Source organism: Bradyrhizobium sp. WU425 (assembly GCF_021052305.1).
GTDB lineage: Bacteria > Pseudomonadota > Alphaproteobacteria > Rhizobiales > Xanthobacteraceae > Bradyrhizobium > Bradyrhizobium canariense_D.
Genome location: NZ_CP088089.1, coordinates 6,345,050 through 6,402,720, shown reverse-complemented (window position 1 = coordinate 6,402,720; position 57,671 = coordinate 6,345,050). Strand labels below are relative to the sequence as shown.

Sequence of the window (57,671 nt, the reverse complement as noted above, 5' to 3'; positions counted from 1 at the left end):
CGCTCAACCCGGCCACGGTGAAGATCCTGCACACCCATGAGCCCAAGGGGCTCGCGGGAGTGTTCACCGATCGCCGTCCGCCCGCCAGCATTGTGTTCGGCATCGGCGACGTTGTCAGCGTCACCATCTTCGAAGCCGCGGCAGGCGGTTTGTTCATCCCGGCAGAAGCCGGCGTCCGTCCGGGCAACTTCGTCACCATCCCGGATCAGTCGGTCGACAATGACGGCTTCATCACTGTGCCCTACGCCGGCCAGGTCAAGGCGGCGGGTCTCACTGCGGTACAAATTCAGCGCTCTATCGTTGAGAAGATCTCCAACCGCGCCATTGAGCCTCAGGTCGTGGTTGCGATGTCCTCGCAGCGGACACAGCTCATCAGCGTGCTCGGCGAGGTCAACGCGCCGGCGCGTTATCCGGCGAGTGCGGCGGGTGCCAAGGACAAGGTGCTCGACGCGATCACCCGCGCTGGCGGCATCAAGGGCCAGGGTTTCGAGACCTGGGTCATGCTGGAGCGCGGCGGGCGTAGGGCAACCGTGCCTTTCGAGAATCTCGTCATGGCGCCTGAGAACAACGTCTATGTTCGGCCTGAGGACAGCATCTACGTCTACCGCGAACAGCAGAAGTTCCTGGCGTTCGGTGCCAGCGGTCAGAGCGGCGAGTTCAACTTCGACGCATGGCGCATCAACCTTGGCGAAGCCGTGGGCAAGGCCGGTGGTCTCCTGGATGGCCAGGCCGATCCGGCAGCCGTTTATCTCTATCGCCGCGAGCCGCGTGAGGTTGCTGCCCAGCTTGGCGTCGACGTCAGCAAGTACACCTCTGAGACGATCCCGGTCATCTTCAACGTGAACTTCCGCGATCCGGGTGGCTTCTTCCTGGCCACCAAGGTCATGATGAAGAATGGCGACGTGCTCTATGTCTCGAACTCGCGCAACGTCGAAACTGCCAAGTTCCTGCAGTTCCTGCGTGTGATCATGGCGACCGGCAGCGATGCCGTGAACCTCTCCAACGACGCCCTGATCTTCCGCAACAACATCAAGCTGGCGCCGTAAGGCCGGAGCCAACCTGATCCACGAAACGATGGCACCGGGGCTTCGTCCCGGTGCCATTTTCGTTTAGAAATCACAGCGGTTCTGTTCGGGGTGGATCAAGGCTTCACCGAGCAAGATTTATCGCCGATCGGTCACCCCGCAGGTTGCAAGGTCTTCATGTGCTTTGGACGGCAAGCAGCTCGGTGCTTATTGGCTCTCGTCATCGCGGGGCCGTCTCTGATGGGCAAGGCTGCCGGCGAAACCCAACAGCTCGGTGTCCGCCACCGGATCGACGTGGTGGTCTCGGCTGAGCCTGATGCACCAATTTTTCGGCACTTGCGCGAGGCCAAGGGCGAGCTCTCCTTCACCGTCCGGCTTTCAGCAAACGCCAAGGAGAGTCGCTTCTTCGGAATGCTGCACCCCAACTTCTCAGACATTGTTGTTCCCGACGGCGCGGGCAAACCTCTCGTTCGGCAGACCAAGCTATGGGAAGAGGAGGTCTGCCATCAGCGCCGCGGGCTGCCGAAGGTGACGGTGACCCAGCTCGCGGGACATTTCGGCGAGGGGGACGGGCGAGTCGAGATATCCGGCATCAACCGCCACATCGGGCTGCTGGTCCCGCCGGATGAATTAACCCCCGGAATAAAACTCGACTCGGGGAGTGATAATCTTGGGCTATTCTACGGCTTCCGGGCGCAGACCCGGATTAGCCGCTTGAACGTGGATCTGAAGATCTATCCGATCGATTGCTTCCTCTAGAGCTAGAGCCAAGGCCGGCCAACCGACGATGCGCTTTCCGCTTCCCCGTATACGTTGGTCGTGGAGCTGGCCTGCGACCTTCATCCTGTTCTTCGTCGTCGCCGGGGCGCCGTTCCCGTTCGGCTCGACCAACGACCTCTCGATCGCGTTCTGGTGCCTGTGCCTGGGCCTCGCCTTGATCGTGGCGCCGACGCGCGACTTGCGCCGCCCCCATTTCTGGATGATCGCGGGCATCGGGGTGATCGTGGCCGGATACGCCTTCGTGCTGCATGAGCAGCTGTCCGATCATCCCTGGATCGCGCCGTTCAATCCGATCTGGAAGCAGGCGTCCGAACTCCTGGGCGTGCCGATTGCGCCGTCGGCATCCATCGTCAAGAACGAGGCGTTCTTCGCATTGGGTGCGCCACTCGGCAATATTCTGGCGATCCTCCTCGGCATCACCGTCGGTGCCGAGCGTGAGCGCGCCCGCCGTCTGCTTTGGGTCATCGCCGTCTCCGGCAGCCTTTATGCGCTTTATGGCGTCGCTTCGTTCCTGATCGAGCCCACCATGATTCTGTGGCGGGACAAGACGGCCTATATGGGCAGCGTCACCGGCACCTTCATCAACCGCAACACGGCCGCGGCCTATTTCGGTTCCTGCGCGGTGATCTGGATGCTCTTGATCCTGGAGGATGTCCGCCGGCGCTTGCCTGAGCGGCACATCGAATGGAAGCGCGTGTCGCGCGACGTGGCCGAGATCCCGCCGCGCCAGATCCTGCCGCATCTCGGAGCGCTTCTGATTTGCCTGATGGCGATGTTCATGACCGGCTCGCGCGCCGGCGTCAGCCTGTCGCTGCTCGCGATGATCGCCTCCTTCACGGTGTTCCTGCGCAAGGACCTGCCGCCGCGGACCGGAATCTGGATCTCGCTCGGCTCCGGCGTGGTGGTGGCGCTCGGCCTGATGCAGCTGCTCGGCGGCCGCGTCTCCAGCCGGTTCGACAGCCAGGGCCTAGTCGACGAGGGCCGCATCGAGGCCTGGAAATCGACGCTCAAGATCATCGCCGACAATCCCTGGTTCGGGACCGGCATGGGCACCTTCCAATGGGCCTTCCCGCCCTACCGCAGCCCCAACATCTCGATTCGCGGCATCTGGGATATCGCCCATTCCACGCCGCTGGAGCTCGCCTCCGACGTCGGCATCCCGATGGCGCTTTTGGTGGCGGCCGGATGGGCGGTCATGTTCGTCATCCTGGGCCGCGGCGTGTTCGCCCGGCGGCGCGACGCCATCATCCCGCTGGCAGCGGCGGCGACCGCGAGCCTGTCGCTGCTGCATTCCTGCCTGGACTTCACGCTCCAGATCCCCGGCTATTCCATTCCGTTCTTTGCGCTTTTCGGCGCCGGCCTTTCGCAATCGTTCCGTTCGACCGAGCCGGCGCGGGCGCAAGGCGAGGCGATCGCCGCACCGGACCAGCAGGGGCGCCGGACGCAGCCCGCGCGAGGCCAGCGCCGCGCCCGCGCGCTTCACAAAACTGTCTAGTTTTGAAGCAGTTGCGCCGTTTACGAAGTCTTTAGAATAAGTGGACAGCGATTTACTCTTCCGCTAGGTTCCGGCACTACACAGCCACTTGCCCGGGCCGAGACGTAAAGTGGGCAGACGTTTTTTGGAGGTTTATTTATGAGCGTTATCAAGATTGCGCTTCGCATGGCTGCGGCCGCGGCCCTGGCCGCGACGATTTCGAGCGCCGCAAGCGCCGCCGTCTATCCGCCGCAGCGCCAGCTGCCGGCGACGGTCATTTCCGAGTTCAAGGCGACACCAGGCACGCTGTTGACGCAATTTCCGGCCGGTGCGCAGCTGATCTCGCGCGTGCGCGACCTCGGCGCGTCTGATCCGACCACGGTTCCGGCCCTGATCGCGCTCCTCAAGGACCCCGCGACCACCAAGGACCAGATCCGCGCGATCGTCGCCGGCCTCGCCCAGCTTGCCCGCATGGCCGCGGTCGCCGATCAGGCTTTTGCCAATGAGATCCAGGCCGCTGTTGCCGGCACCGGCAACGCCGACGTGATCGCAGCCTACCAGGCCGCAACCGGCGACGTCGCGATCGCGGCGGCTGGCGGCGGCGGCGGTGGCGGCGGCTCCGGATCGGGCGGCCCGATCGGCAATCCTGGCAACACCGGCGGCTCGAACAACGGCGCGCCAAGCTTCGGCGGACTGCACTACGCGACCCAGGTCAGTGGCGGTGCCTCGGGCGGCGTGAGCGGCACCTCCAACGCCGCCAATCGTATCAGCGACCGCTGACCGTAATTGCCCGGAGGCCACAAGCCTCCTGGGTGCCGTATTCGCCATCTAGTCAAAGCGGCGCTTCATCGCGCCGCTTTGCTTTTTGCCGTTAAGCTTCCCACAAGATCCGGGCCCCGCGGTACGGTGCGCCGCATCAACAACGTTCAATTGCAGCCGGCATTGTGCTAGGCTTTCCCTCGGCGCGGGTTTTGCAGATCAAGTTCGCTTCCAGATGCCGCGGCGCTGTTGGCAGACCACCAATCCTTAAACACAATCGATCCATTTCAGGAATTGCCGGATGTTGCAGGTGAACAAGCCGACCTCGGAGATCAACCGTGATTTCGCCGAGGCTGACGGTTCTCCGTCCCAGACGCTGACCTCCTATCTCGACATTATCAGGCGCCAGTTCCCGACCATCATCGCGATCGTGTCGGCCTGCGCGATCCTGTCGCTGCTCTATCTCTTCACGGCTGCGCCGCAATTCACCTCGACCGCGTCCATGGTGATCGACACCCGCAAGGTGCAGCTATTCCAGCAGCAATCGGTGCTCGGCGATGTCGCCGTCGATTCAGCCACAGTGGAAACTCAGGTCGAGATCCTGAAGTCCGAGAACATCAGCCTCTCCGTGATCCGCGACCTGCATCTGATTGAGGATCCCGAGTTTACCGGCGGCGGCGGGGGGCTGCTTGGTTCGGTCATCAGTGTGGCGTCGGGTCTGTTCTCGAACAGCCGCGCGCCATCTGAGTTCGAACTGACGCGCAAGGCGCTCCAGCGTTTCGAGAGCAACCGAACAATTAAGCGCCTCGGCCTCACCTATGTTATGGAAATAGGCTTTACTTCGCTCGATCCGCAAAAGGCAGCGCGGATCGCCAATGCCATCGCGGACGCCTATATCGTCGACCAGCTCGAGGCGAAGTACCAGGCGACCCGCCGCGCCAGCGTCTGGCTGCAGGATCGCATCAAGGAGCTGCGCACCCAGGCCTCCGCGGCGCAGAAGTCTGTGGTGGATTTCAAGATCGCCAACAACATTGTCGATAGCGGCGGGCGGTTGATGAACGAGCAGCAGCTTGCCGAAGTCAACAGCCAGCTTATCATGGCGCATGCCTCGACCGCCGAAGCCAAGGCGCGGCTCGATCGCATGAACGACATGCTCAAGCAGGAGATCCCGGACGCCAACGTGACGGACGCGCTGAAGAACGACACCATCGTCAAGCTGCGCGGGCAATATGTCGACATGTCCTCGAAGGAGTCCATCTGGTCGGCCAAATACGGCCGCGACCATCTCGCCGCGGTGAACCTGCGCACCCAGATGGCCGAGATCAAGAAGAACATCCAGGACGAGCTGAAGCGCATCCAGGAATCTTACAAGAGTGATTACGATATCGCCCAGACCCGCGAGGAGAGCATCAAGTCGAGCCTCGCCAACGTCGTCTCGGAATCACAGCTCACCAACCAGGCGCAGATCCAGCTGCGCGAGCTCGACAGCACCGCACAGAGTTATCAAGCGATGTATGACAATTTCTTGCAGCGCTACATGGAAAGCGTGCAGCAGCAATCCTTCCCCATTACCGAGGCGCGGGTGATTAGCGCTGCGACCACACCCTTGGTCAAGAGCGCCCCAAAGAGCCTTGTTGTTCTTGCCGGAGCACTGTTCGGAGGTCTCATCCTTAGCTTCGGCGCCGCAATGGCGCGAGAGCTCACCGATAAGGTGTTCCGGACCACTAGCCAGGTGGAGGAGCAATTGGGTGCCAACTGCATTGCGATCCTGCCGACGCTAGGCTCGGCAGCGTCAGCCGCAAGCCTAAGCGGGAAACTCTCTAGGAAGAAAGACAATCCGGAGCCGGACCTTTTGCGCTATGTCGTAGATCATCCGCTGTCGCGCTTCTCCGAAGCGGTGCGCTCACTAAAGGTCGCCGTGGACCTCAACTCGATCGTACGCGAGAACCGCGTGCTGGCGGTGACCTCGACCCTGCCCAACGAGGGCAAGAGCACGCTCTCGACAAACCTTGCACAGCTCATCGCTCACAGCGGTGCGCGCGTAATTTTGGTCGACGCCGACCTGCGCAACCCCTCACTCTCGCGGGCCCTGAGGCCAGATGCCAAGGCCGGCCTCGTTGATGTGGTCGCGCAGAAGGTGCAGCTCGACGACGTGATCACGGTCGATCCGCAAACCGGGCTTGCAATCCTTACCGCCGGCACCACCTCGAAGCTGCTGCACACCAACGAGATTCTCGCCTCTAAGCCGCTACGCGACGTCGTGGCCTCGCTGCGCTCAAAATATGATTATGTCGTGTTGGATATGCCACCGATGGCACCGGTCGTCGACGTGCGTGTCACCTCGCCCTTTGTCGATTCGTATGTGTTCGTCGTCGAGTGGGGTAAGACTAAGATCGACGTGGTGCGGCATAACTTGCGTAACGCGCCCGAGATCCAGGACAAGTTGTTAGGCGTTGTGCTGAATAAAGCCGACACGCGGCTACTCGCGCGCTACGAATCTTATCACGGTCGCTACTACTACCAAAAGTACTACGCCCGCTATGGGTACGTGGAATAACCGACGCTCTCTCGGAGATAACTGTGCCACTACCGCTTGCGCGCGGGTTAATTGTCCTATTCGGGCTTGTTGGGTTGTCATGGTCGGCGGCCGTATTACCCTCGTGTGGGACGGTGGTGATCGCGCGCGAGGTGACGGCACGAATTCTAGCGGATGATCGCTTCAAGCGGGGCGTAACGGGAGAGATCCTTGCCCAATTCGAAGCAGCACCGGCGTCGCGCATTCAGCACCCCGACTTCATGCGTGCGAAGGCGTTAGTCAGCCTGCGCTCAACCGAGGAGATGATGACGCGACGTGATCTGGCCAAGTTTGATCGCGCCCTTGAGGCCGCGGAAAACAACGTGCGTTCGACCCTCGCACTGAACCCCGCGGATTCGTTTCTGTGGCTGTTGCTCTACTCGGTAGCAACGGCCCGTGGCGGCTTCAATGAAGGCAACATCCGCGTTTTGGAGCAGTCCTATGCACTGGGACCGCTGGAAGGTTGGATCGCGCCCCGGCGTAACCGACTCTCGCTCGCGTCCTTTCCGGCGCTTCAAGGCAGGGTGCAGGAAAGCGTCGTTTCCGAGTTCTCGGCTTTGGTCGACGGCGATTTTATCGAGGATGCAGTCACAAACTTGATAGGAGCGGGCTGGGCGGAGCGCGAACGCTTATTGGCTAGCCTAGTACGGGTGGACGTCATTTCGCGCGAGGCATTCGCCAAAAGGCTTATACGTGATGGAATTCACGTCAATGTGCCGGGAGTTGAGATCGATCAAAGGCTATGGCGATGATGATCGGTCGATGCTTGAAGTCTTTTGTGGGCGTAGTCGCGATCGCCTCATACCTGCAGACGTCTTTGCCAGTATTTGGCCAAAGCGGAACAAAGCCGGCCTTCCGTGTTCAGGGACCCGCCGAGCAATCCTCTTCAGCGAGTATACGGGACGCGCTAAATCGCCCGTGCTTGGATATAGAAGCCGCCTCGCGTGCTCACACCGTCAATCGAGACCTTTTTGACCATATAGTCAGCTTCAAGAATCGATGTGCGAGGGTCGTCAAGGTGAAAGTCTGCTATCTAAGTTCTGAAAACTGTAGGAGCGCAGACATAGGAAGCTATCAGCGCGAAGATTTAGTACTGGGCACGATGAACAAGGTAAGTTCGTTCCGATATACGATCGTTCAGAAGTGACTGTGAGACGTTCGTTGTCCGGACACTCGATGGCCTGCTTGGGAAGGCAGTAGCCAACATTGAAGATCAAGCCATCCAATCCAAGATTATACAATCACTAGGCCCCGCCTTGGTAGCAGGCCTCTTGTAATCACTTCCTTGGATAGACAGTAAAAGGCCGCCAGACGGTGATCGCACAAACAGACGCGGGGTTTCGATTTCGAATGGCCCGGCTAGGTTCACCAGATCCGATCTAAATAGCTCGTTCCCTTCCCCGTCACGCAAGAATAGTTCATACTTGCTTGTGCTTGTGCTTGTGCCAAGCTTCACGAAGTGCACTCTGAGGAGCATCGCCTGCGGGGGAAGGCAGATGTGAATGGAATCTTCGGGCAGGCTCCCAGGCCAGTATTGAAAAAAAACCTGCAAATGCTTGCCGGATCTCGAAGTATTTGAGGATTTGGCACGCGAAACTCCCATGACCGTTCCATCCACGATCCTCGTATACGACTGCCCCGGTAAGGTGCGCGCCTCCTGATAGCCGACAACACAATTTTGGAGCGTGATCGCTGCCATCGAGTTTTCGCCCCAAACTGAGAGATCGTGGATGTGTTCCGAAACGACGCATCCGTCGAGCAGTATCCGAGCCCCATCTCGGCGATTGAGTGCGCTCGGTCCGCGCCCGAATAGTACGGAGAATGGCTCTTCCCATATGCTGGACGCGCGAGCCAATTTGCAGTTCGAAAAATGAATAGACGTCGACGATTCGGCCAGTTCAATGGTGTGTCGAGCTCCACCAACCACCGGCTGAACGGCCACGCCGTCGAACGTCACAAGAGCTCGCGTGTTTAGGTCGCCCCCCCCGAGCAGCTTTGCCTTGTTGCTACGCAGCTCAATCCGCGCACCGGAGATGAGATAACTATTGATCTGCCCGGTTAGGTCGCCGCCTACTCTGAGGACATACGCGCTATCATCACCTTCTAGATCCCACTCTATAGCCCCGTCAAAATGGACCGGGACTATACCTTCGATTTTCCGATTCCCAGATATGCCGCCCTTACTTGTTCGAAAACGTCTTCCGTCAAAATAGAAGATTGCATTTGGCAAATAGGCTGTCTGGGGTTTCCATTCGGGCGCGTGACCGAAGTTGCTCAAAATTATTGAGCCTCCGAGCAAAGTCAAATTCCCACCTCGAATGAACCGAAACATATCGCCGAGAATTACCTCCCAATGGCAGAAGAGTGACAAATGATTGACTGCTTGAGGATTCAGGCAATCTATAACGTGACCAAAAATGATCGCCCGACAGTTAATAAAAGCGTTTTCAGAGCCATTAGCATCGCCAACGATCTCAAGAATCGCCCCATTCATGTCAGCTCTCTTTTCGTCGCCACGAAAGGAGCAGTTTATGAATGTCCAATTCTGCTCAGGATCACCGGATCGACCGGATCCGAATTGTCGGAAGCAGCTAACTTTCGCGGGGATCGATAGTTCGACAGCGTCAAGTTGAATGCTCAAATTCGCCAGTCTCAGACCTAGCAGAGTCGCATTTGGATCGTCTTTTTTCTCATCAAAGTAGCCATCATATAGGTAGTACGTTTCGGCTGAGTTCGCCGAGGCCCTTGGTCTGAAAACCAACACAGTAGTTCGGCTTCCGGCACCGAAGATGTCCCACGAATAAATGGGGTGTCGTCTGGGGGTTGAACGAAAGAGATTGTTTCGCGTGATTAAGAAGCGTCCAGGCGGAAAGTATAGGGCTTGAGGTAGGGTAGAATCCGGGCCTGCCAGACAGCGTTCGATAGCTCGCAAAATGGCATCGCTGGAGTCTACGAGCCCTTTCGGATCGGCTCCAAAATCGACAACATTTACGGTACCTGCCTCCGATCGGCTTGCATTGGCCATGCCGACCTTCGCAGCGAGTTCTAGTGGATCATGACCATTCGCAGCAGCGACATGAGCAATCTGGCTCGCAGTTCTCGCAAGTATGGAGCGTCGAGTGAACATGACTATGCTTCCATCCATCGTTTCGAGTCTGGGACATGTACAATCGAAGGGTTGGAAGGCGGCCGCATCGTCTAGGAAGACGGATTGTCCCTGGACGAGCGTGACAACATTTCCACGACTTCAAACCTGCCTCGGCTTATTCTACGCTCCGCCAATTTTGGTCGACGACGGGTCCACTTTGTCGACAACCAAACGATCGCATACGTCAGGACAAAGGGCCCTAATATGCCGACCAGAGATCCTCTTAGGATGATGAACAGGTAACCAACGACAGTCGCTGGAGCAAATAACTCCCATTTGTTGCCAGTTGCGCGATGGGCTCGTATCTGACCGTCGAGTCTTGCCAAAAAAGCCCCGAAAAGCGCAGCTCCAACTATGGTGCCGAACGTTCCGAGATCGACATAGAACTCTGAAGGCAGAGGCGCGGAAATGTTTATGAAGTTGTATCCATTAAACGCTGCGGCTTCTCCGCCCGTACCATAGCTCTTCCCCGGCCAGAATTCCCGCGGAACGAAGAAAAAGGCAGCGGAAAGCAGATTTGATCCATAGTGAAATCCCGCTTCTTGCGCGTATCTCACTACATTGATTGTAGATTGAAAGCCGTCGAAGTCCCCGTTGGACGCGAAGTAATCTAGCAACGATGTTGATAGCAGTTGCTGAATATTGCCTCTCGATAGCAGGCTGATGGCGGGGAAAATCGTAAGTTGGCCAACAAAAAATGCTGCCGCGATAGCGGTCTTCCGAAATTTCGTCAGTTTCACGAATACGAGCAACAGTATTATGACGTAAGCGAATAGAAGAAATCGCGGTATTGCAATGGGAGAGTTCAGAACTGAAAATACCGCAAATGTGACTAGGGCGAAAGTGAGCCGTCCTAAAGACGCTCCGTTTGCCAATGTCACAAGTGAGACCAAGAAAGCCACAAAGGACAATATTCGAGGAATGCTTAAGGCAATCAGAGTCACAGGTGTATATTCAACTCGGAGCTGGTAAGCGTCACCCCGGGAAACGGTATAGTTTTCAATCCCGAAAGCAAACGCGACGGCCAAGGCGACAGAAACATACAATGCTGCAAGGACGTATTCCGTGCCGCGCTTGTGTAGGCGGTTAGGGTACCGTCCTGCTTGGTGCGTAAAGGCAAAGGAATACGCAGCAACAAAGGAGAGGGAAAACAGAAAGGCGCATAAGGAAGCCCAAAGAATGTAATCATCGCGATACATCCTATTGTAAAAGGGAAATCTTCCAGTGGATAGATGGATATAGCCGGGTAGCAAGTAGAAGAGCAAGAAATAGAGATAAAGATAAAATTCCGCAGCCCGTTCCTCGCTGCTGGTTATATTGAATGCTAAGGCGCCCATCAGCAGAGCTATGTTGGCAAGTAGAATGAGCGAGCTCGCCGCAAAGAAGTGGTCGCTCGGTACAACGGCAAATATCAGACCTGCGACTGCGATGCCGACCCAGATACACATGCCTAATCGCATTTTAAACTCTGGCTAAACAAGGCCTCTCTCAAGGCGGAGCTCAATTTCTCGTTGGGGTCGTAAGGCCGCGCGACGGATTAAATAGATGAGCGACCGCCGGACAAGGTAAAGCGGGGGGCTTCGATCAGTCTGCGCTGCGTCGTATCTATGTCTCGCACGAAGATGAGATTATCCGACGTTCCCTTTTCCGCCGGCACAAAGGATCTTGCATAGGGATCATATGCGGTTGGCATGAAACCCGCCGAGTTGATGAGATTTAATAGCTCGCTTCTGGAATAGCCGTAACGATCAGAGGATTGGTTGACTTCGACGATAATGGCCTTGAGGTCACGGCTTGCGAGCAGGGAGGTGGCGCCGCGAAGAGCGGGAAGCTCATACCCTTCGATATCGATTTTCATGAGCGAGACTGGTCTGTTGTCGATGAGGGCGTCCAGCGTGGTCATCGGGACGTCGATGGAATTATGTGTTTCGTTTGGCCCAAGGAGATGATTCGTTGTGCTGGCGGCAGCGTAAGCGAACCTGGCCGTACCGGAACGATCGGAGACGGCAACGTTCTGAAGATCCACCCCCTCACAATACCCGTTGATACTGACATTGCGCTTCAGCGCAGAGAAGGCGGCCGGGCCTGGTTCGATCGAAATTACTGACGCGCCAGCGGTTCTGGCGAGCACGGAGAAAACCCCGACGTTCGCGCCGACATCTAGAAAAATGTCTCCTTGTCTAAGCAAGTGTAGGCAAAAACCCATCTCTTCGGGTTCAGACAAGCCCCAGAAGATATTGCCTGTTGCGCTGGTCATGCCAGGCTCTACTACCAGTGTACTTTCGTTGACAAAAGGGACCACCATCGGCCCCAATGCCAATCTGCTGGACAGATGCCAGAGAAGCCACCGGGCTACCGCCGACAGTTCGTGTCCGTTGTTCAATGGATGACCTGTGATTTGCTTTAGATTGTGGGCTTGATGCAGGACTCTTCCCAGGAAACTCATTACTCGCCTCCGAATAGGCCTACAAATGTCGGCCATGAACCGCATCTTCGGGAAAATCTACTTGCTTAAGCATCGGCTAATCCCGTGCCATCAGTGGCTGACCCTGTTTATGAATTGAATGACTTGAGAAGGCAGCATCCGCTTGACTGCTTCTCGGATTCTTAACTTCAAAAAATACTGCAATCCAATCAAGCGCGACTCTATCTTCGCAACATTTCCATTTAGAAGAGCGATTCGGGCGAGGGGGGGTGTCCTGTAGCGGATGTGACTGGCAGCAATCGTAGCAAAGTGAGCGTTGTCCTGTCCCACAATGCCGCCGCATTCGGCCAACAAGCGAAGGTTTTTGAAAGCTATATACGTCTCTTCGGCCGCCATCGAAGGATTAGCAATCAACATCTTATGGTTGGCATTGTTATAGCGATTCTCTGAGGTATCGAAGATCAGATCAGTTCCGACGGGAATTTGGATGGCCGATGCAGCGTCGGAGTCGTCGCTCGCCAGGAAAACTGTCTTGAAGGGCCATCTTTCGTAAATGCCGAGAATAGCCTCATTTACGAGCGCAACCGGAACGTAGGGAGTTTCGACTTTTTTGTCTCCGCGTCTAAGGTGCACCCCTAGCGTGTCTTTAGATATTCCAAGCCGAACTAGATCTTTCTGAAGCCGATCTTCGAATGAAGAGAGGAAGCGAATTTTCGAAAGGAGCCAACCGTCGAGTTGTGCGAAGTCTTCGGTCGACAGGGCGTATTTGTCGGCAAGCTGGCGTTCCACCCACGTCTCAACACTGACATTCTCCGCCTTGAGTAATTTTTGCATGCGGAAATAATCGAAACTCACGATCTTTCGGAAATCGTGCTCGTATGGCAAGTCAACGTATGGAGCGGCTTCCAGTTGACCTTTGTCGTATTTGGTCGCAAATGACCGCTCCATGCTTTGGATGTACGGCGGGTCATCATCGCGAAGAAAGACGGCTTTGCGTTTCATCGCAAGCCCAATTTTCATTCCTAAAAGTCTCCGCGATAACTGTCCGCCGTATCCAATTGGGAGTTGATCTATGACCAGTGCAGGCTCGTCTATCGAAAACTGCAGCTGGTTCAAGACAGGCTCGAGCAGACTCTGAATGCCTTTCATGACTGGACGCTCTTGTTAGACAGCGAGCCGCTGACGAAAAGCCACGTTAGGTAAAGTGCAGCTAAAGCGCTCCCGATTGCGATTGCGGCAAGCATCGCGATTGGCCCCAATTGGACGGTAGCAAGGCCGCCGACTACGACCGCGATTGCGTTGCTCAAAAAGCAAACTTTGCTGAACAACTCCATTTTGTGGCCCGCTAAATAGATGCTCGCTAGCAGGGCAAGTGAAACTGTAAATCCAAACAGCAAAACGCCCGCTCCTGAATACCAGATAAGTTCATGGCCATTAATGACGACGGCTCCAAGACGCATGTTCTGCTGGCTCTTAGTTGAGAGGACAACAATTGTAAGCAGAACGCCAATTACCGTGAGGGCGCATTGGATAGAAAAGGATTTCTTTAGGCGTCCGATCCAATGAACATCATTGCGTACTACCGCGTCTACGTAGGCAGGAATCAACGGTCGGGCGATGAGAGAAAGCGGATTTATCAGGCGCGCGATTAGAAGTTGAAGAGTGGAGAACGTTGCGTAGCTCTGAGGCGTAGACAGGTAGAACGCAACAAAGGAAGAGCCGTAGAGCTTGATGTAGTCGGACGCGCTATTGATAATGTTCGGGCGGGCGCAGCTGATGGCATCCGCCCATTTGTGCGGGCTAAGCTCGATGCGGGTTCGAATCCGTGCGGAGGACATCAATTGAGCAAAAGAGGCGAGGCCCCAAACCAATGGAGAGAAATAATAAAGATAAAGTACGTGCTCAAAAGTCAGGTTACTCCAGCGGTAGAGGATCGCAAAGCCTGCGATTATTGTAAGATTATTAGCAAGAGCAAATGCGCTAGAGATGTGGTCTTGCCTGATACCCAACCGAAATATTTCTGCCCAGGACAGCGTAGCTGTGGCTATGACTGCGATCGCGGCAAGTCCAATGTCGATGCGGAAGGGTGAAGGCGAAAGCCAGTAAGCTACCAAAAACGCAGGCAGCGCTAGGATCGCTCCCAAGCTGAGGAAGATAGCGAGAGCATCCTCAGCCACTTCTCTGAGTGCACTCTGGTCTCGCAAAGCAAAATGCGCGAAGCGAACCACAAATGCTGAACCCATCGGACCGAAGACAATCGACATCAGGCTTGTAACGGCCATCGAGAAGTTAAATGCTGCATACTCGCTTACTGTTAGCGACAAAGCAGCAAGGGGTAGACATGCGAATACTACAAAGAAGCCAACTAGCTTAGTCATCGCGCTGAACGCGATGGATCTGATTAATAGGTAGTTCCGCGTCCGAGGCGCGGGCTGTTCTGGCGGCGCTCGAACAATGGCTGGCATTTGTTGCAATGTTGACTCTGAATCAATTCCGAAGTTGACCGACGTTGTGGATCGTCCTGCACCCATCGAGAATGGACTTGGCTGCTGCTCCAGGAGTATAGGATGCTATATGACGAAGGCACGAGTGGGCGGTAGCTGTTATATCAGAGAACGTTTCCGGCACTGCCATCATCTTTTCAGCCAGTTGGTTGATGTTGCCCCATTCGAAAACGAATCCAGTTCGACCTTGGTCGACCAGTTCGGGCACACAGCCGCAGCGGTCGCTTACCACTGACGGGCACCCATAGCTCAGCGCCTCGTTAACAACGAGACCCCAAGGTTCGCTGTGGCTCGGAAGAACTAAGCAACTCGCTTTAGAATACTCGTGAAAGAGGGCCGCATCATATTTTGGCCCAGCGAAATCGACTTGCTGTTGAATTCCTAAGTTGGCAGCAAGATCACGCAGTTCTGGTTCTGACGCTCCCTTACCCACGAGAACCAGCTGCGCGTCGGATCTCGACCCCAAAATCTCTTTGAAGGCGAGCAGTAGATGATCTAGCGACTTTTCTGGAGACAGGCGCCCAACGTACAGGTAGCGAGGAGCGGCGTTACTTTGGGCATTCTCGATTCGCTGTTGGAGCGCTTTTTCAACCGAATAATCTTGCGGCAAGGCCGCCGCCTGACACCGAACAAAGGTCTTGCTGGTCGGCACGCCATAATAGCTCACATATTCCATCGCGCGAACGCCATAGCAGAAAATCCCGGCGGCCCAGTTAAAGATAATGCGCTTGGCGACCCCTTTCCAAAAGGTCTGCCGCTGGTCGTAAAGCGTGGAGTCGCAGAACAATGCAAACGGCCGTTTCTTAAGACTCAGAACAAGAGCCTGAAGCCATACAACTGGCCTTTCGTACCCCGCTAGGACGGTTACGTCTGCTGGGTCTTTCCACGTAAGGACGGCAGCCTTCCACAGTAGTTTGAGCTGTGGGATGTCCGAGGACGCGCCCTTGAACAGCAGCGTAAAAGGATATTGGTGCCAGCTCTGATCGATCGGCGATAAGCCGGCCCGGTTCGCATCAGTCTCCGCGATCTGGTAAAAATTGACTTGGATGTTTTCAGACTGGGTTTGACGGTGGATCGAAGAGAATACCACCGCCTTGTAGCGCGACCACATGATGTTATGCCAGATCGCTATCTTCATGAAAAATTCTCTGCAATCAAGAAAATGAAGGAGGGGCCGAGAGCGCCCTTCGCGCCTTCGCCTTCTCTACAGTATGCATATCAGTCATGTTGCGGGCTATGGAAGCGCGAGATGCTATCTTCCCCGAATTCGCCTCAAGATTGCGCAGCCATGCAACGGCTACGGGCACAAACGATTTTTCCTGCGGTATCATCAGGCCATTCTTTCCAACTTGGGAGGCGATGCAGCCTCTCTCATATGCGATGATGGCGTTGCCCGCAGCCATGGCCTCGTAGAGCACCGTGGGCTGGGCTTCATTGGCGTAGATGGTCGGAAACACAAACACATCAATCGATTCGTAGAACCGGAGCTTGTCGTCACCGTAAAGGGGTCCAGCATAGTTTAAGCGGTCGCCGAGTTCTTTCTGCGCCGCTTCGAGAGCGCTCCTGTCCTCAGCCTCACGTACAGGCCCGGCAAGGGACCCGTGCACGTTTAAGCCCTGATCACGGCTTGTCCGCAACAGATCAAGAAAGAGGTAAAGACCCTTTTCGCGATTAAGGTTGCTTAAAAGTCCGATTTTGAGCCGCTCGCCTGGCGAGGGGAGAGGCTGGCTGGATTGAGGAGGGACAAATGCCGCGTTCGAAATGACGATGGACTGCTTGGGCTGCCAATACGTGCGGCCGAACTGCTCCCGCATGCGCTCGCAAAGAAAGATATGAACGACGTTTGGTCCGGCCACCTTTAGCGCGACGGTCATGATGCCGCGCCGCTCGTTGATGTATCCGAAATTATGGTGGTGCAGGTAAATCGGAAAGCCAAGCAGGCGCGCCAAGGTCGATAGATAGATCGTATAGACCAGCCCGAAATCACTTTGGCACGGCATATAGCAAGCGCGGTTGCTGCGCCACGCGTTCAAAACCAGATGAGTCGAGGCGAGCAGCACCGTCGCCGTTCTTGACACATGATAGACCAAGCCTCGCTTGGACACTCTTGGTGAGATGTTCAGGATCTTGACGTCGTGATCCTCAGCGAGCAGCTTGAGGTACTCCGACGTGATATAGGCAAGCCCGTCGGTCGGCGGCGGAATCTGTCCGATCGCCACGATGAAACGTCGATTGATCTGCATCGCAGCTCGGCCGAGTTCGGCCACCATGTTCAATAGGCGGAAGTGCCAAATATGCCGAAGGCGGTTCGGATGATGATCCTCACATCCAACCCCACGCTCCAATTATTGATGTACCACAGGTCATACTCCACGCGCTTCTCCATCATCTCGAGCGCGCGGGTTTCTCCGCGGTAACCATTAACCTGGGCCCAGCCGGTGATGCCCGGCTTGACGTGGTGGCGGTAGGCGTAGTTGCCGATGATCTGCTCATATTCGGTGTTGTGGGCGGCGGCGTGCGGGCGGGGGCCGACCAGCGACATGTCGCCCTTGAGCACGTTGAAGAGCTGCGGCAGCTCATCGATCGAGGTCTTGCGCAGCCATTTGCCGATTGCCGTCACGCGCGGGTCGTTCTTCTGCGCCTGCACGATCTTCGGGCCGTCCTCGAGCACGCGCATGGTGCGGAACTTGTAGATCTTGAAGGCGCGGCCGTTGAAGCCGTTGCGGGTCTGGCGGAAGAACACCGGCCCCTTCGAGGTCGCCTTGATCAGCACGGCGGTCACCAGCATCACGGGGGCGAACACGATCAGCGCCAGGGCCGTGCCTGCGAGGTCGAGCGTGCGCTTGAGCGCGCGTTCGTTCCGGGACAGCGGGGCGCGGCGCAGCTCCGCGGTGAAGGTGTTGCCGGTCGATTGCAGCGGATAGCGCAGGAAGCGCGCGGCGTGGGCGTCGGGCACCAGATGCACGGGAACGGGCAGGATCTTCAGCGCGTCCAGGATGCTGTCGATCGCGTGCTGCCGGCTCCAGTTCATCAGCAGGAAAATGTGCTCGATCCGGTTCTCGCGCGCATAGGCGATCAGCTCGTCAAAGCGCGGCGCGATCGCCGACAGCAGCAGCGGCGAGGCGAGGTCGGCGGAGCGGATCTCCATGATCCGCATCAGGCGATAGCCGTGCTGGGCGAGGTCCATCATGGTGTTGGAGGCCGCCGGCAGCCCGAATTCGGCGATCATCACCGCGCGGCTGTTGGCGAACGCGCCGGTCGCGAGCGCCCTCGCGGTCCAGCACCCGGCCGCCAGCTTCCAGGCCAGCAGCACCGTGAGGCCGACCAGGTAGAACGAGAGCGTGGTGCCGCGGGAAAACTCCTCGCTGACCTTCATGGTGAAGGCGAGCGCCAGCAGCGCCCCGAACAGCCCGGTCCACGTCGTCACCGCGGTGCGGAACGCGCGCGACAGGTTGGTGATGTTCTTGAGCCGATAGCCGTGCTGGACCGTGGTCAGCAGGATGAAGTTGACGGCGACCAGGACGCTCGCCGCGGCATAGACATTGGCCTTGCCGAGCGCCGATTGGGTGTAGAGATGATAGGCGACCGCGCAGCCGATGCCGCTCAGCACCACCAGCACGGCGTCGCCGACCATCACCAATCGCTCGACCACCAGAGGACGAAGAAAGCTCCAGGCTAAACCTTGAGGTGCCGGCGGACCTTGCTCGAGCACACGAATTTCCGCAACAGAATCAGGCACAGAGGCCGATCGTGGTGATAGAATTGTCATCGCGCTAAAAGCTCACTTACGATCAATTCAGTATCCGAATACACCGTGCTATCGGGCAGAATCGCAATTAAAACAAGGCGAAGGAAAAAGTAACCTTACCCCAATGGATTGATTGTAGCGCATTTGCCCTCGCCCGATATGTTAAATTTCACAGCCCGTTAGGAAGCCTTAAGTGCCTCAGACCCGGTCCCGGCGGCGATCCAGGCGAAGGTTCAGCCGGTATGTGGCGATTGGCCTTGCTACCGTTGCCCTGCTGGGCTTGGCCCTGATCGCGCTGCGCCCGGATTCGTCGCCGCTGCGGCAGGAGGCGAACCCCGCGGCTGTGGCGAGTCTGCTCCTGGACGGACCCTACGCGGCGCGTTTTGCCGGCGAATTGATCGCGCTCAAGCAGGGCTTTTTCACTTCCCGGATTGCGCTGCGGTCGCAGCCGGACGACCCGAACTTTGTTGAAACGATCGCACGCGAACATGCAATCGGCGTGACGAGCGGCCAAAAGTTTCTGCTGGCCGCCTGGCGCGGCGTCCCCGTAACGGCGTTCGCTGCAAGCTTCCTCGACACCTCGATTGCGATCTTTACCCTGGAAGGATCCGGCTTGCGCCGGCCCCCCGACCTGGTTGGCAAACGCGTCGGTTACCGCAGAGCGAGCGAAGGAGACGTGATCTTCGATGCGATGATGGCGCAGTTGGGTCTGCCACGCAGCCAAGTGACAAAGGTCGCCGATCGCGACAGCTTCGATGCGCTCCGCGCCGGCGAGGTCGACGCCATCATTGCCGCCATCGATGACCAGCCAAGCCCATCCAGTGCGGGTTACGTCAGGCTGAATGTGATCAAGCCGCAAGACTACGGCATCCATGTCCCGGGGCTGGTCTATTTCGCCAGCAACGATCTTATTCATGACCATCCATCCGTGATCACCGACGTGCTCCAAGGCCTTATCCGGGGCTGGCAGTTCGCTTATAGCGATTATGCACGGAGCGTGCCTGTTCTCGCCAGCATTGCTCCCGAAAGGCTGATCCCGGATCGCCTGAAAGCCGAGTTGCAGCAGCAGCGCAGCCTCATCTTGCCGACCGGCGGGCGCATTGCCGACTATGATGAAAGCCGCTGGAGGACCCTTCGGGACATCCTGATATTCGCGAAGCTGGGCGAGGAGGAGGTACCGCTCGCCCAAGCAGTCAACTATCAGTTCCTTCGCGATGTTTATCGTCGCTCGCCGGACCTTGGCGCACCGGGCGCCTGGAACGGCGAGAACTAGGGCCGGGAAGCCACAGTTCTGCACCATATTGCTCCAAGCTTGAATCCGATGCGTCGGAGCGGTTGCGTTCCTCCGTCGAGCCTTGGTAGTCTGGCCCAGCTATTTCAGGGCGATTTAGGGTTGATAGATGGATCTCAAGTGCTGCCGAAGGGTCCCCGCGAGGGGCTGAGTGGCGTCACCGGTGAGTTCCGTTGGGGCAAAGGAGCTTTATGATGTTCAAATCGTTTGCGCGGGTCAGTCTTTTGGCATTGGCCGCTTCCTTGGGGGCAGCGAGCAGTGCAAATGCCGGCATGCAGATGTCCGCGAGCGCGGCGCTGCTCACAGGCGCCGCTCAGGTAACGCCGGTTACCTTTTGGGCACAGCCTTACCCGTACCGTTATGTGCCGTCGCGTCACTGCCCGCTGGTTCGGGTTGAGACCCCGTATGGCTGGTATATGGACCGCGTCTGCGCGCCCGAGGGGCCCGTCCTCCGACGCGCTTACTGATCCCGCGCCAGCTGGACTAGCTGATGTTTAGTCGAGAAGGCAGCCGTGCGGCTCGCGCGGCTGCTCCGCCTATTTTACTGCCAATGGCCTGCTTTAAGTTTACGCACCCTGTTGCAGTTCACCATTAATAGCCTGGCCTGCCTGGGCAGGCTGCTCAACGGTGAAGATTGTGTTAGCAACTGGGAGCGCGCACGAGCCCGGCTGCCGGCACTCCGTGGCACGCGAAAGGGCTGAGCTTTCGGCTTTCGTAATCGGAAGACCGAGTAGGGGTAACGGATGATGGGGACTTCAACCTACGACCTTTCGGGCAAGCGGATCTTCGTCGCCGGTCATCGAGGCATGGTCGGTTCTGCCGTCGTGCGGCGTCTTGCTTCAGAAAATTGTACAGTGCTTTCTGCCGATCGCCGCGAGTTGGACCTGACCAAGGAGGAGCCGACGCTGCGGTGGCTGGAATCCAACCGTCCTGACGCGGTGGTGCACGCTGCCGCGAAAGTCGGGGGGATCGCTGCGAATAGCAGCTTTCCCGTCGACTTTCTCTGCGAGAATCTCGCTATCGAACTCAACGTGATCCGCGCAAGCCACGCCATCGGCGTTCAGCGCCTGTTGTTTCTGGGCTCGTCTTGCATTTACCCCAAGCATGCCAAACAGCCGATAGCCGAGAGCGAATTGCTGACCGGACCGCTTGAGCCGACAAACGAATGGTACGCCATCGCGAAAATTGCCGGTCTCAAGATGTGCCAGGCCTATCGTCGTCAATACGGAGACGATTACATTTCGGCGATGCCCACCAACTTGTACGGCCGCGGCGATAACTATCATCCCGATCACAGCCACGTACCAGCCGCACTGATTCGCCGCTTCCATGAAGCAAAGCTCGCACAGGCGCCGACCGTGACTGTCTGGGGCACGGGGACGCCGCTCCGCGAGTTTCTCAATGTCGAAGATTTCGCCGACGCGTGTATCTTCCTTCTGAAGAATTATTCAAGCGACCTGCCGATCAATGTCGGTAGCGGCGACGAATTATCGATTGGAGATTTTGCGGCAACGGTTGCAGACGTGGTGGGCTATCGGGGCAAGCTGGTCTTCGATACGTCCAAGCCGGACGGTACGCCGCGTAAGCTGCTCGATAGCTCGCGGGTGCGGGCGCTTGGTTGGCAGCCAAATACTTCTCTGCGCGCCGGTCTCGCTGCTGCGTATGCGGATTTTCTAAAAGGCTACGGTCGTCATTTGGAGGTTAGCGCCACCAGCTGAGCTCAGCTATTCTGCTGCAATAGTTTTAATCTCTGAAAACTTACTTGGATTGCGCCTTTATGCGTGTTCTTTTGGTCGGCATCAATTATGCCCCCGATCTGATCGGAGTGGCTAAATACAATAGCGAGCTCTGCGAAAGCCTCGTCGCCGAAGGTCACGAGGTCAGGGTGATCACGGCTCCGCCGTATTATCCCGCCTGGAAGATTCCGCACCGCTTCAGTAGTTCTTACTTTAGAACGAGGCATATCGATGGCGTTCGGGTCACGCGTACGCCGATCTATGTGCCTGAACATCCGTCAGGGGCGAAGCGACTTATCCATCATGCCTCCTTCGCGCTCTCGAGCGCAGTGCCGGCTCTCGCGAATGCGCTCTCCTGGCGACCAGACGTCATGATCGCGGTAGCCCCGTCTCTGATGTCGGCTGCCTTCGTCTCGTTCGTTGCTCGTCGCGTCGGCGCCAAATCGTGGCTCCACATCCAGGATTTCGAGGTCGATGCAGCGTTCGATCTTGGTCTGCTGCGCAACGGTTTCTTGCGCAAATGGATGCTTAGAACTGAAGCAGCGATCCTCAAATCCTTCGATCATGTTTCGACCATCTCTCAGCCGATGATGGATCGCCTGATCCTCAAAGGCGTGGACTTCGATAAAGCCACTGAGGTCAGAAATTGGATTGATACCCGGGCGATCTGCCCCGCTTCGCGGATGACGAAATATCGCGAGCAGCTCAAGCTTGGCGAGACCGACATCGTTGCGCTCTACTCCGGAACGATGTCGAGAAAGCAAGGGCTTGAATTCGTGATCGAGGCCGCGATCGGGTTGGAGCAAAGCCATCCACATATTCGCTTTATCCTTGCCGGCGACGGGCCAGATAAGACGAGGCTCGAGCAAATGGCCGTCGGGCAGCCCAACATCCATTTTTTCGGGCTTCAGCCCAAGGACAGTTTCAACGAGTTGTTGGCAACCGCAGATTTCCACCTGATTCCACAGAAGGCGGAGGCGGCCGATCTGGTGTTGCCTTCCAAGCTTGGCGCGATCTTCGCGTCCGCTCGGCCAGTCATCGCCATGGCCGAAGAGGGTACGGGGCTTGCGGCGGAAGTCATCGGCGCGGGCCTTGTGATTCCACCTGGAGATTCGTCCGCTCTTCAAGCCGCAATTTGCGAGCTTAGTGAGGCATCCGCCCTCCGCGAGCATTACGGGGAGGAAGGAAGAAAGCGCGCCCTTGATCGGTGGGACCGACAAACAATTGTTCGTCGGTGGTCGGAAGTCATGGCCGACGAGCGCAAGTCAACAGAACCGAAGGGTATCGGACCGACAAGCGCTAACGACAACATTGGACTTCCAGTGGAGGATGCGGTTCGCTTGCCCTGAGGCGTCTGGCCGCGACTGCGGAGAGATGACGTCGGCTGAGGAGCAAGAGCAGCCAGCCAAAGGTGAGCGCCGCGATGAGCGCTTACCTCCTGGCCGTTCGTTGTGACGGCGCTGATCTAACTCAGGATCACTCGTGACGCGGAAAGTATCTGAATCCGTGCTGCTTGATCAGTTCGTCCCGCTTTGCGGATTCGAGATCTTCCTTCATCATTTCCTGAACCAGAGACTCGAAGGAGGTCGTTGGCTCCCATCCGAGTTTCTGCTTCGCTTTCGATGGATCTCCCAAGAGAGTTGCGACCTCTGTGGGGCGGAAGTAGCGGGGATCGACCGAGACGATGCATTTTCCGGTAGATGTGTCATAGCCCTTCTCATCGGCACCGCTGCCTTCCCAGCGGATCTGTATCCCGACTTCGTTCGCTGCAACATTGACGAAATCTCTCACGGAGTGCTGTACGCCGGTAGCGATAACGAAATCTTCGGGCTTCTCCTGTTGCAGCATTAACCACTGCATTTCGACGTAATCACGGGCATGACCCCAGTCGCGTAGTGCATCGAGATTGCCCAAATAAAGGCGCTCCTGCAGACCTAAATGGATTCGCGCGAGTGCTCGCGTGATCTTTCGGGTAACGAAAGTCTCACCGCGAACAGGAGACTCGTGATTGAACAAGATGCCGTTGCAAGCATACATGCCGTACGCTTCGCGATAGTTCACCGTGATCCAATACGCGTAGAGCTTGGCGACTGCGTAAGGAGAGCGCGGGTAAAAAGGAGTGGTCTCCTTCTGCGGAATTTCCTGAACCAGTCCGTATAGTTCGGAAGTCGATGCCTGGTAAAAGCGGGCCGTCTTCTCGAGCCCCACGATGCGCATGGCTTCGAGAATCCGCAGCGTCCCCAGCCCATCGGAATTCGCAGTGTATTCGGGTTCCTCGAACGACACGGCCACATGGCTCTGCGCAGCCAGATTGTAAATTTCGTCAGGCTGTACCTGGGCAACGATCCGGATGAGGCTGGAGGAGTCCGTCAGATCGCCGTAGTGCAGCCGGAACGGCGGATCGGGCTCGTGCGGATCGAGATAAAGATGATCGATGCGATCGGTATTGAAGAGGGAGGTCCGGCGCTTGATGCCATGGACTTCATAGCCCTTCCCTAGAAGCAGCTCGGCCAGGTAGGCCCCGTCCTGGCCCGTAACACCGGTAATTAATGCGCGCTTTTTGGTCATGCAAATTCTCACAGACTGGATGCGTGTTCTTACCCAATAGCCTGTCCCGTTGCTACCCGCGGCAGAGTATTTTTGAGCTGATTGGGCGCTATTATTAATGAGCCAGCCGTATCAACTTCGGAGGGCCGGCTAAGGACCTAATACCCCAAGCTCTCGGGATGACTGAATTCCCGAACGTGGCAGAATTCGAACCGCAGGCGAGCAGCTAAGATCTCGCAAGTCCGCGCATCCAGAGTTGAGGGTTCAGACCCGATTGGGTGCGCAGGAAGACGTATTGATCCGAGGCTTCGTTGAGCTGGACGACCGCCCCGCTCAGATTGTCGAGAACGAAACTGACTCTTCCTTCTCGTACGAGCAAAATGAGGTGATGCTCTCCTGTGTTGCGAATAACAACTTCTGCCAAAAGGAGAGACGAGGTTGGCCAGCCCGCTTGGAGCAGCAAATGGCGTTTTGTAACGGCATAATCGCCACAGTTTCCATCATAGGGAAAGATCTGCCATTCATAGTCATTCCGGCTTACCAACAGACTCTCGGGCGCGATGCTAGAATTGACAATTGAATTGATTTGATTGAGTTCGCGCCAGCGCTGCCCTCGGAAGCGGAAGCCTGTTATCCGACGGTCCTGCTGTTCCTGGCAATCTTCAGGGTACTTTGTACAGAACAGCGTGAACGAAAGCGGAGGGACGACCTCCTGTGTGTCGAAATTGGAGTAGGCGGGCCGGCTGCTAACACAACACGCCAGCACCAGCATGCGTGCAGCATGTCGGATCATCGCATCGGCCTCATGATGGGCTGGACGATCCTTGTATATTGCGACGCAATAATGAAAACGCGATATCAAATGTGAGGCAGTCGATGCCTCAATCTGCGCCGTTAACCCAATTCAATCTGTCGGCGCGAGGTCCGCTGGTCTGTCTGACGTCTCCGAAAAGCCAGGAGCGTGCCGACAAGGGTTATCCGAAGCCGCTGGACTGGAGCGTCGCGCCGCTATGTTCTGCCGCATGGCGAATGGTCTCTCAACGCAGCACGGTTAAGGAATTATTCGGATTCTGCGTTCCTGAATCGGTCGACGATGCGATCGACTGAAAAAATGTACTAGAAGACCTTACGAATATTTGTTGTTCACAGAAAAAGGCAATTTCATGCGAATCGCGATGATCGGAACGGGCTATGTGGGACTGGTGTCCGGAGCCTGCTTTGCGGATTTCGGTCACGACGTCATCTGCGTCGACAAGGACGAGAAGAAGATCGCGGCGCTTCATCGCGGCGAGATCCCGATCTACGAGCCTGGGCTCGACGAGCTGGTGGCGACCAACGTCAAGGCCAAGCGGCTGGAGTTCACCACCGATTTGTCCAAGCCGGTTGCGGATGCCGATGCCGTCTTCATCGCGGTCGGCACGCCGTCGCGCCGCGGCGACGGCCACGCCGATCTGTCCTATGTCTATGCGGCTGCGAAAGAGATCGCGCAATCGCTGTCCGGCTTCACCGTCGTGGTGACCAAATCGACCGTTCCGGTCGGCACCGGCGACGAGGTCGAGCGCATCATCGGCGAGACCAATCCCAAAGCGGACGTCGTCGTCGCCTCGAATCCCGAATTCCTGCGCGAGGGCGCGGCGATCCGCGACTTCAAATTCCCCGACCGCATCGTCGTCGGCACCGCCGACGAGCGCGGCCGCAAGGTGATGAGCGACATCTATCGTCCGCTGTCGCTGAACCAGGCGCCGCTGATGTTCACGGAACGCCGCACCGCCGAGATGATCAAATACGCCGCCAACGCCTTCCTCGCGACCAAGATCACCTTCATCAACGAGATCGCGGACCTCTCCGAAAAGGTCGGCGCCAACGTGCAGGAGGTCGCGCGCGGCATTGGCCTGGACAACCGCATCGGCACCAAATTCCTGCACGCCGGCCCCGGCTTCGGCGGCTCCTGCTTCCCAAAAGACACCAAGGCGCTGATCAAGATCGCGCAGGACTACGACGTGTCCTTGCGCATCGTCGAATCCGTGCTGGCGGTCAACGAGAACCGCAAGCGCGCGATGGCGCGAAAAGTAAGCCAGGCGCTCGGCGGCTCGCTCCGCGGCAAGACCATCGCCGTGCTCGGCCTCACCTTCAAGCCCGACACCGACGACATGCGCGACGCGCCGTCGATCCCGCTGGTCACCGGCCTGATCGACATGGGCGCGAAGGTGAAGGCCTTCGATCCTGTCGGCATGGAGCAGGCGAAGACTGAGCTGCCCAGCATCACTTATTGTGAGGACGCTTATTCCTGCGCGGAAGGCGCCGATGCGATCGTGATCGTCACCGAATGGGTGCAGTTCCGTGCGCTCGACCTCGACCGGCTGAAAGCGACCATGGCCCAGCCTGTCATCGTCGACTTGCGCAACATCTACCGCCCCGAGGAGATGGCTGCGGCCGGATTTGTCTATGAGAGCGTTGGGAGGCTTATCGCTCCCCAGTAAGCCAACCACTTCTGCCCGTTTTCCAAGGACCTTTCGGACGCAACGCGGCGCCTCTCCCTTGACCTTTGCGTCGAAAGTGTTTGAACGTCGAAAGTTGTTGATTTCCTTCAGCAGCATTAGGCGTCGAAGCTGTGCTCCATTCAGAAGCGATTCAAACAAAACGAGGATCTCGCGCGCCTGGACATAGACCTCCATGCTAATGGCATGTTGATCAAAACCGCACGATCAAAAACGGGCTTCGATATGCTTGCAGCAGAAGCATCCAGTTGCCAATATGAGCCACACCGGATACCTACGGTGACGTCGAACAGTGATCGTTTACGATATTCGATTACGATTCCGTCCGATGGACATAGAATACGACCCCGAGCGCGAGGCAACGCGGCGATGAAGCTCGCCGCGGAGGCCGATGGTGCCGAACGGCAGCGATGGATCTACGCTGCACTCGCGTGGACCGAACTCACTCGCCTGCGCGTGTCAGGCGAGCGTAGCGCGACGGAAGAGGTGGTCTAAGACTTGCTCCGTACACAGTCGAGAAGCGTTGGCCGGCCGAAGGCATGTTCGCGGCAGTCAAGCTCCGCATTCGCTTGAGTTGCTTTTGCGGCGCCGCTGGCGGAGGAGGAGCACCAGCTCGGCATCGGCGCGCGCTGAGCGTTCTTGCTCCGGACCCTGGGAAATTTCTCAGGGTCCGTTTCCGCGCCTCGCACGGTAATTGACTCGTCGTGAGCTACCTTAATCACATTCGCAGGCAAGCGGCCGAGTGCCGACTGAAGGCAGGGCCGGCCACGGACCGGGACCGGCGGGAGCAGTGGCTACGTTTGGCGGAGTACGGCGAGCTAGCCAGTGAGATCGAGGAGCGCATTAGGCGCGCCGGGGATAGAAATCGCTAACCTGAATCGATGGTGGTGCTCAGCGGACCAGGCGCCCACCCCCGCCAAATCGATGGACTCTGACGTTTGGGGCGGATGAGCGGGAAGATGCCGCGGGCGCCCCGCGTTCGTGATCTGTCGCCGGGTAACTTCTCATTCGTTCTCCGCGGGCGTCGGGGCAATATCGTTCTTTGGTCCGTTTGCACCCCGCAAGCGGACGTGAGGACGCCGACGTAGAGAGGCAGCTAAGGGGCCACTTGCAGATATCGCGCGAGCGGTGTGCGTTCGAGGCAACCGTATTTCGCTTTCGGAGCGACGTGCAGCAAGATCAAACGCCCACCCTCAAAGAGGATGGGCGCGTGGTGACTTACGACAGGATGACGTCCTACTTCTTCTCGGCGCTGGCTTCCTTAGCTGGAGGCGGCTTCATGCCGACGGTCAACTGGCGGATTTTTAAAGCGCCGCCTTCACGTATGTCGATGCCGCCCCAGAACACTGTGACCTTGGTGGCGTCGCCGCTCTTAGGGTCCTTACCGAAGATGTCGGTCTCGCCGTTGGCAACGACCAGATCGTTGTTGATGACCGACATGTTGCCGACTCTGATCTCTATATGATCGGTGCCGTTCTTGAAGTTGTTTTCGTATACGGTCTTGAGATCGGAAAACACACCGCCCGGGTTGATCTGAACCCCGTCCTTTGTATAGAGCGCAGCGACACAGCCCGCGTCTTTCTTGGCGACGCAGTCGGTGTAGGCGACGGCTAATTTTTCGGCCTCCTGCTTGACCCCATCGGCCAGTGCCGGTGCAGAGATGAAAGCGGAAGAACACAATGCCAAGAGCAATGAACGTCGCTTCATAGCAACTTCCCCTCTGGTTGTGATGCACAATTGCATCGCGACGTCCTCCTGACGTAGGACGTCGCGTTGCATTTGTTCCGAGGGGCATTCTTTCGTTAGGCTGTAATACTACGAGTATATGCCACTTTGCACGGCTTGGCGCGCGCCAACTTTGATCATCGACGACGGAGGCGGCATTCCTTCGAGAATGCGGCGAATGCGGTCGGGAAAGACAGGCAAGTTGACGCATTTGACAGATGAAAGTGTCTTGCTCGACGCGCGCGATGGCCTACTTGTTCATCATGGTTAGGACGAACGACAAGCTCGCTACGGCCCAAGGCGCCTAAATTGCCGTTCAACGGCGAGGGCCGGCCTCAGGCAGGAAGCCCACCCGTAAATTTCCCAGGTGTCGGTAATAACGCTCGCTGGTTAACTGGTGCGGATCGAGCGCCGCATCATGAAAACACCGAAGCCAAAGCAATGGGCCGAGCAGGAGGTCCGCCGATTGGTCAGGCTCGCCCGGCAGGGAGTTGGCACATCGAGGATAGCCGCCGATCTCGGTCGCCACGCCGGATCGGTGAGGCGCATGGCGCGAACGTTGGGACTGCTGTTGAAGAAGTAGTCCCCGAGCGATCTTGAGCGCAGCGCGGCTGACCTACAGCCCAAAGCCTCGGCCAATCTACCGCGCAAGCTTGAGCACGGCGTCGGTATTGCGGCCATAGAAGAACGCTCGATCAAGCTGCGAAAAGATGCCCATTCCAAATAGTGCGATGGCAATGCCGGTTGTGGAACGGCTTGAACGATGGAGCGAAAGTTCAAAACGGCCCCAGGTACTCATTAAGAGGCTGGCTACCTGATGTGCGGTTTACCGCCAACATCGGCCGAAGAGCGGATGGGCTCCGAGGTCGCCGATGGGCCACGAGCGGACGTAGCTTGCCCGCTATTCAATCACCTCGTCGGCGCGCGCGAGAAGATGGGGCGGGATGGTAAGGCCGATTATCTTTGCAGTTCTCAGATTGATCGCCAACTCGAACCTAGTAGGCTGCTCGACGGGTAGATCGGCGGGTGCAGCGCCGTTCAGAATTTTTCCTGCATAAACGCCAAGCTGGTAGGAAACATCGGTGATGCGCGGTGAATAACTCATAAGTCCCCCATATTTTACAAAAAGAGACCACTCGTAGATCGCAGGAATCCGACCTTGCTCGGACAGCGCGGCAAGTCTCTCTCGCCGCGCGATGTAGAATGCGTCTGGGCTAACGAGAAGTGCAACATGCTGCTGGTCTCTGATCTCCTTGAAGGCAGCAGCAATTTGCTCGTCTGTGCTGGCCTTCAGAATGTGAATCGCCCGCGCGAGCGACTTAGCGGCAGCCTCAGCGTCTGAGGCGACCACATTTGCGTTAGGGTTTGTCGGATTGATCAGCACGGCGATCGAACCGCCTCCCGGCGTCAACTCGGCCAAGAGCTCAAGTCGCTTGGCCGTAAGCTGTGGAGTGTACATGCTCACACCGGTGGCGTTGCCTCCGGGCCTGTTCAAACTGGAAACGACGCCAAGGGATACAGGGTCCATGGCAATTGCAAACACGATGGGGATTGTCTTTGTTGCGGAGGTTGTCGCCAAGACTCCATTGGTGCCAGTGGCGGCGACAATTACCTGAACACGGCCTTGGACGAGGTTAGCTATCAGCTCCGGAAACCGATCATACTTTCCCTCGGCGAAGCGGTACTCGATTGCGACGTTCTGATTCTCAACAAAACCCTTGGCGCGCAGCCCGCCGCGAAAAGCGACGAGCAGTTCCTTGCTTTTCTCGGCGGAATCGAAGCCAAGGTAGCCTACTATCGGAAGCGGGCTCTTCTGGGCGTATATCGCACACGGCGACATCGCTACTGCAATCATGAAAAGCGCAATGAGCTCCCGTCGCCTCATTTGGGACTCGAAGATAGTGAGCCGGTTAAATGTTATCAGGTGTTAGTTGTGGCAGCCGGTGCACATCGTCGCACCCGATGCAAATGCTGCATCGCAAATTCGGTGCAGGACCGATCGGCTTTGGGTCATTCGCCTCAATTTGCCAGCGTGTTCTCGAGGTCCGCTCTGGCCCCGACGGCCGACGTGCGGGACACGATGGCGATCTTCGCCTTCGGGCCAACAAGCGACATTCACAAATAACATGCGGTTCGCGAGCAGAGCGCGAATGCAGCCGGCCCACCTAATCAAAATGGCGCAGGTATCAGGCCGTGACGTTTCATGATCTCGCCCATCCGGGCAGGATCAGGAGGCGCAGGGCCGCCGATGGCTATGGCCATTTCTCGGAAGAATTCCGGCCCGAGAACGCCTGGCGTGAGAACGCAAAGCATTTTCGCAATCGCCTGCGTCTCGTTGACGAACCCGTGGACAACACCGCGCGGGATGAAGAGATCGTCTCTGGGCTTGATCTCGATGCGCTTGCCGGCGACCGTCCAGGTGATGACGCCTTCAAGACCATAGATCGTTTCTTCCCAGTCACGGTGATGGTGCGGGACCGGCATACGGGAGTTGGGCGGGATCACCACCTCAAACATATCAAGCGCCCCGCTGGTATCATACTTGGTGCGCAGAAACCGCAATTGCATTTCGCCAACCTTGATAAGTTCAGCCATTGTCGTGCCTTCCGTGACGCCATAGAAAAGATCGCGGGACGGCTCCGCCCGTCCGCACCGAAGTATCAGCAGAAAGCCTATGGTCGGACCTTGGGCATGTCTATTGGGCAATGATGTCTGGCATGGGTCAAAATGCGAAGAACTCAACGCGAGCAAATCTGGTCCACCATGCCTCACTGAGCGGACCTCAACCGGTGCGCTGCTACTTCGCCGATGGCCCAGCAGCGGTCAATTGGCCGAGTCGAGTCAAGCCGTCCTGACAGGCTGGGCCAAAGAAGCAGCTGCACTGACCTTTAGTTGAACTGTTGTCGTTTTTGAACCTCGCTCGAATTGCCGGACTCACGTCAGTAGACGATGGGGATGAACTGTCCCATCACAGCGTCGAGCGATTTTGGCTACCGTCACTCATCAGCGGCAGTTGCAACGGACTTAGTTTCCGGGTTGCCAGCCTAAGCCGCACCAAGCCAGCGCATCGGCCGGTGAATATCGCGGAGGCAAAGAGATGTTTCCAGCGAAACTTGCGGCATCGTTGCTTGGCTCGGCGTGGCTACTGACACCCGTACTGGCACGTGACGATGGCCGATACGACCACTCTCCGCTGAAGCCATGGTTCGAAAGCCTGCAGAGCGAATTTGGAAAGTGCTGTACCGATGCCGACCGATACATAGTGTCAGATGCGGATTGGGAGTCCACTCGTGGGCGTTACCGCGTCCTCATTGACGACGAATGGGTGATCGTACCTGACGGCGCGGTTATCACACAACCAAACCGTTTCGGCCGCACAATGGTCTGGAGGCACTACATAGACGGTCATCCGCGCGTCCGATGCTTCATGCCTGGCAGTATGACTTAATGCCCTTTAAAAGGTAGTCCGCTTCGGTCAAAGGCTGCCCTCTCCAGCCAGCATGGCCTTGGTCGGGTCAGTTGCCCGAGGCGGACATCCCCGCGCTCCGGGCTGAGGTCAGCCACGGGCCATGAACTGACGAATTGGCGGACGGCGCGGCAATTCAGCTATGGGCCCAGAAGGCGACATCATCTCATCTGCGACGGCCGAGCAATGGACGAAGCTTTCCTAGGCGAGCGCCTGATTTTGGGGCTGAACGGGGAACCGATTGGAGGCCATTCCGATTGATGCAGCCGTCACCATGGCCATCTTCGGGCAATTACGCCCACTTTGCCGTCCCGCTTGTGATCGTGGCACGGCAGCCGGATTTATCGTAGAATGTGCAGGTCAAAAAAGGCCTGCAGGTCATGGCGCAAGAGCGGCCGTCCCGGATCGAACGCAGATTGTCGGCGATATTGGCCGCCGACGTGGCGGGCTATTCGCGGCTGATGCACCATGACGAGGAGGCTACGCATGCCAAACTGACGACGCTCCTCATGGAGGCCGTCTACCCCGCGATCGCCGAGCACGGTGGCCGCGTGGTGAAAAACACAGGCGATGGGTTTTTGGCGGAGTTTGCCAGCGCGGTAGAGGCGGTTCGGGCCGCGATGCAGTTCCAAACCCGGACTCACGAACTTACGATCAATGAGCCGGAAGACAATCAAATTGCCTTTCGGGTGGGCATCAATATAGGCGACGTGATTGTCGAGCCGCATGACATTTTTGGGGACGGCGTAAACATTGCGGCGCGGCTCGAAAGCATCGCAGAACCAGGCGGTATCTGCATCTCGTCTTCCGCGTATGACCACGTCAGAGGCAAAGTGGGCATCGAGTTCGCTGATCTGGGCGAGCAGAACCTCAAGAACATCGCCCTTCCGGTCCGGACCTATGCAGCGGTCCGGGATGGGCCTAGGTCCGAGACACAGGTTGAACGCGCAAGTCGGGCCCGGCTTTCAACGCCGCGCCTATCCATCGTCGTGCTACCCTTCGCGAACCTGAGCGGTGATCGTGAGCAGGACTATTTCGTGGATGGTGTAACGGAGAGTTTGACCACGGACTTGTCGCGCATCGCTGGTTCATTTGTAATCTCACGGAACAGCGCCGTCTCACACAAGGGTAGAGCAGTCGATGTACGGCAAGTCGGCCGCGAATTGAACGTTCGCTATGTGCTCGAAGGTTCAGTGCAACGCAGCGGCAAGCGGCTTCGGTTGAACGTGCAGTTGATCGATGCTAAGAGCGGCCAGCATCTTTGGGCCGAGCGCTTCGAAAAGTCTTTCATCGACTTGTTCGACATGCAGGACGAAATCGTATCGAGGCTCGCCAATACGTTAGGTGCCCAGCTCATCGAGGCTGAGGCACGACGAGCCGAGCGTACGCTGCATCCCGATGCGATGGACTTGTACTTCCAAGGCCGGGCCTGGTTGATGAAGGGGTTTAGCCCTGAATGCGTGGCGCAAGCGCGGAGCTTCTTCGAACGCTCTCTAGAATCCGACCCCGGCAACGTCGAAGCAATGATTGGTCTGGCAAATGTTGATACGGCAGTTGGAGCCAGCTTTACGACGGATGATGGGCCTGCGCGGTTTGCAGCGGCCGAGGCGATGGTGAATAAGGCATTGTCCATCAGGCCGAACCATATTTCAGCCCACTTGGCTTGGGGTCGGATCCAGATCTTCACGAACCGGGCCGCCCAAGGCGTTCGTGAATTCGAGCATGCGTTGGCGCTGGATTCGAATAGGGCCAACGCTCATGCTGCCTTAGGTTTTGCCAAATTCTATATGGGGTGCGCTGCCGAGACCGAAGGCCATATACTCGAGGCTTTACGTCTCTCCCCTCGCGACGTTGAAGCCTACCAGTGGATGTGTTATGTCGGAGTGGCCAAGTTGCAGCTTGGTTCGGACGTCGAAGCCGTCAGTTGGCTACGACGAAGCACTGAGGCGAACCGCAACTTTCCTCTCGCTCATTTGTTGCTCGCCGCTGCGTTGGGCCTGACCGGCGCGCTCGAGGAGGCGCGAACTGCTGCAAGAATGGGACTAGCGCTCAACTCAGGTTTCACCATCCGTCGCTTGCTCGTTGCGCAACAAAGCGACAGCCCGATGTTCCTTGCTGGGCTCGAGCGCTCGTGTGAAGGCTTGCGGCTCGCTGGCGTGCCGGAAGGGTGATAGGCGCTTCCGGTCAGAGGCCGACTTCAGCGCGTTCCTGCTTTACGTCGGCTTTGGGTCCACAAGCGGTCCCCAACCGCATTCACACGGCGGGTCGGCTAAGGGCCCAGAAGCTGACCAACGCTCCGATGCCTGTCTCACGCGAATACTTTGAGGCGGTGGCGAATGCTGGACGGGGAGCGTCCATAGAGCTCCCGAAAGGCGGCGTTGAACTGGCGCACGCTGCCAAAGCCGGCCCGGTAGGCGATCTGGGCCAGTGGTTCAGTCGTCTCGTCAAGTAGGCGCTTCGCCCGCTGTACACGCCTGGTCTTCGCGACCTGTTGGGGGCTGGCCCCGACGTACCGTTCGAACAGACGCGCAAGGTGGCGCGAGCTTACCCCGAGCCGATCGGCCAGTGCGGCAACCGAAGCGTCATCCAAGGCGCCACCATCGATCAATTTCGAGGCGCGCGCGACTGTCGAGCGCGTGTGGTTCTGACTGCCGTGTAGAAACGGCCGTCATGGCGCGAATTCATGCCCGTAGTTGCGACTCCACACACACACCGATCGAGCGGGCAGGGATCGGCAGAAACCGAGCGGCGTCACCGGCGCAGCGGTCCAGCTAAGAGGCGCGGATTTCTGATCTCGCGCAGGAGCAGTATGCGCTTGATTTGTGCGGCGTTGAGCAGCCCCTCGAACAGGACCAGGACCTCGCGCGCCTGAACGTAGACTTCGGTGGTGATGGCGTGATGGTCGAAGCCATAGGTCGCAAGCCGCGCCTCTATCTCGGACGCAGCGACGGGATCACTCCGCTAGCTCAGGGCATTTTGTAGCGTGTAGGTCTCGGCCTCCGCTTCGAACTCGGAATCGATTCCGACCATGTCGATGCGCCGCAGCGCCGCAAGCCGCCGACCCGGATTTCGCCCCTCCACGCGCCGTCTGAGGGCAGAAGGTCGGTGGCGTCCGCAATCGAGCGTCGCTTATTGCGTTCGTCCGGCTGCAGCCATTCGTAACTGGGCATGTTTGGTCTCCCAGGACGTCAATGAAGCCCTCAGCATGCTAACGTGAGGCATATGCGCTTAACGTTCTACCCCGTCAGCTCTACGTTCGTGTTAGACCGATATCGCGCGCGCCGCTGCAGCGAGATCAGTGATCGCCATTCCTTGTTGAGCCAACAGGAAAGCGGCGGTCCACGGCCGCCACTTGCTCTAAGCGCCCTAGAATGATCTAGATTTGCCGCCGTGAGGGGGTGTTCGCCATTGCGCTCTGACGCCCCCGTGAGCTCCTGCGAAATAGAACTTTCCGCTTCGGTTGGAACAGTAGACCGGTTGGGCAGGCCAACAGGAGGCCTTCTACGCCGAAGTGGGCGACCGCTGACGCGCCCGCGATCAGCTTCCGCCATGCATATTCCTGCCGGCGCTGACACGTCCTGGCCGGTCGCCCTCAGTTTCTCAACGCTCATTTTCCAAACTCAGTCATTCCAGCGGCCCGCTGCTTCCTTTTGTTGGTGGTGAAGGCCTGTGCCTGACGTGTATGCCACCAAGGCGACGTTGTACGCCTGCCAAAGCGTATGCCGGTCGAGATCCGGGAAACACTTCAACACGAGTGGTTCAACGTCAGCGGCTTGATATGCATCCAGGCATTGAAGAATGACGCAGCTGACGTCGGCGATGCTGTGGTGCTGCATTTTCATTGCTCCCGGTTATGGACATCAGCTGGTTCGGCGGCCGCGGTCTCTTGGTCTGTTGCCAGGACGACAGGTGCAGCCACAAGCTGAAGCAACCGCCGGCAGACATTGATCGATGGCCCGATCACCTTAGGTGGGGAGCCTCGCTCGCGCGCAGGGTTTGCGGCAAGCGCGACGCCCTTGTCAGAGCCGGTCGCGACCCGACGATGATGCGCGGACATTGAGCTCTGATGAACCGCCCGGTCCATTAGTTTGGTGGAGTTGTTGGAGTCGCCTGTCGAGTTCTTGTTTTTTGGCAACGATCCTCGCGGCGAGAATCTGATCGACGTCCGTGTAGAGCGCCCACAACTCATCGAGGGACATCTGCTCAAATTGTGGTTGGTAATCACGAATGTCCACAGTCCGGCCCCCCGGCTGGGGCGGGTAGCAGCTAAGTCAGTCTTAAAAGCCCGGACCCTTACGCTGATCAGATGATCGCGTTGCTGGCCGGGCCGACCGCACTGCGCTCATAAACCGCCTTTCCAGCTCCAGTTTCGCGTGCCGCACCGACGATTCTGCGCTCGGCCTTGGCTACTCGGTCTCGAAGAGCCTCAAGTTCGGATACTTGAGACGCGAGTGCCTCACAATTTTGGTGCAGAGCGAAATGACAACCATCCAGTCGCGCACGAGCGTCCATTGCACGCCCCTCTATGGTACTGCCCCAGAAGACGTGGCCCGCAATTGGGACCACCGCGAGACTAGTCAAATTGACCCATCAGGTCTGTTCGCTTTCGCACACTCGCTGTAGGCTTTTCCCTCGGTGGATTGCCGCGCGTCGAGTTGCTGCGAGCGGCAAGCAAGATATTGCTGCTGGCCTGCCGCTCGGGCCTCACGGTTTTCGAATTCGCAAAATGGACGGCTTCCAGGTGACTGCCGCCCGCAGACAAGGCCGCGCCTTGGATCTCGCAATCGCACAAAACACCGCCAGCACCGTCTACTGCCCCGGCACCGCCGCGATCTGCGCGCGTTAGCTTGGATCCGCCGGATGTAGTATCCCGCGCCAAGGAAAATCGGCAGATCGCGCGTTTTGGCCGATGACGACGAGATCTCTGCTTGGCCTTGGCTACCTAATCTCGAAAGGTCCCGCAGTTCGACAGCTGCAAGCGAGCGCCGCGAAACGCTGGCGCGGGAAAGCGCAGGAGCGTGGATCTCAACACGGGGCTGTCTCCGGGGCCGAATATCGGCTCGCGCGGCTCTTTCCCATCGGGCGGTGGATCGTTTCGCAGGAGGTTAGTTTCAGGGCGTCTGCTGAGCATTGCGAATAACGCCCGATTTGCGCGGCTTTCATGCGGTGGTTCTCCCTCCTTCTGCTAGCATTAGTAAGGCGCGAGCCGATGTCGGTCTCGCTCTCCGGGTGGTGATCCGCGGGGCTTCTTCTCTCTTGAGAGAGCAAACTTAGCCGCTAGGCGTCTGAACAATGAACGCTTTGCGACTTGCATAGCTGCGCGAAGACAGCCTTCGCCTTGTTAGTGCCAAAACCAACATGCATTCCTTTGTCTTGCTTCCCGACTCACCAGTCTGCCTCGCCTTGACGAGCGATGCGGGAAGACTCAGCCCTCAGCCGCTCTATTTCGAGCCGGAGCAGCGCTTACGATTAGACAAGTGCGCGATTTTGGTCTTCTTCAGGAAAATCCAATTAAATGGCACGTGACGTCCGGCGATTCAGGAGCGCATCGCGTCGATAGCGTGTGCGATTAAAATGCCCACGCTCAAAATAACTAGAAAAATGAGCAACCAGGTACTCACGTCCACCTCCTGTCTTGGAAGTGAACCTTCCTGTTTATGCACAGTCAAAGGCATCACGTAGGGAACCGCGATTTCAGCGGCCGCTGAGGATTTATTGCCACACGGCGCGCTATCGTCGGAACGCCAGGAAAAGGAGTGTGCCGACGATGGCGGTCGCGAGAAGTGGAAACCAAATGTCCGGCACTTCAGGCACTCCGACTCACTGCGTCGGATTAAATGCGAGCTGCGCTCTTATTTCTTCTGGTTTTCACTATTCTCCACAGCTCAAACAGAAGTGGCCGCAACTCGCAACGAATATTTGCGGTATTATGTTCGTGGTTTGGCGTCGTCAGTATTCGGAGCGGTTCGGTCTCGCGTGTTCGTATAGCTAGCCGGCTCACGTGCAGATCCATTTCTGGTAGCAGTTCCAGGTTTAACGTATCTCGGTAGCATCAAGCTTAACGAGTGACATTCGTTGCCAACTTGCCGGGACGGAATATCGTCGCGTCGATCTGGCATTTTCTTTCCGAACCACCAGTTAGCGGGGTTGCCTGAAAACGGGTTCGATTTCCAGGATTCGATATTCGTCGTATGGAAATTCGAACTATCGTGCACCAGCCGCGCAGTTCTCCTATCGCGACCCGCTGGAAGCCGAGTACCGTCAGCTCATCGAGGGACGAGAGCGGGTCAGACAGGCCGAAGCCGCGGCCTCAAAGCGGTTTACGATCGCGACAAGGAAGGGAATTCGCCGCAACGAAGATGCATCCGCTGGCAGGCATCTGCTCGATGCGCGCGACGGAGTTCGTGGCGTGCAGCGCCAGGGTTGTAACCACCAAAGTCAGGTCGTCGAGAGGGGTCGAGATGCCTTGGTGGCGGGCTTGGGGGAGAAGCGTGCAGTCGGTGGGACTACGACCGCTTTGAATGGGCCCGCGAACCGCGAGGGCCAGCTCCGTCGGATTTCCGGGCGATGCGCCGCCGTCCGTCTTTCCCGAAGAGCCTCGACGGATTGGAGCCCTGTGCGCTGTCGCCGAAAGTCCGCCCTCCGGTTTTCATCGTGTGGCCTTGCTTTGGTCAAACCGGCGTTGGGGAGTGTGGACTTGCCCGATTTAATGCTCGGCCTCGGCCCGGGTGACATCGGGTGCGATGGGCCGATGCATTCGCCGATTAAACCGATAGCTCTGACTCTCTTTAAGAGCGGAATGAAAGAGTATCGGGCGCTTGTTGTGGACGTGAACGTTATGGGCTCGCTCAGCGGCTGGGACTTGGCCAGACAGGTTCGAGAACAAGAGCCGACGTTTCCCGTGATCTACATGACCGGCGCTGCGGCCGACCATTGGGCGTCCCAGAGCGTCCCGAACAGCATCCTGTTGCAGAAGCCGTTTGCGCCGGCCCAACTTGTCACGGCGATCTCGCAGCTCCTCAATCAGGTCCCCCTACGCGCGAATGAGGCCGCCTCAACTCCGGTTCACTTCCGCTTTTGCGTCACCAATCGCAAGGGGATGTTGTGGAGATGCGCGCGACCTCGCACAGCGGGTTCTGTCCATGCCCCAGCGCGCGAGCGATGTCGTCGGGTCGATTTCCTGCGGCGGCCATAGCGATCAGCCGCTGATGATCTTCCGGCGCCCACCTTCTCACCAGCGGCCCCCCCAGCCTGTTGCACGCCTACGCCTGCCTATACAGTTCGCCGATTCGCGCCCAACAAGCGAGGTGGGCTGCCGGTCGGCGATCGGCCAGAATGAAAGTGCTGCTGCTGGTCGCGGAGCGAGGCGCGCCGGTGATGTTCGCCCGGATCGGGGTCGTGCGCCTGTGGAAAGCGCCCTGGAGCGCAGGGGGGCTTCAGGAGCGCCCCAGGGCCGCCCACTCCATGCCGGCGACGGCGTAAGGCCGGCATGACCGCCTACGGCGTTGCCCAAGGCACCGCCTATCGAAATGCCACTGCCTTAATCGTCATGATGGTGGTGGTGGTAATGCTCATGCGAGCTGCCCCCGCCAGACCGCGCAATGGCGTTAGACGTCAGCGATGTTGATAGCAGGAGCGTCATCGCTGGAGGCGTCACCACGGCAAACCTACCGCAGGTCTTTAAGAACTCGCGGCGGTCCTCGTCTTCTGTGGGGCTTGGCATGCTTGAGCTCCGGTCGGTGGCGTGCGGATATTAAGCCGCACGAAATTTAAAGCAATTAAACAAATTAAGTTCCTTTTATTATTTAAAGGCCGCGAGCCGGCCTCAGGTCAGGTGGGTGTGTCCGCTACCGGACAGACCGGCCGTTGGTTGTATGTTGCCGCCCGACGTCAAGAACTCGCGATTGAATACAAGGCCGTTGCTAAATCATCCGCTATTTCCACCGAACGAGCAATTTTGTTGAAGAGCGTCGCAAGGACCCTCACCGGATTGGCTAATCAATTGGACCGACTTGCCTCTCTGACGAGAGACGAAGGGCGTCACGCACGAGCCGCCGATGATCGCCCTGGGGCCGAGCCGGAAGACGGCCAAGGTCTTTAGGATGTCCGCGTCGGCGACGATGCAGCCGAAAGCCACGCCTTCGAGCGCGCCAAGAAGATCGTCAGGAGCGATGGTGCACATTGGGAGACGCAAGACCTCAGACAAGAATTCGCAAGACAGCTCGGCAAAGCAGCAGATGGGGAGTGTCCACGTTGCGCTCAACATTGAACAGCCCGGGCAGTGCATCCGAAATTCAACACCTCCTATCGTTCGCCCTGCTCAGTTCCAGAATTAACTTGCAACACGAACATCAAGCTTAATTCCAGACCGCGATTGCTGCCGCGCGCTAGAGGACTAGTTTGCGCACACGGACATTGTCCTTGTCCGCTCCACCCCAGCGAAGTCGCCGCACCATTATATTCGGTGCAGCGACTTCGACGCTGGACAGTCGCGCGAGCTTCACTTGAGAGAGCAGCCGGACCACGAAACGCTTGATCTCATCGAGATGCGTCGCCGACTTACGGCGCTCCGGTCGAAACACTCGGACAATCTTTTAATTACTTCGCTGTTGAACCGCTTTTTCGTGAAAGTCGCATTTCTCCTGAAGCCAATGGACCGGGCGCACGAGCAATATCTCAAATCCGAATTCGAACGAACGTTGATAAAGGTCAAAGAGATTGCTGCACGGACGAAATCTGACTGAAGGCCGCACCAACGCGTGGCTCTGGACCCGATTGGCCGGGTATCCGCCACTGTTCTATCGGATCAGCCAGTAGCGGTTGTCGGCTTTGGGCACTGGTGCTGAACAACAATCTCCGCATTCGTCTTCGTCCTCCCTTAAAAAATCGGGTGCTGCTGCTATTCCCGGGGCTTGTCGGTAATCTCTCGCACAGCCAAGCTCAGCTCCAGCTCTCTGAGCTGCTCAATCAGAAGTTCTACGATCTGGTCGTAGTCAGACGCCTTCAGCGAATGCACGCCTCGCAAGGCCAGTTGGTTCTGGAGGATCATCGCCATCATGGCTTTAACGCTCATGGACCCTCTCGTCGGGAAACAAAGATCGTCATAAAAACAATCAGAAGTAGACGTCAAAGCTTGCGGATGCGCAACGTCCGTAAGAGTACGGACAAGGCGGCAAATCCGTTTGGCACCGCACAAACGGGAGAATGTGTCGCGTGTGCGCCTTCAGACTAATCCGTTGGAAAAGAAGGCGCCGGGCTGCTGGGACAAGTGTAACGTTTTCGCAGTTAAGGCCAGGTAGGATGTAGCTTTACTCGCCGACAGGCCAGCCATGAGATTGCTAATGACTTCGGATTGCAATGATGAACTAGCGGCTATCGCTCGAGCAATCGCAACCAAGCAGCTTTATATCGAAAGTCAAACCACCTTGATCCAGGTGCTCGAGCGTGACGGACACGACATGCTTGAGCAAAGAAAAGCTCTTGCTAAGGAACGATCAGACCTAGCAACACAGATCGCGCGACAATTTAAGCTGCTAGAGACAAGGTGCACATCGGGCGAAGATGATCTCGTTGCGGCTATAATGAAATGATAGAACGTCGAAAGCTGGAGCGCATCGATGTGGACGAGGTCGCCTACATTTCAGGCGACGGCGCCAGCTTACGCTGCCGCGTGGTCAACATGTCGGAAGAAGGGGCAGCAGTTGAGCTTCCGTCGAAGCGGCACGTGGCCTCCACATTCAAACTAATGCTCGAGAAAGATCGCATCATCCGAAGTTGCCGCCTAGTCTGGTTGAGTGGAAATCTTATCGGGGTCTCGTTCGAGGATCTTTAGGCGGAGAAGAGTCAGTTAGCTCTGCCCTACAATGGAACTCGCGGTTCTTTTGCTGGCATGGATGGGCGATGTCAAACAATAGACCGGAAATCCGTTCGTGGTCCCCCGATGTAGCAGACGCCATGAAGAAGTGACTTCCATTTTGTGGGGACTAACACTCGCCGCTTCTTGTTTGCGCTATCGAGGAACCGCGCGGCTCTGTGCAGCGGCTAATCTTCCTTTCCTAACTCTCGCATCAAGACCTAGAGCACATGAGCAACGGCTCTTGCAGCGCCTTCGCCTCGGCCCTTGGCGCGCGCACCTAACGCCGGTTAAGGGATTGGTTACCGGTCACTGTCACCATTTACATACAGTCGCATTATGCGGCAGCGCATTCTGAGAACAGTCTATTCGACACGCCCGGTTGGCGGTCTCTTTCAGGAGACGCCCCAATGCTTAAGGGCTTCACGGTCTTCGTTGTTGCGCTGATCAGTACAGCGCAAGTGGATCAATACCTGACCCACGGTCGGTACACCGACGCGGCCATGGCTATGCTGCGGCAGATCGGTCGCGCGTTTGGATTTTAAATAGTTCTTTTGCGACGGAGACCCGTCATGGACGGCATCTCATGGGGCGATCTCGAAAGGGATGAACAACGCGCAATCGCGACATTGGGAGCCGGTCTTTCCATTAAACTGTGCAGCCCCTTGCTCTCCCGGCGTCAGGTCGGCTTGGGCTGCTGCACACAATTTGCGAAGAGATGCCGTTTTGAAGTGTGTAAGCGGTTCGGCGCCGGTCGATCACGACAGGGGGTGGGATGCCAAACGCAATCGAGCTGATTGTGGACGGTTACGTTCGCTTGAACAATCGGAGGGCTCTGGATGATCTCCGCATGCAGCGTCGGAAACTGGCCGTGGACCTAAAGGCACGTACAGGTTTTGATTTCGGGACGACCGTCCAGCAGATCGAGGAGGATATCGCCGTGATCGAGGCTGGGCTGGCGCGGTTGGATGGCGCGGCGGCGAGCTAAGCTGCCAAAGCAGTTCGCGGTTCAAGCCGCCCGATTAGCTTCTTTCTCGGTCCCGCGCATAATGATCTTGAGCACATCATCCGGCAACGGGCCATTGCAGCGCCTTCGCCTACTCTCATGTCGGCGTGGCATCCAGCCACCTGCTACAGGTCACATCGTCTCGACGCATTTTACTGGCGCTTAGTAAGGCAATAGTTCGGACGCTTTTGTCCCGGCCAGGCTGTGGAAATTCTTGCAATGACCTATGGCTGTACGGGTGACATGGCGCTCAGCCGAAGGTGTGTAAGACCACAGCATAGTGGTTGCAACAATGAGGAAGGCAACGGCGGCGATTGCAGATGAGATCAGACGCTTCATGGGAAACCTCCGGTTTCCAATTGAAGGTTCGTCCGACAGTTCGATTAAAGGTTCAATGGAAAAAGCCAAAATCTCGGCCTGCTCATGGAGTTCCGTTTGAGACGTAAGGGCGGCCCGCCCGTGCTAGGCGGCATGCCCACCCGCAATCGTGAGGATCTCGCACTCTGCACCCTCCGAAAAGCCCCGATCCGAATGGTTCGGAAACACCCCGGCATCGGTGCGAAGTTGCCGACATGGCGGTTGACGACGCGGAACAGCGCGCTTATGGCGGCTTGGTTGCTGGTGATCAAACGCGCCAACGAGAACACCCGCTCGCCACCTACTCGACGTCGATCATTCGCTCCTTGGTGATCCGCAGGCTGCGGACGTAATAGCCTTGTGCCTGAACGGCTGACTTGATTTCGTCGCTGACCTTGAGAACTCGTTTCCTGCTCTTCCGCCACTTATGTGCAGAGTAAAGCACGGGCACGGGAGAGCCTGAACTTAGAACGAGCAAGAAGCGCCTGTCATTGCGATAGACATCATACATTTCGCCCCCCGCGATCATGTTGAAGTAAGCATGTCTGGTCGTCTCCATGGACGAGCTTAGTATCGCGAATGGCTGCGCGGGTTGTAAATCTGCAACGTCCGGGATTTCTTCAACAACGTTCCCGATTGGGAACGAACTTGGTGCAGCTCGGCCGTGGGTATTGATCAAGCTCTTGCGAGCGGTCGGGTAAAGAGGCTATCGAATCCGCCACAACTGCGTGAGCAAATGCGCGGATGCTCGAAATCCCCCGCTGCGATCACTGCGAAGAAGAGTTCGCGCCAGAAGAGCTGATAGTTCTTGCGCCACCGGCCGGGGACGGCGAGTTGATCTGCGGTCGGTGCATCGAAGTCAAGCTACTGATGCTCCACCGCATCAGGATCATCTCGATCGCACAGCTTCCGTGTAGGCGGTTCACGAGCGCGAGCGCAATCCTGCGTCCTCGGTAGCATCAAGCCTAACGAGTGACATTCGTTGCCAACTTGCCCAGACGGAATATCGATCGCGTCGATCGGCTTTTTTTCCGAACCACCAGTTAGCGGGGGTTGCCTGAAAACGGGTTCGATTTCCATGATTCGATATTCGTCGTATGGCAATTCGAACTATCGTGCACCAGCCGCGCAGTTCTCCTATCGCGACCCGCTGGAAGCCGAGTACCGTCAGCTCATCGAGCTACGAAAGCGGGTCAGAAAGGCCGAGGCCGCGGCGTCAAAACGGTTTACGATCGCGACAAGGAAACGAATTCGCCGCAACGAAGATGCATCCGCTGGCAGGCATCTGCTCGATGCGCGCGGCGGAGTTCATGGCGTGCAGCGCCAGGGTTGTAACCACCAAAGTCAGGTCTTCGAGAGTGGTCGAGATGCCCTGGTGGCGGGCTTGGGGGAGAAGCGTGCAGTCGCTGGCACTACGACCGCTTTGAATGGGCCCGCGAACCGCGAGGGCCAGCTCCGTCGGGTTGCCGGGCGATGCGCCGCCGTCCGTCGTTCCCGAAGACCCTCGACGGATTAGAGCCCTGTGCGCTGTCGCCGAAAATCCGCCCTCCGGTTTTCATCTTGTGGCCTTGCTTTGGTCAAACCGGCGTTGGGGAGTGTGGACCTGCCCGATTTAATGCTCGGCCTCGGTCCGGGTGACATTGGGTGCGATGGGGAACGCCGATGCATTCGCCGATTAAACCGATATATCCCGGCTCACAAATTCATGGTCCCGCGCTCTCACTAGAAGACGTCGAGCTTGTTGCGCGCGCGGATGAACGGCTCGTCCACACCTATGATCAGATCGCACGTGCAGATGAACAGCTGGCGCGTGTCAACGAACAGCTTTCCAAGTTAGATCAGGATGGCACGCGCCACCCTTCTCAGCCGAAGAATTCCGCGAAATGGTTTCGACCACCCGACCGCGGGGCGAGCTCATTGCGCGGAAGGCCGGCACTGCGCGGCCTGATCGGTCTGCTGTTGGCAAGCGGCATCTGTTTAGCTGCTCTTGCAGCGCAGTCATCCGACGGCGATGCGGTCAGAGCAATGATGTATCGGTGGTCCGCGCGTGCCGTTTCATCTTCGTTGCCGCAAGAAAGAGCCGAGATCTCCTCGGCTCTGCCTACCACTCAGACGAGTGCAACCTATGTGGCACTTCAGCAACCGGGGCCGCTGACTACACCGCACGATGCGATCCAGGCAGCCGGCCCCAGTTCGCCGGAGCTGGCGCTCCAGGGATTGGCGGGCGACCTTACGAACCCGCCGCAAGCGATCGAGCAGCTCAAGGCCAGCCAAGATCAAATCGTTCGCGACCTTGGCCAGCTCTCCGACCGGCTTACGGCGGTCCAGGCACAAATGGTGCGAGACAGAGCGGATGCCGCCGAGCAGCTTAGGATGGTCCAAGAACAATTGGCCGGCATCACCACCAACGCTTCCGAGCAGATCCTACGCCCCAAGACGCCAGTGCCGTTGCCCAGGCCAATTGCCGCCACGATCCGCAAACCTGTGCCAACCGTTCCGCGGCCGCAAGACAGGGGGCGGCCACACGCGCCGCTGCAGACCGACCAGGCCGTGCAGGACTAGGGATTAGCTGTTTTCAACGCGTCCGATCGCTGCGAGACCTCGGTGCGGAGCGCCGAGGGCTGTTGCTTGCTCCGCAGCTGCCGCCATCGCGCGGCTTGCAGCCCATAGTTCACTCGCAACCGGGAGGGAGATAATCGTCCCAATGTGGGGGATGGTGAAGCCTTTGGCGCTCTCCTTCCCTGTGAGATTGGGGCGGGAGCGCGACTGGCGTTCCCATCACCGGAGCTCTCCGCGGACGCTCAGATGGCACGCTCCTTGCCAATCAGTCGGACCAGTGATTTTCGTTGCGAGGAGACGTCTAGCAATGGGACCAAAAATTCGAATCTTCAAACGCCCAAAGCCCAATCTGGCACATGTTACCCGCAATCTGATGCAACTACTCGACGCGCTCGAGGATCTTGAGGAGCTGAGAGAGAAGGTCCGGCTAGCAGAAGCAACCCGAGTGTTACATTAAAGCGGCCACCTCCGTCAGAGCTGCTGACTAATCTGCAATGGCACCTTGAATCGGCAATAGTAGCTCGCGCGGTTTTGCGCTTTGCGTGCGACCATCGAGGGCGCGCGTGCGGTCCAGCACTATGCGGCAGAACCCGCCATGGCGCAGAGGAACCGCGCCGGGGGATCATGGTTAACGGTCTGGCAAGGAGATCGTCCAATGCCCCATGCCACCCCTTTGGTGCTCGCCGCCATCGTCGCCAGCTCAGCTCTGCTGGTCCTCGCGCCAGGAGGCGCCGCAAATGCTGGGTCGGCGGGTGCGGGCACGGGGACAAGCGCGAGCAGCGCCAGCGCTGGTCCGTCGGCGCCTGCCGGAATGGGGACGAATGCGGGTAGCGCCGGCGCTGGTCCCTCAGCGCCTGCCGGAATGGGGACGAAAGACACCGCCACCGGCGCAAATCCGAGCACCAACAATCAATCGAACAATCCGAACGTTGAACCCGCCACGCCGACAAAGTCGCGGACGGCCGCACAGGCCGCAAGAAATGTCGGGGTTGGTCACGCGCAAAATGGCCTGCCGATCGGGGCCGTTGGGACGGGTACAAGCAACGAGGACCAGATCATCATCGGCTCATTACCCTCCCGAAACGCATCAGCCCCGGCAGCACAGGCCAAAGGAAACATCAGTGGTGGTCACGCGACAAATGGTCCCCCGGTCGGAACGTTTGGAAAGGGCCCCAGTCTTTCGGACCAGGTGAGCCGGCCGCGCGCCGCGCGAGCTGGCGATAAAGTGCTGGACGCCAAAGCGCAGGTCGAGCGACGAACAACCGTTTCGCCCAAACGCGTTCCCGGCATCACAAAGCGGGGTTTGTAGCTGCGAGCGAAGCGGCGAGCAGACTTGCGACCGAGATCCGGTGGGCTTCGCAGGGCCGGTCCCGATGGCTGGCGCCGCAACTCGCCTGCCAGAAGCCGGATGATTGAATCATTTAATATCGCGCCATTTAACTCAAGCCTTGAACCGGTCCTGCCGCGGCGCGCGCCCGGCCAATGTTCGACGCACAGCAGCTTGGTGCCGTAGACCTGATGCGTGCAAAACTCGGGTCTGTGCGGTTTCAGACCTTGATGTACCTTTGATGGCACCCTGGGTGGACCTGCGGCAAGGTCGGAGACGAGGCCTCGCGCCGCGGCCACCAGCCCGTCCAACCAAAGTTGGTCCCATGGGCGACCGTGCCTATGCACCGCACGGTGAATACGCCGCTAACTAACAGTTAGGAGAACCAATATATTGTTTCCGTAGTTGAATCATCCGTCATCCCGGAAAGCAAGGTTACTGTTTGCGTCGAGGATGAGTTTAGAACCTGAGCCAAGACGATGAAGGACCTCGGGCGACGATTGGAGAGGCTCCGCGCGGACGCCAGAGACTTTGCTCTTATGAGTCAGTCGGCGACCGATGCCGAAAAGCGCGCGCTCTTTCAACGCTTGGCGGATGAACTCGCCTTCGAAGCTCTTGAGCTTGAGATCATCGTAAAACAACAAGGGCACTCGGATTCCAGCGAGCAGCACGAGGTCGTGGAATTTAAGCCATCCGCTCACAAGAAGCGCGGCTGATGCGGAAAGAGGCTGGGCGGTCGGCTTGTCTTATCCGTCCCGCGCCCTGAACGATTTTAAGCATAGCTTCCACCAACGGCCGCTAAGGCACCTTCGCCTCATCCTATTGCGCATGGATCCAGACGTCGCGCGGTTCATCAGCTCGATCAGCTCGACCCGCGGGGCCGGCCACGTCCCAGGCGGCGTCCTTGCTCAAGCATTTGAGCGCAAGTCGCAGTATCCGGAGCTGGCACCTCGCTCAGATCGTGCAAGGTGACGATCGGCATCGCAGCCGCCCAGCAGCTCGGTCTCGGCAAGGTACCAGCGCCCAGCCGGACACCAACCCTTCGCGCGGCATCGACGACAAGGGGAAGAACGAAACCGCACATCGCGATGTTGCATCGGACCGCCTTGGCAAGAACTAGGACGCGGACTCATAAAGACGCAGCCATAGCCTGATTGACGCGAGCTGAACGAAGGCAAGGTAGTTGGCGGCCAGCCTATGTACCGCCTCGCCACCCGACGACATTGTTTGATCCGGTTGAAGAACCGCTCAACCCGGTTGCGAGCGCGGTAGAGATATGGGCTGAAGCAGATCGGATCGCTGCGATTGCTCTTCGGCGGGATGTTGGCCCACGCGCGCCCTTCTTCATGGCAAGCTCCCTGATCCAGTCCGCGTCATAGCCACGGTCCGCAAGCAACATTGACCCGGATTTCAGACGAGACAGCAGTTTTCCGGCAAGTCGAACGGATTGGCCTTACCGGGGCTCAGCGCCAACCGTACCGGCAGACCATTGCTGTCGACCGCCGCATGGATTTTGCTCGTCAAACCGCCGCGGGACCTTCCCATCGATTGGCTGGTTCCTTGCGATGCAGGCCCCATGCTGATGTACGCTGACAATGGAGGTGTCGATCATCTGGGTAGCGGCATCATGGGCAGTGGCAAGCGCTTTTATGATGCGGCCCCAGACGACAGCCCGCCGCCGCCTGACGAAGCGGTTGTAGCAAGTGGTGTATGGCCCAAACGCCGCCGGCAGATCACGCCAGGGTGCTCCTGATCGAAGGATCCAGAAGAGGACCCGTCTGTCGTTCGACCGGGGGACGCCACGCGGCTTGTTCGGCAGCATCGGCTTGATAGCGGTCCATTCATAGTCAGCGAGTTCGTAGCGCATGATTCGAGCTCCAGTTCGGAAGTTTGAATCACGGCCATTCGGCCAAACGCAACGCTCATGGGCAGACACTGGTACGCGCCTTTTGGACAGGAACGGGCATCAACCATCCCGCACTCTGTGCCAAAACTGTCGAAAATGACCCAAAGCAGTCGTTGCTGGAAATCAACAGGATTGAATGCTCCACCAACAGGGCGGCAATGCCGGGGCAGCCGGGACATCGTCAGAGTGCGATTGTTTCCTCGACTACATGTTTCAGCGCCGTTCCCTCAGCCGACAGGGTCATTCGCAGTTTGAGCTGGCCACCTTTCACCCCGCTGCGCACTAGGTTTTCGATTTCGCGCTGCGATGTAACTCCAACATGCTTCAGAAATTTACGGATAGCCATATTGAAGCGGTCTTCATCGAACTCGGCGGTCATGGCTGTTCTCCCTGGTCGGTCAGGCGATGTCTAACACGAGGCGAGCAAAGACCCAACATCGAGGCCCAACTCGCGTCACCCCCGACTTCCTCCTCAACCTGATTGCCTACAACGTCGGCCCGGAGCTGAAGACTACACCCGAGGCGGCGCAAGGTCGGCTGTTTGAGGTGGACCGGACACGGCTGGAGCTGTCGCCGACCGCCGCTTGTGACCCATGGCGGAAGTCAGTGACCGGTCAAAAAAATATTCCTTCGAAGGCCGCTGAAGTCATCTTCCATTTGTTCGGTTTTGGCGATTACACTGTTGCACTCGTATGGTACCAATTTTTTTGCACGGAGAGATTTCATGACCTTGTCAGACGTCACCCGCCGCTGATTGATCGGCAGTCTCGCGGCCGGAGTAAGCGCGGTCTCGGTAACTTCATCAAGCATCAGCAGCGCACGTGCTCAATCCGCGCAAAAGACGTTTGTTCTTATTGGCGGAGCCTTTTACGGAGCTTGGTGTTGGCGTCACCGAGAGGCTCGAAAAGCAGGGCCACAAAGTCTATGCGCTTACGCTTACGGGATTGGCAGAACGCTCGCATCTCCTCAGCAGAGACATAAATCTCGACACGCACATCACGGACATCGCAAATCTCGTCGAATGGGAAGACCTCACGGACATTTGCCTCGTTGCTGGGCTGCCATAACTAAATTGTAGCCGAGCGATCCGTCTCGCTCGGCTTGCGAGTAGCCAGTGTACGAACGACTTCCACACATGGCCCGTGACCGACCTCAGTTAGAGCGCTGCGAGGGCCGCTTCCGGGAGATGAGCCGACCCGATCATGCAAGCTGCCGAGGGCTGCCTTTGACCCAAAGCCGAACAAGTCAACGCGGGCGCTTTTTTCGGCCAGAGATCTCTGATGCTTCGTGGCTGCGAGCCTACGGCACGTTCGTCGCCACGGTGTGTGGCTAGAAAACAAAACGCCGCTGTCGCCGCAATCGGCGACGCATCGCCGAGACACCTGTGACTTTTGAACGTTTGCCGACTTCGTTCCTCGGCTTGCTCAACCCGGCTGCGAGGGTTCTGAAGCTCTGTCAGTTGAGATCTTAGAAACCAAACGCGTTCGTGCAGAACTGTCATGCGGTTGTGCCCCTGACCAGGCCTACTCATCAGCGCGCCTTACTATGACTATTTAAAAACCGCCATTGTCAGGCCGGAGGACGTAAAATCACTCAGTTCAATTAATAGTAGCTCAGGTTCGCTGAAAGTGCTGTGAAATACCTCATTTTCGTGGAAAAGACGTGTCCTGAGCGGTTTCATTTGCTTGTGAGGTGGGTACCAACGTCGGCGGATTAACCACGCGATCCGGTTTAATTTTAATGAGACAAAATACTGCTTGTTAGCCTAGGCGGTGCAGATCAACGTGCAGATATTGCCGTTTTCCGGGCTCGGCGGGATCGGAAAACTGACTCTGTAGAGGTGCAATCGCGATCGCTGCGATGGCTCGATTGGAAGTTACCTCTTCATTGGAGAATCTCGCCATGGTCGAACGTCGAGCAATGGAGCGGATACCGATCAACCGGGCGGCGCGGCTGTCGTTTGGTGGATGAGTGGGACCCATCCGTGCGTGGTGCGCGACATCAGCGCCCTGGGAGCCTGCATCTCCACGCCGTATTACATATTCGCCAGCGAATTTGCGCTATCGTTCGACGAACATTCCGAAACCTTCACCTGCCGCCTCATGTGGAGGAAGGAGACACTTTGCGGGGTGTGCTTCCTCCTGCGCCGCAGCTCGCCGAAATTGGCGAATGACGTGGTGCGGCTTGACCACCAATGATGTGCTGCCGACTCTGAGCATCCTTAAGCTCATGTGTCGACATAATTCCTCGCGTGCGCTGAGAGGCGATCGGGCGGCCGTTTTGGGCGACAAAGTCGAGCCCCTCCACAAGGTCCGCTGATTGAGGGATGGCAGACCAGATCAACTCACGTTCAGTTCTTCGCGTTTTGACCCGAAGCGGTCATGTTGCGATTTTGGGAGGAAGCATCTCAACGTTCGCATCACGCTGCAAATCGTGTCACCGCGTGAAGTTCGCAGCTTGATCGCCTCCCGGAAGAGAAGACGTGGAGGCTGGCCGTTGGTAGCCTTCTCCCGAATTTTGCCTGCTCGCCTCTCCGGCCAACAAGTTTCCTCAAGTCTTCAAATCAATCGTGGCTGCCTGGGTTTGATCCTGATTGAGTTCAGCAGCGTTGCGGCGGCGATCATCAGCAGGATGCCGGCGAGGCTGAGCGCGATCTGCATCGCGAGACCATTCGAGATGTCGGCCAGCGCTATTTGGCTGGCGAGCGCCAGCAGAACACCGAGACAATAGATTGCCAGCGAATTCTCCCCACAGCGGATCGCTGCGCGCATCAGCGGCATCGGCAGTCCTTGCCAATCGCGGGGTACGAGCCATACCGCCAAAATCGCAAGCGCTAAAAAATGCAGCAACCGCAAGGGAGCGAGATCCGATTTGTCGACTTGGTAAACCACACTGGCGAGCGCTTGTGGGACCAGATCTTCCAGGGTCGTGAGCCACCAACTCAATGCGACGATCAGGCTAAAAGTCAGATAGAGAACTGCAAGTACAAGCGCGATGCGACAGGTCATCCAGGGCCAGACTCCCTTGCCCGCAATGACACACCAGGCGCCGAGCACAACCAGCAGCTGCCAAGCCAGCGGGTTGAAGAACCACACGTTGTTGGGCCAGGCCGGGACGGTCCAGCCGAAGACGTGTACCAGCGCATAAAGCAAGAGCGACGCGCCGAGTGTCACGTTCGGCACTCGCAACAGCAACCACAATAGTGGTGCAAACAAAAGATGATAAACCACGAAAATCGGCAAGACGTCGGTATTGACCGGACGGTATTGCAGGATCGCCGCATGCGCGAGCGCCGCACCCGGATGTTCCAGCAAAAGGCGCGTGTTGCTCTCGTCGGCGATCCGGCCACCGCCGGTTAGGTAGACCATGATGGCGCAAGCTATAGTGAGCAATAGAAATGCAGCATAAATGTCCCAGCTTCGCCACAGCGTACGGGTGATGACGCCGGGCCAGCCATCGCGCGAATGTGCGCTGCCGTAAGCCAGTGCGCAGGTCACACCCGAGACGAACATGAATACTTCCGCGCTATCACTGAAGCCGTAGTTCCGCAGCGTCAGCCAGCTTCCGATGTTGTTGGGGAAATGATTCAAAAAGATGCACCAGAGCGCGAGGCCGCGGCAAGCATCGATGCGTAGGTCGCGGCCTAGCCCTTTCGGCTCCGGCCGCGGGCCCGCCAATGGCATCGCAGGCGCCGCGAGCAACTCGGGTTCGGGCTGCGGATGCAGTCCGCGCAACGCGTTTCGCTCGATCTCCGCCAGCATCCGGCGACTGTCAATGTTCAGCGCAGTCCGATGCTTGTTGAGGTGGGCCGGCGCGTCACTAACGGGATACGATCGCATCGGCTCCCGCGCATCGGACAGATCGATCGAACTGATCGCCACCATCTCGACGAAAGAGCTGCGCGGCGGCGGCGCAGGCACCATCATCATGGTGGCGACGGACCGAAAGGACGGAAATGATAATCCTTCCATTCCTTCCATTAATTCTTCGTCGGTAATCACTTCATAGGAGCCAGCCGGTAGTATCCGCTCGAAGCTTGTGATCCGAAATGGGTGCTCGAACTCCACCGTTTCACGTCGTGATCGGGTAATCGTCATGATCATCCTCGCATGTTGGCGAGGACGCGCCGGGACAGCGGATAACAGCTGGCATAAAGAGGCGATCTCGCGGGTGCTGAACGCTCAATGACGGGGCTATTCAGCACCTCGGGCGAAAGCGATTCCACTGCAAACCGAAACCGGAAACTCCGCCTCAGAGCCATGCGCGTCCGGATTAATTGTTATCGAATATTCGCTGCCGTCCCGGCAGCCAATGCGCCAAGCATCGACCCCAGATTCGGTGCCGCCTTGATACATGGTCCGAACAACAGCTCCACAGGCCTGCTTTCTATTCTTCAAAACGGACGTCCAGAAAGCGAGATGCTTAGCCTGATCCAGTGCAAGTATCCTCATCGACCTTTTGTTAGCGGCGTGGGCCGTTCTGAAAGGCTCGGCAGCTACGACCTCGGGTGGCATGGCTGTTGTTGCAGTGGCAGCCGCCCTTCTAAAATGCAGATCGGCATCCAGAACAAACCATAGGACGGTGAAGCTCGCGACAGCCACCAGAGAGAGAATAGGCGATCGCTTCATCATGTCTCTCCCTCCCAGAGATCGAGACATTGCGGCCATCGCGGCGTCGCGAGGCCCGAGAAACCTAACGAAATATGGTACGTCGTGAACGGCGCTGATCGCTGCAACCGCCCAGGAACTGAGCCCTACCCTTCGATGAGCAGTGGCACAGCGGGGAGTGCAGCAGCGGCAGCGGGTTCAAGCAGCGGCACTGACCTGTCGCGAAAAGATGTCAAGCTGGCTGACTGATACGTTTAAAGCCGCGTCAGCTCGGCTCGAACCTTGCGTGTCACTGCGTGCCGAGCGGCGAGCCTGGCAGCGCACTAGATGTCCGATTCGGGCACACGTTTACCTAGTCGACTGGAAGACCATGATCTGATCAACGGCAAACACAACTCACGATTTATGAACGCGCGGAGGTTTCACACAACCGCTGAGGCATAGAAGGGCAACGGCGCGCGAGACGGACTCAGATCGCATGACGCGCAGCGCGAGATAAATGTCTCTTCCTGGCCCATAGCCGACCTGTCGGGAGCAGGCCGGTCGAGGACCGCTTGTGACCCCAATTCAGACATCGGCCTCCCTCTCCCTCTCTCTCTCTCTCTCTCTCTCTCTCTCTCTCTCTTCATGTTGCAGTAGTCTTGAATTGAGACGCCCCGACCAATTGTCGCGGCGCTCGTCGATTTCATATCGTCCGCCAACTAGCCCTTAGACGTTTGTCTCGCGTCGGTTAGCGCAGCGACATATCTAGAGTTCGGCGCAACCAGGAAGTCACGTCAGAGGGCAAACCGACCCGATCGGTGCGCCGTCGCGTGCGCCATTCCCAACTACAATCGTTTTTTTTTGCGAAGAAACGCACCTTAAGCCTTTAGGTCCGTGATCCGCATAATCGCGACCACGTTCCCATCATTGAACGCCTGCTCCTTTGTGTCCTTGTTGCAGGTCCAGACAAAATTCTTCTTGCCGGTAAAGGTCTTTTCGTCCTGCTCAAGCCGAAGCTCTCCTTCGGTGATATGGCAGACCATGGCATTCATCATCGGGGGCCCCATGGTCTTCGATCCCGGCTGCATGATGATGTCGCGCATTGAGACGGTTTTAAAACCCGGGATCAGCGATGGTGTCTCGCCATCATACTCACGCACCACCACACCTGGCCACGGAGTTGTGTCCTTGTAGCCCGTCGTTTGAGCGGCGGCGGGCTTTATCATGGCCGCCGATGCCGCTGCCAACCCGAATGTCAATGCAGACCTTCGATCGATCTTGCTCATCGCTTTTCTCCCTGGGTTACTTGCAACAAGCCGCCGCAAAAGCTGCGCGCGTGTGGAATGTGAAATCGTGGTGTGAAACCGAAAAGGGGGCGGTCTCTTAGGCTAGCGTACCTGCCGACAGCGCTAGTACTGCTCGTTCGTCCCGAACGGTGACTTCGGCACATCCCGCTTCAAGGGCAACCACATTCTACGAGAACGGACGCGCCCTAGAAATGGGTGTTTCGCCCAAGAGGCATAATGCCTCAGTTTGCTTAGGCCTGAAGTTCGGACCCGGCGTCAGCAACTTCACACTGCGACCAACTGAATACGCAAGTCAGTGTCACTGACTGGTCCTGTGGCGGGTCGCAGTAAGTGCGCGGCCACGACCTATTGGCGTCGAGTGCGGAGGCGATGATGCTGCTCCCGCAAGACCGCCCGGAGCTAGCCCATCAGCGAAGTGGCAGCACGCCTCAGTTTTATCGGACAAAGGGCAAGGTCCGATGCCATCAGTGCAACCCGGAAATGAAATAGCTCCAAGCGATGGCCGGTATTATACTGGTGCTACTGGAAGTGCTGTTTCAAGCGTTCGTGGAAAGATTGCTACGACCAGTCTGGGAGGAACATCTGATGACGACTATGTTTGTTAGACACACGGTTTCCGACTACAAGACCTGGCGGAAAGTTTACGACGATTTTGCTTCGGTTCAGAAGACGAAGGGCGTAACAGCCGAGGCTGTCTACCGAGCAGTCGAAAATCCCAATGACATCACAGTAACTCACGAGTTTGCCACGATTGAAGCTGCGCAAGCCTTCGCGGAGAGTGCTGAATTGAAGAATGCCATGCAGAATGCGGGAGTAGCGAAAGCTCCAACGATTTGGTTTACCAAAAAGGCGTGAAGTATCGATCCCGGCCAAGTGCCGGCTGTGGTGGTACCATGTCGCCTGTTGGCCCATTGAGACATGCCGAAGCGGTCTGACGATATCCGTTCACAGGGGTAGACCGGTAGAGAACGGCACGCGGCCAAAGTGACGCGATTGACCCTGGCTGTGTAAAAACGCAAAGATCGAAACGCGACGAGAATGACATTCTGGCTTTGCGGGCCCGCCGCCCTAGAATTGCGGCGATCAGGATGGGCGAAATGCAGTATGTTTGCGACACGCCGAAGGGTAAGACCTGGTTCCGTATCGAAACGGAAGGTGAAGCGGTGCAAGAGTCGCGCCTGATGCGCCACACAGTCGAGAAATATTTCTGCCGCGAGCGAGAGAAGGCAGTCCAATCCTGGCGTCCGGAGCAGCCCAACGCGATCGAGCGCGACATCGGCCTCGAGGCCCATGTACAGCGAGAGATGCCGCCTTTTCCTCACGTTGCGTGACAGGGAGGGTAATCCACTGGCTACAGCGATGCTGCCACCGGGTGGCAAGGATCGCGGCGGGTTCCGGATCATCATCGTTGCCGCATGCAATGCCGATCCTTATCCTGAGCAGGATGCGGCCATCGCTGCGCTAGGAGCGCATTTCGGTCTCACACTCGATCGCCACCGCTGCTTCCCCTACGGCCGCTAAGGAGCCTGACAAGTATCGCTGCTTGGAGCGAAGTCGGCTCATGTCCCGTTGCGGACCTGCGCCGGCCTGCTACCTAATGGCAGCTTCTGACCGAAGGCGGCTATCGCATGGTCTCTATTTCTGCGAAACGGCTCTGGATTCACCACTCGCTCCGCCGGACGAGACGATGGCGCTTTCCCGGAACGGCGCACGGGTAGGCTGGGGCGCCGACAATTCCTGGCAATACATCCGATCGATCTTGCGCTGCATGAGCGCATAGCAGTCGCATACAACGCGCTCGAGCCGCACCCGGTCGATCTCGATAAACCCGCGCCGGTCGGAGGGGACGGCGCCGGCCGCGCGCAGCTTGCTCATCGTCAGAGTCACTGTCGTCCGCCGCACCCCAAGCAATTGCGCAAGCGCCTCCTGCGTCACCGGAAGGAGGTCATCTGGAACGCGGTCGTGAAGCTGCAGAAGCCACCGCGCCATGCGGCCATCCACCCGGTGCAGCGCGTTGCAAGCGGCTACGTGCTGGAGTTGCAATAACACCGCGCGGGCGTGGAGCTGAACGACATTCCTGATGGCTGCGCTTTGCGCATAGGCATCCCGAAATTTGGCGGCGGAAATCAATGATGCTGTGCCAGCGATGCGTGCAATCGCGGTCACGGATGAAAGCGATGGGCCGAGTACGGAGAAAGAGGCCAAAGCGCCTTCCCGTCCCATCAAGGTGGTTGCGACCGTTTGCCCGTCCGGCATATCGAGCATGAAGGCGATTGCGCCGCTATGGGGAAAATAGACCGGGTCCATCTCATCGCCCGAGCGCACCAGAACCGCATCTGGCTCAAACGAGATCTTCTGGAAGTAGGGCGTGAGCAAGCTGAGATCCGCTGGCGGCAGCGCTGCCAGTAGCCGATTCCCGATGCCAGTGCGGTTGACGGTCCCGATGCTTTCTTGTGAAAGAGCCCCCACTGAACGGCCGCGTCCATCTATTTCATTCACTAGGATTATCCGAATTATGAGTTGCCGAAAGGCAACTATCCAAACAGAGCCATTAGTCGAGATCAAGCACGGACATTTGCGGAGACGCTGCCGGCGTCTCGCCGCGCAAGCAGGATCTTGCATACATCATACTATTCACGCCCGTTGTGCGACTCGGCGAGCGGGGCCCTGCGGGATGATCAACCGGTGATGGTTCCGGCAGCGCTTGCTCTTGGCTTCCTAGCTGACGTCTTCGGCGGTGTGGGGCGTGCACGTCTTTTGGCCCGGCGCTTCCGTTGACACGGTGCAATTATCCGTCGGTCGATTGGGGTAAAGCCGGAAGTTTGCCGCCGTCCGCCAGAGCGACGCTTTTGCCCTCAACGGACATGCGGGCGTTGTCCGTCGGGAGGCCCCAGGCCAGCACGCTTAGGTCTGCCGAAAGTGCGGACATAACGCGGCCAGCTGCTTAATGAGTACACAGCCTAGGAGGGCCCTGCTGCCAGTTAAATTCGGCGACTGTTCGCGATTCCTCGCCGTGCGCAGACGCCGCCCCTGCACTGGCGGTGATCCACAGGCGATGCTTGCGCT

The 57,671-nt window shown here is 57.9% G+C and carries 46 protein-coding genes and 2 pseudogenes (1 of these 48 cut by a window edge); 23 read left to right on the top strand and 25 right to left on the bottom strand.

The window, feature by feature from the left end; translation table 11 throughout:
• From BcanWU425_RS30895 to BcanWU425_RS30870, 6 genes are all read left to right on the top strand, one after another.
• Nucleotides 1-1,046, top strand: the 3' portion of a protein-coding gene (locus tag BcanWU425_RS30895) for a polysaccharide biosynthesis/export family protein (protein ID WP_085359815.1). It extends 157 nt beyond the left edge of the window; the window shows 1,046 of its 1,203 coding nt (coding positions 158-1,203); the start codon falls outside the window, past its left edge; the stop codon is at nt 1,044-1,046.
• Between the two features lie 219 nt (nt 1,047-1,265).
• Complete coding sequence (locus tag BcanWU425_RS30890) at nt 1,266-1,784, top strand: hypothetical protein (RefSeq protein WP_231188845.1); 519 nt, start codon at nt 1,266-1,268, stop codon at nt 1,782-1,784.
• A gap of 28 nt (nt 1,785-1,812) precedes the next feature.
• Complete coding sequence (locus tag BcanWU425_RS30885) at nt 1,813-3,300, top strand: O-antigen ligase family protein (RefSeq protein WP_204513757.1); 1,488 nt, start codon at nt 1,813-1,815, stop codon at nt 3,298-3,300.
• A 138-nt stretch (nt 3,301-3,438) separates the two neighbouring features.
• Nucleotides 3,439-4,059, top strand: a complete 621-nt coding sequence (locus tag BcanWU425_RS30880) for a hypothetical protein (protein WP_204513758.1) — start codon at nt 3,439-3,441, stop codon at nt 4,057-4,059.
• A gap of 280 nt (nt 4,060-4,339) precedes the next feature.
• Nucleotides 4,340-6,595, top strand: coding sequence for a polysaccharide biosynthesis tyrosine autokinase (locus tag BcanWU425_RS30875; RefSeq protein WP_204513759.1), 2,256 nt, complete (start codon nt 4,340-4,342; stop codon nt 6,593-6,595).
• Between the two features lie 116 nt (nt 6,596-6,711).
• Nucleotides 6,712-7,365 carry a hypothetical protein gene (locus BcanWU425_RS30870; protein ID WP_204513760.1) on the top strand — a complete coding sequence of 218 codons (654 nt, stop codon included), beginning with the start codon at nt 6,712-6,714 and terminating at the stop codon, nt 7,363-7,365.
• 461 nt (nt 7,366-7,826) lie between these two features.
• On the opposite strand, the gene BcanWU425_RS30865 is transcribed toward BcanWU425_RS30870, so the two are convergent.
• From BcanWU425_RS30865 to BcanWU425_RS30830, 9 genes and pseudogenes are all read right to left on the bottom strand, one after another.
• Nucleotides 7,827-9,107, bottom strand: a complete 1,281-nt coding sequence (locus tag BcanWU425_RS30865) for a hypothetical protein (protein ID WP_231188843.1) — start codon at nt 9,105-9,107, stop codon at nt 7,827-7,829.
• A 171-nt stretch (nt 9,108-9,278) separates the two neighbouring features.
• A pseudogene (locus BcanWU425_RS37755) lies at nt 9,279-9,638 on the bottom strand (glycosyl hydrolase family 28-related protein); the annotation flags it as partial.
• A gap of 173 nt (nt 9,639-9,811) precedes the next feature.
• Nucleotides 9,812-11,221 carry an O-antigen polymerase gene (locus tag BcanWU425_RS30860; protein WP_204513762.1) on the bottom strand — a complete coding sequence of 470 codons (1,410 nt, stop codon included), beginning with the start codon at nt 11,219-11,221 and terminating at the stop codon, nt 9,812-9,814.
• Nucleotides 11,222-11,298: 77 nt separating this feature from the next.
• Nucleotides 11,299-12,207: an FkbM family methyltransferase gene (locus tag BcanWU425_RS30855; protein ID WP_204513763.1), complete on the bottom strand. Its 909-nt coding sequence runs from the start codon at nt 12,205-12,207 to the stop codon at nt 11,299-11,301.
• Nucleotides 12,208-12,297: 90 nt separating this feature from the next.
• The gene (locus BcanWU425_RS30850; RefSeq protein WP_204513764.1) at nt 12,298-13,335 is read right to left on the bottom strand and encodes a hypothetical protein; all 1,038 of its coding nucleotides are present in this window, start codon (nt 13,333-13,335) and stop codon (nt 12,298-12,300) included.
• Nucleotides 13,332-14,564, bottom strand: coding sequence for a hypothetical protein (locus BcanWU425_RS30845; RefSeq protein WP_204513765.1), 1,233 nt, complete (start codon nt 14,562-14,564; stop codon nt 13,332-13,334). The genes BcanWU425_RS30850 and BcanWU425_RS30845 overlap by 4 nt, the downstream gene beginning before the upstream one ends.
• Nucleotides 14,565-14,673: 109 nt before the next feature.
• Nucleotides 14,674-15,828, bottom strand: coding sequence for a glycosyltransferase (locus BcanWU425_RS30840; protein ID WP_204513766.1), 1,155 nt, complete (start codon nt 15,826-15,828; stop codon nt 14,674-14,676).
• A gap of 16 nt (nt 15,829-15,844) precedes the next feature.
• Complete coding sequence (locus tag BcanWU425_RS30835) at nt 15,845-16,960, bottom strand: glycosyltransferase family 4 protein (RefSeq protein WP_204513767.1); 1,116 nt, start codon at nt 16,958-16,960, stop codon at nt 15,845-15,847.
• A 2-nt stretch (nt 16,961-16,962) separates the two neighbouring features.
• On the bottom strand, nt 16,963-18,324 hold the full coding sequence (locus tag BcanWU425_RS30830; RefSeq protein ID WP_204514094.1) for an undecaprenyl-phosphate glucose phosphotransferase: 1,362 nt from the start codon (nt 18,322-18,324) through the stop codon (nt 16,963-16,965).
• Nucleotides 18,325-18,682: 358 nt separating this feature from the next.
• Between BcanWU425_RS30830 and BcanWU425_RS30825 the strand changes: the two genes are divergently transcribed.
• From BcanWU425_RS30825 to BcanWU425_RS30815, 3 genes are all read left to right on the top strand, one after another.
• A complete protein-coding gene (locus tag BcanWU425_RS30825) occupies nt 18,683-19,711 on the top strand; it encodes an ABC transporter substrate-binding protein (RefSeq protein ID WP_231188842.1) in 1,029 nt (342 codons plus the stop codon).
• Between the two features lie 761 nt (nt 19,712-20,472).
• Nucleotides 20,473-21,447 (top strand): GDP-L-fucose synthase family protein, encoded by a 975-nt coding sequence (locus tag BcanWU425_RS30820; RefSeq protein WP_204513769.1) that lies wholly within the window; start codon nt 20,473-20,475, stop codon nt 21,445-21,447.
• A gap of 59 nt (nt 21,448-21,506) precedes the next feature.
• A complete protein-coding gene (locus BcanWU425_RS30815; RefSeq protein WP_204513770.1) occupies nt 21,507-22,814 on the top strand; it encodes a WcaI family glycosyltransferase in 1,308 nt (435 codons plus the stop codon).
• Between the two features lie 127 nt (nt 22,815-22,941).
• On the opposite strand, the gene gmd is transcribed toward BcanWU425_RS30815, so the two are convergent.
• Nucleotides 22,942-24,033: a GDP-mannose 4,6-dehydratase gene (gene gmd, locus BcanWU425_RS30810; RefSeq protein WP_204513771.1), complete on the bottom strand. Its 1,092-nt coding sequence runs from the start codon at nt 24,031-24,033 to the stop codon at nt 22,942-22,944.
• A 205-nt stretch (nt 24,034-24,238) separates the two neighbouring features.
• On the bottom strand, nt 24,239-24,805 hold the full coding sequence (locus tag BcanWU425_RS30805; protein WP_007595489.1) for a transglutaminase-like cysteine peptidase: 567 nt from the start codon (nt 24,803-24,805) through the stop codon (nt 24,239-24,241).
• An 83-nt stretch (nt 24,806-24,888) separates the two neighbouring features.
• On the opposite strand from BcanWU425_RS30805, the gene BcanWU425_RS30800 reads away from it, so the two are divergent.
• Nucleotides 24,889-25,119: a hypothetical protein gene (locus BcanWU425_RS30800; RefSeq protein WP_204513772.1), complete on the top strand. Its 231-nt coding sequence runs from the start codon at nt 24,889-24,891 to the stop codon at nt 25,117-25,119.
• A gap of 56 nt (nt 25,120-25,175) precedes the next feature.
• Entirely contained in the window at nt 25,176-26,492 is a 1,317-nt protein-coding gene (locus tag BcanWU425_RS30795) for a UDP-glucose dehydrogenase family protein (RefSeq protein ID WP_204514095.1), read from the top strand.
• A gap of 1,254 nt (nt 26,493-27,746) precedes the next feature.
• Here the strand turns inward: BcanWU425_RS30795 and BcanWU425_RS30790 are convergent.
• From BcanWU425_RS30790 to BcanWU425_RS30780, 3 genes are all read right to left on the bottom strand, one after another.
• Complete coding sequence (locus BcanWU425_RS30790; RefSeq protein ID WP_204513773.1) at nt 27,747-28,217, bottom strand: nuclear transport factor 2 family protein; 471 nt, start codon at nt 28,215-28,217, stop codon at nt 27,747-27,749.
• Nucleotides 28,218-29,136: 919 nt separating this feature from the next.
• Nucleotides 29,137-30,120: an ABC transporter substrate-binding protein gene (locus BcanWU425_RS30785; protein ID WP_085349988.1), complete on the bottom strand. Its 984-nt coding sequence runs from the start codon at nt 30,118-30,120 to the stop codon at nt 29,137-29,139.
• 284 nt (nt 30,121-30,404) lie between these two features.
• On the bottom strand, nt 30,405-30,830 hold the full coding sequence (locus tag BcanWU425_RS30780) for a cupin domain-containing protein (protein ID WP_204513774.1): 426 nt from the start codon (nt 30,828-30,830) through the stop codon (nt 30,405-30,407).
• Between the two features lie 502 nt (nt 30,831-31,332).
• On the opposite strand from BcanWU425_RS30780, the gene BcanWU425_RS30775 reads away from it, so the two are divergent.
• Together BcanWU425_RS30775 and BcanWU425_RS30770 are read left to right on the top strand one after the other, a co-directional pair.
• The gene (locus BcanWU425_RS30775) at nt 31,333-31,683 is read left to right on the top strand and encodes a hypothetical protein (protein ID WP_231188841.1); all 351 of its coding nucleotides are present in this window, start codon (nt 31,333-31,335) and stop codon (nt 31,681-31,683) included.
• A gap of 398 nt (nt 31,684-32,081) precedes the next feature.
• Nucleotides 32,082-33,872, top strand: a complete 1,791-nt coding sequence (locus tag BcanWU425_RS30770; RefSeq protein ID WP_204514096.1) for an adenylate/guanylate cyclase domain-containing protein — start codon at nt 32,082-32,084, stop codon at nt 33,870-33,872.
• 137 nt (nt 33,873-34,009) lie between these two features.
• Here the strand turns inward: BcanWU425_RS30770 and BcanWU425_RS30765 are convergent, their stop codons facing one another.
• Together BcanWU425_RS30765 and BcanWU425_RS30760 are read right to left on the bottom strand one after the other, a co-directional pair.
• Nucleotides 34,010-34,291 carry a helix-turn-helix transcriptional regulator gene (locus BcanWU425_RS30765; RefSeq protein WP_311979671.1) on the bottom strand — a complete coding sequence of 94 codons (282 nt, stop codon included), beginning with the start codon at nt 34,289-34,291 and terminating at the stop codon, nt 34,010-34,012.
• 1,030 nt (nt 34,292-35,321) lie between these two features.
• Nucleotides 35,322-35,537, bottom strand: a complete 216-nt coding sequence (locus BcanWU425_RS30760) for a hypothetical protein (protein WP_204513775.1) — start codon at nt 35,535-35,537, stop codon at nt 35,322-35,324.
• A gap of 3,908 nt (nt 35,538-39,445) precedes the next feature.
• Between BcanWU425_RS30760 and BcanWU425_RS30750 the strand changes: the two genes are divergently transcribed.
• Nucleotides 39,446-39,802 (top strand): hypothetical protein, encoded by a 357-nt coding sequence (locus BcanWU425_RS30750; RefSeq protein WP_231188840.1) that lies wholly within the window; start codon nt 39,446-39,448, stop codon nt 39,800-39,802.
• 798 nt (nt 39,803-40,600) lie between these two features.
• Here BcanWU425_RS30750 and BcanWU425_RS30745 read toward each other — a convergent pair.
• A complete protein-coding gene (locus tag BcanWU425_RS30745) occupies nt 40,601-40,774 on the bottom strand; it encodes a hypothetical protein (RefSeq protein WP_162847251.1) in 174 nt (57 codons plus the stop codon).
• Between the two features lie 513 nt (nt 40,775-41,287).
• On the opposite strand from BcanWU425_RS30745, the gene BcanWU425_RS30740 reads away from it, so the two are divergent.
• The 3 genes from BcanWU425_RS30740 to BcanWU425_RS30735 all read left to right on the top strand — a co-directional run bounded on the left by BcanWU425_RS30740 (nt 41,288) and on the right by BcanWU425_RS30735 (nt 42,542).
• On the top strand, nt 41,288-41,533 hold the full coding sequence (locus BcanWU425_RS30740; RefSeq protein WP_018459961.1) for a PilZ domain-containing protein: 246 nt from the start codon (nt 41,288-41,290) through the stop codon (nt 41,531-41,533).
• Nucleotides 41,534-41,964: 431 nt separating this feature from the next.
• Nucleotides 41,965-42,099, top strand: coding sequence for a hypothetical protein (locus tag BcanWU425_RS37465; RefSeq protein ID WP_007595432.1), 135 nt, complete (start codon nt 41,965-41,967; stop codon nt 42,097-42,099).
• Between the two features lie 230 nt (nt 42,100-42,329).
• The gene (locus tag BcanWU425_RS30735) at nt 42,330-42,542 is read left to right on the top strand and encodes a hypothetical protein (protein WP_018459962.1); all 213 of its coding nucleotides are present in this window, start codon (nt 42,330-42,332) and stop codon (nt 42,540-42,542) included.
• A 180-nt stretch (nt 42,543-42,722) separates the two neighbouring features.
• Here the strand turns inward: BcanWU425_RS30735 and BcanWU425_RS30730 are convergent, their stop codons facing one another.
• Nucleotides 42,723-42,899 carry a hypothetical protein gene (locus tag BcanWU425_RS30730; protein WP_157643135.1) on the bottom strand — a complete coding sequence of 59 codons (177 nt, stop codon included), beginning with the start codon at nt 42,897-42,899 and terminating at the stop codon, nt 42,723-42,725.
• A 319-nt stretch (nt 42,900-43,218) separates the two neighbouring features.
• Nucleotides 43,219-43,428, bottom strand: coding sequence for a hypothetical protein (locus BcanWU425_RS30725; RefSeq protein ID WP_007595423.1), 210 nt, complete (start codon nt 43,426-43,428; stop codon nt 43,219-43,221).
• Between the two features lie 1,151 nt (nt 43,429-44,579).
• Between BcanWU425_RS30725 and BcanWU425_RS30720 the strand changes: the two genes are divergently transcribed.
• Nucleotides 44,580-45,479: a hypothetical protein gene (locus BcanWU425_RS30720; protein ID WP_018459965.1), complete on the top strand. Its 900-nt coding sequence runs from the start codon at nt 44,580-44,582 to the stop codon at nt 45,477-45,479.
• Nucleotides 45,480-47,282: 1,803 nt separating this feature from the next.
• Nucleotides 47,283-47,519, top strand: a complete 237-nt coding sequence (locus BcanWU425_RS30715; RefSeq protein ID WP_018459966.1) for a hypothetical protein — start codon at nt 47,283-47,285, stop codon at nt 47,517-47,519.
• Nucleotides 47,520-47,919: 400 nt separating this feature from the next.
• Here BcanWU425_RS30715 and BcanWU425_RS30710 read toward each other — a convergent pair.
• A pseudogene (locus BcanWU425_RS30710) lies at nt 47,920-48,670 on the bottom strand (IS5 family transposase).
• 220 nt (nt 48,671-48,890) lie between these two features.
• The gene (locus tag BcanWU425_RS30705) at nt 48,891-49,088 is read right to left on the bottom strand and encodes a DUF6494 family protein (RefSeq protein ID WP_018459985.1); all 198 of its coding nucleotides are present in this window, start codon (nt 49,086-49,088) and stop codon (nt 48,891-48,893) included.
• Between the two features lie 1,609 nt (nt 49,089-50,697).
• Between BcanWU425_RS30705 and BcanWU425_RS30700 the strand changes: the two genes are divergently transcribed.
• Nucleotides 50,698-50,907: a hypothetical protein gene (locus BcanWU425_RS30700; RefSeq protein ID WP_231188839.1), complete on the top strand. Its 210-nt coding sequence runs from the start codon at nt 50,698-50,700 to the stop codon at nt 50,905-50,907.
• Between the two features lie 360 nt (nt 50,908-51,267).
• Here BcanWU425_RS30700 and BcanWU425_RS30695 read toward each other — a convergent pair whose 3' ends face one another.
• The 3 genes from BcanWU425_RS30695 to BcanWU425_RS30685 form a co-directional block, all read right to left on the bottom strand.
• Complete coding sequence (locus tag BcanWU425_RS30695; protein WP_231188838.1) at nt 51,268-52,806, bottom strand: OpgC domain-containing protein; 1,539 nt, start codon at nt 52,804-52,806, stop codon at nt 51,268-51,270.
• Between the two features lie 96 nt (nt 52,807-52,902).
• Entirely contained in the window at nt 52,903-53,340 is a 438-nt protein-coding gene (locus BcanWU425_RS30690) for a hypothetical protein (RefSeq protein WP_085349975.1), read from the bottom strand.
• An 836-nt stretch (nt 53,341-54,176) separates the two neighbouring features.
• Nucleotides 54,177-54,584 (bottom strand): hypothetical protein, encoded by a 408-nt coding sequence (locus tag BcanWU425_RS30685; RefSeq protein ID WP_085349974.1) that lies wholly within the window; start codon nt 54,582-54,584, stop codon nt 54,177-54,179.
• A gap of 606 nt (nt 54,585-55,190) precedes the next feature.
• On the opposite strand from BcanWU425_RS30685, the gene BcanWU425_RS30680 reads away from it, so the two are divergent.
• From BcanWU425_RS30680 to BcanWU425_RS30670, 3 genes are all read left to right on the top strand, one after another.
• A complete protein-coding gene (locus BcanWU425_RS30680) occupies nt 55,191-55,460 on the top strand; it encodes a cyclase (RefSeq protein ID WP_026233982.1) in 270 nt (89 codons plus the stop codon).
• A gap of 233 nt (nt 55,461-55,693) precedes the next feature.
• Entirely contained in the window at nt 55,694-55,936 is a 243-nt protein-coding gene (locus tag BcanWU425_RS30675) for a hypothetical protein (protein WP_231188837.1), read from the top strand.
• Between the two features lie 28 nt (nt 55,937-55,964).
• Nucleotides 55,965-56,126, top strand: coding sequence for a hypothetical protein (locus tag BcanWU425_RS30670; protein WP_231188835.1), 162 nt, complete (start codon nt 55,965-55,967; stop codon nt 56,124-56,126).
• A 114-nt stretch (nt 56,127-56,240) separates the two neighbouring features.
• Here the strand turns inward: BcanWU425_RS30670 and BcanWU425_RS30665 are convergent, their stop codons facing one another.
• Nucleotides 56,241-57,074, bottom strand: a complete 834-nt coding sequence (locus BcanWU425_RS30665) for a Crp/Fnr family transcriptional regulator (protein WP_204514099.1) — start codon at nt 57,072-57,074, stop codon at nt 56,241-56,243.
• Nucleotides 57,075-57,671 lie beyond the last annotated feature (597 nt).

Bases quoted from the DNA above. Each gene is read 5' to 3' on its own strand.
- BcanWU425_RS30890 (WP_231188845.1), top strand. From the start codon at position 1,266: ATGGGCAAGGCTGCCGGCGAAACCCAACAGCTCGGTGTCCGCCACCGG.
- BcanWU425_RS30885 (WP_204513757.1), top strand. From the start codon at position 1,813: ATGCGCTTTCCGCTTCCCCGTATACGTTGGTCGTGGAGCTGGCCTGCG.
- BcanWU425_RS30880 (WP_204513758.1), top strand. From the start codon at position 3,439: ATGAGCGTTATCAAGATTGCGCTTCGCATGGCTGCGGCCGCGGCCCTG.
- BcanWU425_RS30875 (WP_204513759.1), top strand. From the start codon at position 4,340: ATGTTGCAGGTGAACAAGCCGACCTCGGAGATCAACCGTGATTTCGCC.
- BcanWU425_RS30865 (WP_231188843.1), bottom strand. From the start codon at position 9,107: ATGAATGGGGCGATTCTTGAGATCGTTGGCGATGCTAATGGCTCTGAA.
- BcanWU425_RS30860 (WP_204513762.1), bottom strand. From the start codon at position 11,221: ATGCGATTAGGCATGTGTATCTGGGTCGGCATCGCAGTCGCAGGTCTG.
- BcanWU425_RS30855 (WP_204513763.1), bottom strand. From the start codon at position 12,207: ATGAGTTTCCTGGGAAGAGTCCTGCATCAAGCCCACAATCTAAAGCAA.
- BcanWU425_RS30850 (WP_204513764.1), bottom strand. From the start codon at position 13,335: ATGAAAGGCATTCAGAGTCTGCTCGAGCCTGTCTTGAACCAGCTGCAG.
- BcanWU425_RS30845 (WP_204513765.1), bottom strand. From the start codon at position 14,564: ATGACTAAGCTAGTTGGCTTCTTTGTAGTATTCGCATGTCTACCCCTT.
- BcanWU425_RS30840 (WP_204513766.1), bottom strand. From the start codon at position 15,828: ATGAAGATAGCGATCTGGCATAACATCATGTGGTCGCGCTACAAGGCG.
- BcanWU425_RS30835 (WP_204513767.1), bottom strand. From the start codon at position 16,960: ATGGTGGCCGAACTCGGCCGAGCTGCGATGCAGATCAATCGACGTTTC.
- BcanWU425_RS30830 (WP_204514094.1), bottom strand. From the start codon at position 18,324: ATGGTCGGCGACGCCGTGCTGGTGGTGCTGAGCGGCATCGGCTGCGCG.
- BcanWU425_RS30820 (WP_204513769.1), top strand. From the start codon at position 20,473: ATGATGGGGACTTCAACCTACGACCTTTCGGGCAAGCGGATCTTCGTC.
- BcanWU425_RS30815 (WP_204513770.1), top strand. From the start codon at position 21,507: ATGCGTGTTCTTTTGGTCGGCATCAATTATGCCCCCGATCTGATCGGA.
- gmd (WP_204513771.1), bottom strand. From the start codon at position 24,033: ATGACCAAAAAGCGCGCATTAATTACCGGTGTTACGGGCCAGGACGGG.
- BcanWU425_RS30805 (WP_007595489.1), bottom strand. From the start codon at position 24,805: ATGATCCGACATGCTGCACGCATGCTGGTGCTGGCGTGTTGTGTTAGC.
- BcanWU425_RS30800 (WP_204513772.1), top strand. From the start codon at position 24,889: ATGCCTCAATCTGCGCCGTTAACCCAATTCAATCTGTCGGCGCGAGGT.
- BcanWU425_RS30795 (WP_204514095.1), top strand. From the start codon at position 25,176: ATGCGAATCGCGATGATCGGAACGGGCTATGTGGGACTGGTGTCCGGA.
- BcanWU425_RS30790 (WP_204513773.1), bottom strand. From the start codon at position 28,217: ATGAAGCGACGTTCATTGCTCTTGGCATTGTGTTCTTCCGCTTTCATC.
- BcanWU425_RS30785 (WP_085349988.1), bottom strand. From the start codon at position 30,120: ATGAGGCGACGGGAGCTCATTGCGCTTTTCATGATTGCAGTAGCGATG.
- BcanWU425_RS30780 (WP_204513774.1), bottom strand. From the start codon at position 30,830: ATGGCTGAACTTATCAAGGTTGGCGAAATGCAATTGCGGTTTCTGCGC.
- BcanWU425_RS30775 (WP_231188841.1), top strand. From the start codon at position 31,333: ATGTTTCCAGCGAAACTTGCGGCATCGTTGCTTGGCTCGGCGTGGCTA.
- BcanWU425_RS30770 (WP_204514096.1), top strand. From the start codon at position 32,082: ATGGCGCAAGAGCGGCCGTCCCGGATCGAACGCAGATTGTCGGCGATA.
- BcanWU425_RS30760 (WP_204513775.1), bottom strand. From the start codon at position 35,537: ATGCAGCACCACAGCATCGCCGACGTCAGCTGCGTCATTCTTCAATGC.
- BcanWU425_RS30745 (WP_162847251.1), bottom strand. From the start codon at position 40,774: ATGAGCGTTAAAGCCATGATGGCGATGATCCTCCAGAACCAACTGGCC.
- BcanWU425_RS30740 (WP_018459961.1), top strand. From the start codon at position 41,288: ATGATAGAACGTCGAAAGCTGGAGCGCATCGATGTGGACGAGGTCGCC.
- BcanWU425_RS37465 (WP_007595432.1), top strand. From the start codon at position 41,965: ATGCTTAAGGGCTTCACGGTCTTCGTTGTTGCGCTGATCAGTACAGCG.
- BcanWU425_RS30735 (WP_018459962.1), top strand. From the start codon at position 42,330: ATGCCAAACGCAATCGAGCTGATTGTGGACGGTTACGTTCGCTTGAAC.
- BcanWU425_RS30730 (WP_157643135.1), bottom strand. From the start codon at position 42,899: ATGAAGCGTCTGATCTCATCTGCAATCGCCGCCGTTGCCTTCCTCATT.
- BcanWU425_RS30725 (WP_007595423.1), bottom strand. From the start codon at position 43,428: ATGTATGATGTCTATCGCAATGACAGGCGCTTCTTGCTCGTTCTAAGT.
- BcanWU425_RS30720 (WP_018459965.1), top strand. From the start codon at position 44,580: ATGCATTCGCCGATTAAACCGATATATCCCGGCTCACAAATTCATGGT.
- BcanWU425_RS30715 (WP_018459966.1), top strand. From the start codon at position 47,283: ATGAAGGACCTCGGGCGACGATTGGAGAGGCTCCGCGCGGACGCCAGA.
- BcanWU425_RS30705 (WP_018459985.1), bottom strand. From the start codon at position 49,088: ATGACCGCCGAGTTCGATGAAGACCGCTTCAATATGGCTATCCGTAAA.
- BcanWU425_RS30695 (WP_231188838.1), bottom strand. From the start codon at position 52,806: ATGACGATTACCCGATCACGACGTGAAACGGTGGAGTTCGAGCACCCA.
- BcanWU425_RS30690 (WP_085349975.1), bottom strand. From the start codon at position 53,340: ATGATGAAGCGATCGCCTATTCTCTCTCTGGTGGCTGTCGCGAGCTTC.
- BcanWU425_RS30685 (WP_085349974.1), bottom strand. From the start codon at position 54,584: ATGAGCAAGATCGATCGAAGGTCTGCATTGACATTCGGGTTGGCAGCG.
- BcanWU425_RS30680 (WP_026233982.1), top strand. From the start codon at position 55,191: ATGACGACTATGTTTGTTAGACACACGGTTTCCGACTACAAGACCTGG.
- BcanWU425_RS30675 (WP_231188837.1), top strand. From the start codon at position 55,694: ATGGGCGAAATGCAGTATGTTTGCGACACGCCGAAGGGTAAGACCTGG.
- BcanWU425_RS30670 (WP_231188835.1), top strand. From the start codon at position 55,965: ATGCTGCCACCGGGTGGCAAGGATCGCGGCGGGTTCCGGATCATCATC.